The 57,671-nt window shown below is 36.0% G+C and carries 44 protein-coding genes and 1 riboswitch (1 of these 45 running past the window's edge); of the genes, 29 read left to right on the forward strand and 15 right to left on the reverse strand.

The window, feature by feature from the left end:
* Nucleotides 1–379 precede the first annotated feature (379 nt).
* The 5 genes from BZG02_RS17995 to miaB all read right to left on the reverse strand — a co-directional run bounded on the left by BZG02_RS17995 (nucleotide 380) and on the right by miaB (nucleotide 9,819).
* A complete protein-coding gene (locus tag BZG02_RS17995) occupies nucleotides 380–961 on the reverse strand; it encodes a HutD/Ves family protein (protein ID WP_101263142.1) in 582 nt (193 codons plus the stop codon).
* A gap of 117 nt (nucleotides 962–1,078) precedes the next feature.
* On the reverse strand, nucleotides 1,079–3,499 hold the full coding sequence (locus tag BZG02_RS18000; RefSeq protein WP_101263143.1) for an alpha/beta hydrolase family protein: 2,421 nt from the start codon (nucleotides 3,497–3,499) through the stop codon (nucleotides 1,079–1,081).
* 906 nt (nucleotides 3,500–4,405) lie between these two features.
* Nucleotides 4,406–7,651 carry a S41 family peptidase gene (locus BZG02_RS18005; protein ID WP_101263144.1) on the reverse strand — a complete coding sequence of 1,082 codons (3,246 nt, stop codon included), beginning with the start codon at nucleotides 7,649–7,651 and terminating at the stop codon, nucleotides 4,406–4,408.
* A gap of 212 nt (nucleotides 7,652–7,863) precedes the next feature.
* Nucleotides 7,864–8,382, reverse strand: coding sequence for a GNAT family N-acetyltransferase (locus tag BZG02_RS18010; protein ID WP_101263145.1), 519 nt, complete (start codon nucleotides 8,380–8,382; stop codon nucleotides 7,864–7,866).
* A 105-nt stretch (nucleotides 8,383–8,487) separates the two neighbouring features.
* The gene (miaB, locus tag BZG02_RS18015) at nucleotides 8,488–9,819 is read right to left on the reverse strand and encodes a tRNA (N6-isopentenyl adenosine(37)-C2)-methylthiotransferase MiaB (RefSeq protein WP_101263146.1); all 1,332 of its coding nucleotides are present in this window, start codon (nucleotides 9,817–9,819) and stop codon (nucleotides 8,488–8,490) included.
* A gap of 426 nt (nucleotides 9,820–10,245) precedes the next feature.
* On the opposite strand from miaB, the gene BZG02_RS18020 reads away from it, so the two are divergent.
* From BZG02_RS18020 to BZG02_RS18030, 3 genes are all read left to right on the forward strand, one after another.
* Nucleotides 10,246–11,079 (forward strand): universal stress protein, encoded by an 834-nt coding sequence (locus tag BZG02_RS18020; protein WP_101263147.1) that lies wholly within the window; start codon nucleotides 10,246–10,248, stop codon nucleotides 11,077–11,079.
* A 76-nt stretch (nucleotides 11,080–11,155) separates the two neighbouring features.
* Nucleotides 11,156–11,668 (forward strand): hypothetical protein, encoded by a 513-nt coding sequence (locus BZG02_RS18025; protein ID WP_101263148.1) that lies wholly within the window; start codon nucleotides 11,156–11,158, stop codon nucleotides 11,666–11,668.
* 22 nt (nucleotides 11,669–11,690) lie between these two features.
* A complete protein-coding gene (locus tag BZG02_RS18030; RefSeq protein ID WP_101263149.1) occupies nucleotides 11,691–13,592 on the forward strand; it encodes an amidophosphoribosyltransferase in 1,902 nt (633 codons plus the stop codon).
* A 100-nt stretch (nucleotides 13,593–13,692) separates the two neighbouring features.
* On the opposite strand, the gene glsB is transcribed toward BZG02_RS18030, so the two are convergent.
* Both glsB and glsA read right to left on the reverse strand, forming a co-directional pair.
* Nucleotides 13,693–14,670 carry a glycine N(alpha)-acyltransferase GlsB gene (glsB, locus tag BZG02_RS18035; RefSeq protein ID WP_101263150.1) on the reverse strand — a complete coding sequence of 326 codons (978 nt, stop codon included), beginning with the start codon at nucleotides 14,668–14,670 and terminating at the stop codon, nucleotides 13,693–13,695.
* A gap of 155 nt (nucleotides 14,671–14,825) precedes the next feature.
* Nucleotides 14,826–15,662 carry a lyso-glycine lipid O-acyltransferase GlsA gene (glsA, locus tag BZG02_RS18040; protein WP_101263151.1) on the reverse strand — a complete coding sequence of 279 codons (837 nt, stop codon included), beginning with the start codon at nucleotides 15,660–15,662 and terminating at the stop codon, nucleotides 14,826–14,828.
* Between the two features lie 207 nt (nucleotides 15,663–15,869).
* Between glsA and BZG02_RS18045 the strand changes: the two genes are divergently transcribed.
* From BZG02_RS18045 to BZG02_RS18115, 15 genes are read left to right on the forward strand one after another with little or no spacing between them, the layout of a single operon-like run.
* Nucleotides 15,870–16,331: a division/cell wall cluster transcriptional repressor MraZ gene (locus tag BZG02_RS18045; RefSeq protein WP_101263152.1), complete on the forward strand. Its 462-nt coding sequence runs from the start codon at nucleotides 15,870–15,872 to the stop codon at nucleotides 16,329–16,331.
* Between the two features lie 57 nt (nucleotides 16,332–16,388).
* A complete protein-coding gene (gene rsmH, locus BZG02_RS18050; protein ID WP_101263153.1) occupies nucleotides 16,389–17,291 on the forward strand; it encodes a 16S rRNA (cytosine(1402)-N(4))-methyltransferase RsmH in 903 nt (300 codons plus the stop codon).
* Between the two features lie 6 nt (nucleotides 17,292–17,297).
* Nucleotides 17,298–17,678 (forward strand): FtsL-like putative cell division protein, encoded by a 381-nt coding sequence (locus BZG02_RS18055; protein ID WP_101263154.1) that lies wholly within the window; start codon nucleotides 17,298–17,300, stop codon nucleotides 17,676–17,678.
* On the forward strand, nucleotides 17,678–19,795 hold the full coding sequence (locus BZG02_RS18060; RefSeq protein WP_101263155.1) for a penicillin-binding protein: 2,118 nt from the start codon (nucleotides 17,678–17,680) through the stop codon (nucleotides 19,793–19,795). The genes BZG02_RS18055 and BZG02_RS18060 overlap by 1 nt, the downstream gene beginning before the upstream one ends.
* Before the next feature lie 10 nt (nucleotides 19,796–19,805).
* A complete protein-coding gene (locus BZG02_RS18065; RefSeq protein ID WP_101263156.1) occupies nucleotides 19,806–21,263 on the forward strand; it encodes a UDP-N-acetylmuramoyl-L-alanyl-D-glutamate--2,6-diaminopimelate ligase in 1,458 nt (485 codons plus the stop codon).
* A gap of 2 nt (nucleotides 21,264–21,265) precedes the next feature.
* On the forward strand, nucleotides 21,266–22,519 hold the full coding sequence (gene mraY / locus BZG02_RS18070; protein ID WP_101263157.1) for a phospho-N-acetylmuramoyl-pentapeptide-transferase: 1,254 nt from the start codon (nucleotides 21,266–21,268) through the stop codon (nucleotides 22,517–22,519).
* 6 nt (nucleotides 22,520–22,525) lie between these two features.
* Nucleotides 22,526–23,863 (forward strand): UDP-N-acetylmuramoyl-L-alanine--D-glutamate ligase, encoded by a 1,338-nt coding sequence (murD, locus tag BZG02_RS18075; RefSeq protein ID WP_101263158.1) that lies wholly within the window; start codon nucleotides 22,526–22,528, stop codon nucleotides 23,861–23,863.
* Nucleotides 23,864–23,872: 9 nt separating this feature from the next.
* Complete coding sequence (locus tag BZG02_RS18080; protein ID WP_101263159.1) at nucleotides 23,873–25,060, forward strand: FtsW/RodA/SpoVE family cell cycle protein; 1,188 nt, start codon at nucleotides 23,873–23,875, stop codon at nucleotides 25,058–25,060.
* Entirely contained in the window at nucleotides 25,044–26,144 is a 1,101-nt protein-coding gene (gene murG / locus BZG02_RS18085; RefSeq protein WP_101263160.1) for an undecaprenyldiphospho-muramoylpentapeptide beta-N-acetylglucosaminyltransferase, read from the forward strand. Before BZG02_RS18080 ends, murG begins: the two co-directional genes overlap by 17 nt.
* A 3-nt stretch (nucleotides 26,145–26,147) precedes the next feature.
* Nucleotides 26,148–27,521 carry a UDP-N-acetylmuramate--L-alanine ligase gene (murC, locus tag BZG02_RS18090; RefSeq protein WP_101263161.1) on the forward strand — a complete coding sequence of 458 codons (1,374 nt, stop codon included), beginning with the start codon at nucleotides 26,148–26,150 and terminating at the stop codon, nucleotides 27,519–27,521.
* Nucleotides 27,515–28,246 carry a cell division protein FtsQ/DivIB gene (locus BZG02_RS18095; protein WP_101263162.1) on the forward strand — a complete coding sequence of 244 codons (732 nt, stop codon included), beginning with the start codon at nucleotides 27,515–27,517 and terminating at the stop codon, nucleotides 28,244–28,246. Before murC ends, BZG02_RS18095 begins: the two co-directional genes overlap by 7 nt.
* Nucleotide 28,247: 1 nt before the next feature.
* Nucleotides 28,248–29,510, forward strand: a complete 1,263-nt coding sequence (gene ftsA, locus BZG02_RS18100; RefSeq protein WP_101263163.1) for a cell division protein FtsA — start codon at nucleotides 28,248–28,250, stop codon at nucleotides 29,508–29,510.
* Between the two features lie 33 nt (nucleotides 29,511–29,543).
* The gene (gene ftsZ, locus BZG02_RS18105; RefSeq protein ID WP_101263164.1) at nucleotides 29,544–30,866 is read left to right on the forward strand and encodes a cell division protein FtsZ; all 1,323 of its coding nucleotides are present in this window, start codon (nucleotides 29,544–29,546) and stop codon (nucleotides 30,864–30,866) included.
* 37 nt (nucleotides 30,867–30,903) lie between these two features.
* Nucleotides 30,904–32,142: a cell division protein FtsZ gene (gene ftsZ / locus BZG02_RS18110; protein ID WP_180335780.1), complete on the forward strand. Its 1,239-nt coding sequence runs from the start codon at nucleotides 30,904–30,906 to the stop codon at nucleotides 32,140–32,142.
* 38 nt (nucleotides 32,143–32,180) lie between these two features.
* Nucleotides 32,181–32,627, forward strand: coding sequence for a GatB/YqeY domain-containing protein (locus tag BZG02_RS18115; protein WP_101263165.1), 447 nt, complete (start codon nucleotides 32,181–32,183; stop codon nucleotides 32,625–32,627).
* A gap of 126 nt (nucleotides 32,628–32,753) precedes the next feature.
* Here BZG02_RS18115 and BZG02_RS18120 read toward each other — a convergent pair whose 3' ends face one another.
* From BZG02_RS18120 to BZG02_RS18145, 6 genes are all read right to left on the reverse strand, one after another.
* Nucleotides 32,754–34,877 (reverse strand): peptidylprolyl isomerase, encoded by a 2,124-nt coding sequence (locus tag BZG02_RS18120; RefSeq protein WP_101263166.1) that lies wholly within the window; start codon nucleotides 34,875–34,877, stop codon nucleotides 32,754–32,756.
* Nucleotides 34,878–35,129: 252 nt separating this feature from the next.
* A complete protein-coding gene (locus BZG02_RS18125) occupies nucleotides 35,130–36,386 on the reverse strand; it encodes a hemolysin family protein (RefSeq protein WP_101263167.1) in 1,257 nt (418 codons plus the stop codon).
* Nucleotides 36,387–36,590, reverse strand: coding sequence for a hypothetical protein (locus BZG02_RS18130; protein ID WP_101263168.1), 204 nt, complete (start codon nucleotides 36,588–36,590; stop codon nucleotides 36,387–36,389).
* Nucleotides 36,591–36,631: 41 nt separating this feature from the next.
* On the reverse strand, nucleotides 36,632–37,201 hold the full coding sequence (lptC, locus tag BZG02_RS18135; protein ID WP_101263169.1) for an LPS export ABC transporter periplasmic protein LptC: 570 nt from the start codon (nucleotides 37,199–37,201) through the stop codon (nucleotides 36,632–36,634).
* Between the two features lie 4 nt (nucleotides 37,202–37,205).
* Nucleotides 37,206–38,543, reverse strand: coding sequence for a tetratricopeptide repeat protein (locus tag BZG02_RS18140; RefSeq protein WP_101263170.1), 1,338 nt, complete (start codon nucleotides 38,541–38,543; stop codon nucleotides 37,206–37,208).
* A 251-nt stretch (nucleotides 38,544–38,794) separates the two neighbouring features.
* On the reverse strand, nucleotides 38,795–39,532 hold the full coding sequence (locus BZG02_RS18145; RefSeq protein WP_101263171.1) for a type III pantothenate kinase: 738 nt from the start codon (nucleotides 39,530–39,532) through the stop codon (nucleotides 38,795–38,797).
* A 204-nt stretch (nucleotides 39,533–39,736) separates the two neighbouring features.
* Here BZG02_RS18145 and BZG02_RS18150 point away from each other — a divergent pair, with 204 nt between their 5' ends.
* Nucleotides 39,737–40,849 carry a PAS domain S-box protein gene (locus tag BZG02_RS18150; RefSeq protein ID WP_101263172.1) on the forward strand — a complete coding sequence of 371 codons (1,113 nt, stop codon included), beginning with the start codon at nucleotides 39,737–39,739 and terminating at the stop codon, nucleotides 40,847–40,849.
* 33 nt (nucleotides 40,850–40,882) lie between these two features.
* On the opposite strand, the gene mfd is transcribed toward BZG02_RS18150, so the two are convergent.
* Nucleotides 40,883–44,233, reverse strand: a complete 3,351-nt coding sequence (gene mfd / locus BZG02_RS18155) for a transcription-repair coupling factor (RefSeq protein WP_101263173.1) — start codon at nucleotides 44,231–44,233, stop codon at nucleotides 40,883–40,885.
* 432 nt (nucleotides 44,234–44,665) lie between these two features.
* Between mfd and BZG02_RS18160 the strand changes: the two genes are divergently transcribed.
* The 4 genes from BZG02_RS18160 to BZG02_RS18175 all read left to right on the forward strand — a co-directional run bounded on the left by BZG02_RS18160 (nucleotide 44,666) and on the right by BZG02_RS18175 (nucleotide 47,314).
* Complete coding sequence (locus tag BZG02_RS18160; RefSeq protein ID WP_101263174.1) at nucleotides 44,666–45,301, forward strand: hypothetical protein; 636 nt, start codon at nucleotides 44,666–44,668, stop codon at nucleotides 45,299–45,301.
* A 4-nt stretch (nucleotides 45,302–45,305) separates the two neighbouring features.
* Complete coding sequence (locus BZG02_RS18165) at nucleotides 45,306–45,956, forward strand: membrane lipoprotein lipid attachment site-containing protein (RefSeq protein ID WP_143470510.1); 651 nt, start codon at nucleotides 45,306–45,308, stop codon at nucleotides 45,954–45,956.
* A 98-nt stretch (nucleotides 45,957–46,054) separates the two neighbouring features.
* The gene (locus BZG02_RS18170; RefSeq protein ID WP_101263176.1) at nucleotides 46,055–46,459 is read left to right on the forward strand and encodes a hypothetical protein; all 405 of its coding nucleotides are present in this window, start codon (nucleotides 46,055–46,057) and stop codon (nucleotides 46,457–46,459) included.
* A gap of 267 nt (nucleotides 46,460–46,726) precedes the next feature.
* Nucleotides 46,727–47,314, forward strand: a complete 588-nt coding sequence (locus tag BZG02_RS18175) for an LURP-one-related family protein (protein WP_101263177.1) — start codon at nucleotides 46,727–46,729, stop codon at nucleotides 47,312–47,314.
* A 156-nt stretch (nucleotides 47,315–47,470) separates the two neighbouring features.
* On the opposite strand, the gene fbp is transcribed toward BZG02_RS18175, so the two are convergent.
* On the reverse strand, nucleotides 47,471–48,493 hold the full coding sequence (gene fbp, locus BZG02_RS18180; RefSeq protein ID WP_101263178.1) for a class 1 fructose-bisphosphatase: 1,023 nt from the start codon (nucleotides 48,491–48,493) through the stop codon (nucleotides 47,471–47,473).
* A 353-nt stretch (nucleotides 48,494–48,846) separates the two neighbouring features.
* Here fbp and BZG02_RS18185 point away from each other — a divergent pair, with 353 nt between their 5' ends.
* The 6 genes from BZG02_RS18185 to metH all read left to right on the forward strand — a co-directional run.
* Nucleotides 48,847–50,103, forward strand: coding sequence for an aspartate kinase (locus BZG02_RS18185; RefSeq protein ID WP_101263179.1), 1,257 nt, complete (start codon nucleotides 48,847–48,849; stop codon nucleotides 50,101–50,103).
* Between the two features lie 561 nt (nucleotides 50,104–50,664).
* Nucleotides 50,665–50,771, forward strand: a riboswitch (SAM riboswitch).
* 459 nt (nucleotides 50,772–51,230) lie between these two features.
* The gene (locus tag BZG02_RS18190) at nucleotides 51,231–52,550 is read left to right on the forward strand and encodes an O-acetylhomoserine aminocarboxypropyltransferase/cysteine synthase family protein (RefSeq protein ID WP_101263180.1); all 1,320 of its coding nucleotides are present in this window, start codon (nucleotides 51,231–51,233) and stop codon (nucleotides 52,548–52,550) included.
* Between the two features lie 134 nt (nucleotides 52,551–52,684).
* On the forward strand, nucleotides 52,685–53,716 hold the full coding sequence (locus BZG02_RS18195) for a homoserine O-acetyltransferase family protein (protein ID WP_101263181.1): 1,032 nt from the start codon (nucleotides 52,685–52,687) through the stop codon (nucleotides 53,714–53,716).
* Nucleotides 53,709–54,899 carry a homoserine dehydrogenase gene (locus BZG02_RS18200; protein WP_101263182.1) on the forward strand — a complete coding sequence of 397 codons (1,191 nt, stop codon included), beginning with the start codon at nucleotides 53,709–53,711 and terminating at the stop codon, nucleotides 54,897–54,899. The genes BZG02_RS18195 and BZG02_RS18200 overlap by 8 nt, the downstream gene beginning before the upstream one ends.
* Before the next feature lie 67 nt (nucleotides 54,900–54,966).
* Nucleotides 54,967–56,226 carry an aspartate kinase gene (locus tag BZG02_RS18205; RefSeq protein WP_101263183.1) on the forward strand — a complete coding sequence of 420 codons (1,260 nt, stop codon included), beginning with the start codon at nucleotides 54,967–54,969 and terminating at the stop codon, nucleotides 56,224–56,226.
* 1 nt (nucleotide 56,227) lies between these two features.
* A protein-coding gene (gene metH / locus BZG02_RS18210; RefSeq protein ID WP_101263184.1) for a methionine synthase crosses the window boundary here: on the forward strand, nucleotides 56,228–57,671 show its 5' portion. The gene runs 2,228 nt beyond the window's last position; only the first 1,444 of its 3,672 coding nucleotides appear in the window; the start codon lies at nucleotides 56,228–56,230; its stop codon lies beyond the right edge, outside the window.

Raw genomic sequence — 57,671 nt, forward strand, 5'->3', positions numbered from 1 at the left:
TTGATAGATATCATAACAGAGATCATCAAGGCATCGATAGGAAGAAGCCGTTTATAATCTATAATATGGCAGCTTAAATTCAACTTAGAAAACAGAAATCTTGGTCCAACAAAACGAGGGTACTATATTGTTCTGATGTTGCTGATGAATAAATTTGGAATTAGCCTGATCATTGAAGCATTCCATCAGATCAGATTTACTTTGGAGTAGGCGTTGAAAAGATGTGAAAGGTATTTCAGGTGAGTTTGTATTTTTAATACAAATTTATCAGGTCCTTCGACTCTCGATAGTTGTCGGGGTTGAAGGGTTTTCGCCTGCTTTGGTTTGAACCTGACGGAGTCTTTAGACCCGTCAGAGTTTAAATGCATGTAGATACTATTTAATTCGCGATTTCCGATAGGATCACCTCACTATTCGTAATTCCTTTGATCTCAAGCTTTGCGCTATCCAATTGAGTAATCACGCATAAGCTACCTTGTTTTACTATTTGTCTTTCTTCTTTGGTGTTTAGTTCAATTTCTCCCGAAAAAACAGATAAAATCAGGAAGTCCGTTTCTTTTTTAAAAGGAAGAGGCACAGTCTGATTTTTTTCCAGAGTAAGAGCCGATAATTCTCCTTTTGCATTTCCTCTTGTCATTAAATTAAAGTCAATACATTTCCCAACCGATGAGGTGTTCCAGTCGCCTTCAAAGCTGTCGGTATTGAATTTATTAAGTTTTTTGCGGTATTTATTTTCGTGAATAATTTCTATTGCACCCTCTAAAATCATTAGTTTTCTAGATACCCCTGGTAGGGAAGTGAAATCCGATTTTTCAATTTCTACCGTAGCGGTGCTTAATCTAAATGTAAAATCTCTTTGCTGATAAGTGGATGTTGGCGGGTAAATAAACAATTGGGTGCTGGTTCCGCCTGCCCAATTAATGGTTTGGAATGCATCTGCACGTAGTATTTCGATATTCATAGCATGCTTTGTTGTGTTTGTAAATCAAAATTACAAAAGACAAATGAGATTTTTTCTAAAAAAGAAAAGGGAATCCATTCTAAAAATGGACTCCCTTTTTATTTTATCGCGATAAGCTTATTCTGCTTTTCGGTTTTTCACGTATTTTTCCAACCACTGGTCTTGTTCCCACAACATGTGTAGAATACTCTCTTTGGCTCTGTAGCTATGACTTTCTTTGGGGAATATTACCAATCGAACATTAGCTCCCAAGCCTTTTAGTGCATTAAAATATCGTTCGCTTTGCATTGGGTAAGTACCCGAATTGTTGTCGGCCTCACCGTGAATTAAGAGCAAAGGAGTTTTCATTTTGTCGGCATGCATAAATGGCGACATTTTGTAGTACACTTCAGGACTATCCCAATACGAGCGCTCTTCACTCTGAAAGCCAAATGGGGTAAGCGTTCTGTTGTAGGCACCACTTCGTGCGATTCCTGCGGCAAATAAATCGGAATGACTTAGCAGATTGGCCACCATAAAAGCACCGTAACTATGTCCGCCAACGGCAACTTTATTTCTATCAATATATCCCAAAGCATCCACAGCATCAATTGCAGCTTTTGCATTCGAAACTAGTTGCTTGCGAAAGGAGTCGTTTGGTTCTGTATCGCCTTCTCCAACAATAGGAAACGAGGCATCGTCTAAAACAACATAGCCTTTGGTAACCCAGTAAATTGGCGATGCCCAGTAAGGATAGGTAAACTCATTTGGATTTTGAGTGTTTTGCGAAGCACTTGCTTTGTCCTTAAATTCCTCGGGATAAGCCCACAAAATCATTGGCATTTTTTCCTTCTTCGTTACATCATATCCTACAGGAAGATACAAGGTTCCAGATAGTTCCAAGCCATCTTCTCGCTTGTAGTTCAAAACCTCTTTGTGCACGTTTTGAATACTTTTAAAAGGATTTTCGAATTTGGTAAGTTGTTTTAAATTAGCCTTTTCTATATTTCTAAAGAAGTAGTTCGGGTATTCTGTTTTTGATTCAATTCGAACTAATAAATTTTTATTGGAAGGGTCAAAATCCTGAATGTTTTCTACCTTATCTTCGTAGGTAGATTGATACAAACGTTCGGTTTTCTCTGTATTTAAATTTAACTGATCAACAAAAGGATACTGCCCTTTCTCCGAATAGCCGTCGCCAATTAAGAAGGCATTATCGCCTTCTAACGCAAGAATATAATTGCCGTATTTATTTCTTTTCTGTACAAAATTTCCCGGATCATTGTATTTATCTTGGTAGTTACGATCCGAAATTATTTTGGGTGTTTGATTAGCATCCGATGGATTAAATACGTAAACTTTTAGGTTTCTCGAATTCCACCAATAATCCATGGCAATGGCCGTAGTTTCGTTGGCCCAATTAATGGTGTACAATCGGTTAATTGTTTTTAAGATACTTTTTGGTGTTCCATTAAAGGGAGCTTCCAATTGAAAAACTTCATCGCGAAAATCTACTTCATTTTCAGGATCTCCACCATCTAGCGCCTCGGTGTAAATAAGCGATGCAGCCTTGTCGTCGCGCCAACTTAAAGCTCTTCTGCCGGTTCTTACTGCCATAAATCCTTTTGGCAATTCTTCAATTAAGGGCACTTCCAATACGGTTTGTACCATTTGGCCTTTGCTCGAATAAATAGTGGTTTTTGAAGGAAAACGGTTGTAGGGTACTAGGTACGAGAAAGGTTTCTCGATAGTGGTAAGCATTACATAACTACCATCGGGCGAGAAGCTAATATTGTCGTACATGGCAGCTCCTAACCATTTTTCTTTCTCCCCTTTAAGGGATATTTTGTAAAGATCCGATTTTGCCAATTGCTCAAAATTGTATTCATCATTCTTGTTTTTCAACAAATCCTGATAGGTTCTGTTTTGAGCCTTACTGCCTTCATTAACCGAAATTGTTGGTCCGGTGGGTATGCTGTTTTCGGTATCAATAAGTGCTTTTCTGTCCTCCGAAATCATTTTCACCAATATAGATTCACTGTCTTCAAACCAGTTAATAACATCGTCCATATTGGCATTTACATTGGCATCGGTTAATTTTCTTGTCGAAGCTTTTTTTAGATCCAAAACCCAAACTTCAACGCCGGTTAGGTTGGTATGGGTAAATGCAATTTTTTTCTGATCGGGCGACCATTTAAAATTCGCTAAACGCGGATTTTCCGGTAAGCCGGATACCTCTTTGGCACTTGCATTTGTTTCTTTTAAATTAAGAATTTTAAGGTCGTTGTAATAGTTGGTTCTGCTGCCAATATTAGTTTTCGGATTTATTCGCAAACCTCCCAAACGTAATTCTACTTCCGAAAGTTCAGCAATAGTTTTGTACGAATCGCGATATCGTAAAAGCATAAAATCTTTACTTTCATCAATAAGCACCGATGGGGCAATTTTTACATCTACCAAATCTAAAATTTCGGAAGACGGCTTCTGATAGATACTGTTTTCCTGAGCATTTGCATTTGTAATGCCGAGGAGTAATACTAAATAAATTAATTGTTTCATATGATTATAATTTGTTTTTTAGTTGCCATATGGAACTTACCATGTTGGGATAATCATTTCCCTGTGTGTCAAAACACCTTTGACATGGACGTTTCATATGATTATAATTTGTTTTTTAGTTGCCATATGGAACTTACCATGTTGGAATAATCATTTCCCTGTGTGTAGAAAGCTTTATACATGGACGTTTCATATGATTATAATTTGTTTTTTAGTTGCCATATGGAACTTACCATGCTGGAATAATCATCTCCCTGTGTGTAGAAAGCTTTATACATGGACGTTTCATATGTTTTTACTTTAAGTTTTTATCGTATGAAATTTGCCGAATACGGATCTTTCTGTGTAGAAAGCTGTAGGTAGTGTTTCATAATAAAACAGTTATTTTTGGTGAACTTTTACGTGTTTGTTGATGTTTGAATTAATAGTTTATTAAGTTAATAATAAATTAGGGAATATTATAAATTGATTGCTGAAAAAAATATCAAAAGTTCTAATTTAATGAGGTATAGGTGCAAAAAAGCCGAAAAAAACAACGGCCCCTATTCCGTGTTGTTTTCGGCAAAAATTGTCTGTTCAGGTTCTAATAAAAGTAGGCGAACAGACCCCTATAATATCCTTTGCAATGTTTTTTTTGAAATTTTTAAAAGGGAAATATAAACAAAATTCAGCGTATTTAAGTTGTTAAATAAAGGGGTGAGCTTTGTTCTAATCTACCTAATAATTCAGTTTATTCAGTGTATGTAGTTATTTCAAATTAAGATCAAAAATTGTATCGTTTTGTTACGGATATTTTTGAAATTAATTGTTGTTGTTCGTAATTTAATTGCAAAGGAAATTGTTTTCCCGCAACACACTTCCTCAAATAGAAGAAGTGTGTTCTTGCGGAATTATTGATTACACAGACTATTTGTTATCAATTTCTTTTAAAAGAGATTCTACACCTTTTTTAAGTTGCTGATCGTCTCCTTTTGTTACAACTTCATACTTATTTGCAACTTTAATATCGGGTTCAATTTGCTGATTTTCGATGTATTTTCCTTTGGTATCTTTTACTCCTACCATTGGCATTCCAAAATACAGACTTGGATCTTGAAGTGTTTCCCACCACACAGCAGTCATGGTTCCAGGAACAGGCATTCCAATTAATTTTCCAAGTTTTAATGTTTGGTACACATATGGAAATGCACAAGCATCCGAATAGTTACTTTCGCTAATTAAAACAGCCGATGGCTTTTTCCATTTCGAAAGTGGTTCGGTTCCAAAATCTTGTCCTCGTGGCGAAAGGGTAGAGTAAACTTCTCCACTAAGCAATGTTGCTAAATCGTCGTGCAGCCAGCCTCCGCCATTAAATCTTGTATCTACAATAATAGCTTCGTAAGTTGCATATTTTCCTAATACTTCAGAGTATACTTTTCGGTAACTTGGCGAATCCATTCCTTTTACATGAACATATCCAATTCTTCCGTTCGATAAGCGCTCACATTCTTCTTGGCGCTTTTTCACCCAACGTTCGTATAGTAAAGTACTAATGCTCGAAACAGGTTTTACGGTTTCTTCCCATCGTTCTTTTGTGTAAGGATTATAAAGAGCTAAAAGTACTTTTTTGCCTGCCTTGTGGTTCAATAACGGAAAGTAACTCTCGTTTTTAGGAATTGTAATTCCATCTATTTTTTCGATAATAGTACCGGCTTTTATTTTCGAGTCGGCCTGATTTAGTGGTCCTTTTTCTAAAATCTCGGCAATTCGCAAACCATCGCCATCGTAATCCCAATCAAAGAAAGCGCCTAATTCAGCCGTTTGGTCAGGATTCTTAGAGCCAGAACGATATCCCGAACCAGTATGCGAAGCATTTAGCTCACCTAATAACTCACTTAGCATTTCTGCAAAATCATGATTGTTATTAATGTAAGGTAAAAATCGTTTGTACTCACTTTTGTAAAATTCCCAGTCGAGCTGATGCATTTCAGGATCGTAAAATTTCCTTAGCATGGTACGCCAAACGTGTTCAAAAAGGTATTCTCTTTCTTTGGCTTTGTCTAAATACATTTCTGCTGTGTAGCTAATGTCTTTTCGTTTATTGGTAGCAACATCTACTTTAATAATGCTGTTTCCCGACATTAAAAATAGATTTTTTGCATCCTTATCAAACTGCATTGCGCCACCGCCACCTTTTAAATCAAGAACTTTTTTGGTTTCTTTTTCTTCCAAATCGTTCACCCAAAGATCGTATCCATCTTCGAATTTACTTAGGTAGAATAATTTTTTTCCATCAGGGGTTAAAATTGCATCCGATAGGTTCGAAGGGTTTATCGTTAAACATACCTGACGGTCTTCCATTCCGGTAAATTCAATGTTTAAATCCTCTTCTTTTTCATCCTTTTTGTCTTTTTTATCTTTTTTCTTGTCTTTGTCGGCGTCTTTGTCGTCCTCTTTTTTCGCTTTTTCAGCAGCTTCATTTATTTCTTTTTCTTCTTTCGAAAGTTTGAAATCGTCAAGCGCTTTTTGGTTGAAGAATTGAACGTAAACATCCGATTGTGAACCCCAACTTCCATGACTTCGGTAGCCACGTTTGTCGGTAAACCAGATCATAGCATTTCCTTTTAACGACCACTTGGCCTCCGAATCGCTATAACCACTTTCGGTAAGGTTAATTACTTTTTGATTTCCCTGTGCATCTACCATTGCAGCATCTGGCATAAAAATGGTGTGAGGGTAAATATTAACAAGAAACCACTTTCCATCGGGCGACCAATCGTAATGCTGATCTCCGTCGGAGTAAGAGTAGTTCCATTCTTTTCCTAAAATGGTTCTAACTTTTTTCGATTCCAGATTAATTACTTTAAGAATTACCCGCTCTTCTAAAAAAGCAACTTCTTTGCCATCTGGCGAATATTTTGGTTGAAAGGTTTCGGCTTCAGTTTCTAAAACAGCCTCTTCTTTTAAAATAGTAGAATTGGCAAACTGAGTTTCCTCTTCTCTTGTCATTTTTGTTTGATACAAGTTCCAGCTACCATTTCTTTCCGATGCATACAGTAATGCTTTTCCATCAGGACTAAAACTTACCGAGCGTTCTTGTTCGGGAGTGTTGGTAATTCGTTTTGTAGTTCCGTAATCAACTGCGGTTACAAAAACTTCTCCACGTACTATAAAAGCAACTTCTTTTCCGTTTGGCGAAACGCTCATTTCAGTGGCACCACTGCTTAGTTTTTCATAGCTAACTTCATTTTCTTTGTTGTCAACAGCAATTTTCACTTGTAATTTTACTGGTGCTTTTCCTTCTTCTTGTGTGTAAATTTCACCGTTCCAGAAATAACAAAGTTTGTTCTTGTCCGAAATACTTAAAAAACGAACTGGGTGTTTTTCAAATGTACTGATTTGGGTAAGTTGCGTATTGTTTTTTACAGGAGCTTTCCAAACATTAAAACTGCCTGATTTTTCAGTTAGGTAGTAAATCTCATCGTTGGAGGTATTAAAAACAGGATATAAATCCTCGCCTTCAAATGTAGAGAACATCTTGTGTGTTTTATTCGCAATGTCGTACAGGTAAATGTCGCGAGTAACTGCCGAAGTATGGTGTTTCCTCCAATGGTCCTCATATCCTTTGCTGTCGCGATATAAAATGTACTTCATGTCTTTGCTATATTTCGCATCTAATGCAGGCGAAGTAAGTATCTGACTTACTTTGCCACCTTTTGCAGGTACGCTATATAGTTCAGGCAGCACACCTGATGGAAACATCGCATTTCTATAATCGTCGCTAATTGTTGAAGAAAAGAGTATGTTTTGGCCATCTGGAGTAAAACTAGATGGTACTTCTCCTTTGGAATTAAATGTAATTCGATTGGGAGTTCCTCCTTTAGCAGCTATTGTAAATAGGTCAAAATTTCCATATCGATCGGAAGCAAACGCAATGGTTTTACTGTCGGGAGACCATACCGGCTGGTAATCGTAGGCTTGGTTACTTGTGATAGCGGTGGCGGTGCCACCTTCCGATGAAATGGTGAATAAATCGCCATCGTATTCAAAAACGATCGTTTGACCATCGGGAGAGATAGATGGATACCTCAACCATTGAGGACTATCCATGCCAAGAAGACTTTGTGCTAGTGCAGTTAAGAATGTAGTGATGAAAAACAGCTTTTTAATCATACTTTATCGAATTGTGTTAAAAATTAGGACATAGGTTCTCCATGAACAAAACTATTAATTCGATACCCCCTTCATAATTTGTACCAAAGCTAATAAGCCGTTGATTGATTGTGTTATTGTGCGGAAGGTGTTGGCTTGCAGTTCATTATTATTGTTCGGATGTGAACAAAACACTGTTCGTTTTCGTACTATTTTTCGGTGGAGATTGTGTTTTATAGGTTCTGGAATTCTTTTGGATATTCAACAGTTCCCGAAACGTTTTTTAGAGCATCCTTTTCTAATTCTATTGCCATAAAAACTTCGTTTGGAACTTCGAACGGACAAGTAATTTCGAATAAAGAAGCAGGGGTAAATTTGAATTTGGTGTAAAAGGCAGCGTGGCCCAAAACAATTACCGATTGGTGTCCCATTTTTTTTGCTTTTGCCAATCCATTCTCTATTAATTGTGAACCAATTCCTAATCCTTGTAGTTCTGGAATTACCGACATAGGTGCTAAAGCCAGTGATTTAAAACTGCTATTTCCTGATTTAATTTCTATTGGAGAAAATAAAATGTGACCAACAATTTCATTCCCCATACAAGCAACTAAAGAAAGATCTTTAAGGTACTTTTTATTTTTACGAAGTTTTTCCACTAATAATCCTTCCGATTCTTGACCAAATGCCATGTCGTTAATCATAGATATTGTTTTGTAGTCATTTTTATTTTCTGGTCGTATCTGAATTTTCATACTGGTTCGTTTCTAGTAGAAGTTGATGATTAAAAATACCAAAAAAAATCCAACGTCACTGAAAATCTCAGTCTTGTTGGATTTTTATAATATATTGTTTTGAAACTAAATTGCTTCTCCCACAAGTGTTGCTTTGGTGCATTCCTTAACAATTACATTTACGAAATCGCCAACGTGATAGTCTTTTTTTGGAAATACAACTACTTTGTTTTGTGAGGTTCTACCATAAACTTCCTGATCTGATTTTTTAGAAATTCCCTCTACTAAAACCTCAAAAACTTTTCCAATATCGGTTTGATTGTTTTCCAATGAAATCTGATTTTGTAAAACGATCATTTCTTCTAGTCTTCTCTGTTTTACATCTTCAGGAATATTGTCTTTTAAATGTTTATAGGCATAGGTTCCCGGGCGTTCCGAATATTTAAACATATATGCTAAATCGAATTTCGCCCATTTCATTAATTCAATGGTTTGATGAAAGTCTTCTTCACTTTCATTATGAAATCCACAAAAAATATCGGAAGAAATTCCACATCCCGGAATAATTCTGCGAATGGCTTCAATTCTTTCCTTATACCATTCCTGAGTGTATTTTCTACGCATATCTTTCAACACCGAATCGCTTCCCGATTGCACGGGAAGGTGAATAAAATTGCAGATATTATCGTATTTTGCTATCGTATTCAAAGTGTCATCACTCATATCTTTTGGATTCGAAGTTGCGAATCTGATTCTCATTTTGGGTACTGCAATGGCAACCATTGCTAAAAGTTCGGGAAAACTAACCTCCGAAACAGAATCTTTAAAGGCAAATGAATTTACATTTTGACCCAAAAGAGTAACTTCTTTGTATCCTTTTTCTTCTAAATCTTTAACTTCCTTTAATATGCTTTCCGGATTCCGACTTCGTTCACGTCCTCTTGTATAGGGAACAATACAATAGGTGCAAAAATTATTGCATCCTCGCATAATGGAAACAAAACCAGATATCGAAGTCTCGTCGATTCTTGTAGGACAAATATCTTTATAGGTTTCGGTTAGGGAAAGTTCTATATTAATAGCTTTTTCTCCATTTTCAGCTTTTTTCACTAAAAGAGGGAGGTCCATATAAGCATCTGGTCCAACAATAATATTTACATTTTTTTCCTGCTCAAATAATTTTGCACCAAGTCGTTCGGCCATGCAACCAATTACGCCAACCAAAAGTTTAGGGTTCTTTTTCTTTATTTCACTAAAGCCTTGCACTCTTCCTCGAACTCGGGTTTCTGCATTTTCGCGTACCGAGCATGTGTTTACTAAAATTAAATCAGCTTCCTCTCGGTTTTTTGTAATCGTAAAACCATCATGTTCCATTATCGAAGCCACAACTTCGCTATCTGCAACATTCATTTGGCAACCGTAAGTTTCCAAAAATAATTTTTTGTTCTTATTGCTCATTTTTGTATTCCCATGTTAAAAATTCGGTGCAAAGTTATACTATCTGTCTTGAATGGCAAGAAAAGGATAGGTGATTTAGAATGGGTATGGCGTAAAGTACTCCATTGGAAATTCAATGTTTAAGTTTCTGGTTGCTACGGTGGTGTCTTTTTGTAGTTTAATTCGTACTTTTAATACAACGGGTAAAGCATTTTTAGAAATAATTTGGAGAAGCGGATTTAAGTGAATATTGGCTCGGTAATTGTGTTTGTTGCTAAATATTTTTGTGTATTTTTATCCCACAAATCAAGGGCTTAGGAAAGTGTTGATTGATAGTGGGTTTGTGAAAAAATAAGCTCTTTTATATTCTGTTTGAATAACCGATAGTTCAAATTAGGAATAGTTCTTGCTTTACGGTTATATAGTTTTAATGTAAAAGTTAATATCATGAAACGTATTTTAGTTCCGGTAGATTTTTCTGGCGATTCTCTTAGAGCCTTGAGGTTTGGCATTTATTTGGCCAATAAATTAGATTGTCATCTTAGGATGATTCATGTTCAAAAGTCTGAAAAATTCGAAATTCCTTTTCATTTCGAAGAGTTGAAAAATGAAATTATTCATACTGTACAAGAATATTTTGATAAGTTGATTAAACTTCATTCTGCTGACTATTGTGTTAAGAATGGAGTTTTTGATTTTAAAATAAGAACAGGAAGTGTTTATCGTGAAATTGTAAATCAGGCAAAGTATGGCGACGCATTTATGATTTTGATGGGTGCTTACGGGGCTTCTGGTTTCGAAGAGTTTTTTATTGGTAGTAATGCGGTTAAGGTGGTTACTAATGCAACTTGCCCTGTTATTACCGTACAAAAAGAGTTTGACAAAGGGAAACTGAACACAATTGTAATGCCAATTGACGCAAGTACCGAAACAAGAAAGAAAATCCCATTTGTTGCAGAAATAGCAGCTCAATGCAAAGCAACTATTCATATTTTGGGAGTACACGAAACTTCCGATGCTAATGTGATTGGTAAAATTGAGAATTATATGCGACAAGCGGAGGACTACTTTAAGGAAGGGAATATAAACTACGTGAAGAGTATCCGTAAAGGAGAAAATAATACCTTATCATCCTTGGATTACGCTCGCGAAGTGGATGCCGATTTAATTGCTATTATGACAGAACAGGCTGAAAGTTCGATTAATATGTTTTTTGGATCCTATGCACAACAAATGATAAATAGTTCCGAAATTCCAATTTTATCTGTTCCTAACGATTAAAAATAATGAATCCAACAACTAGTGATGCGCAGATGATGTGTTTTCTGTTGCATAAATTGTTGATAAACAAAGAAAAATGCAGTACGTAAAATTAGTATTCTTATCTATATTTATTCTATTCGGGATTACCTCAAATGCACAGTTTGAGAACAATGTGAAATTTAGCAGGGAACTAAAAAACGATGCTCCGGGGCAGGTTAAGATCATTCAAGATGCTCGAATTAAGCAGCTGCTGGATACCGATAAAATGGTTAATTCTAAAGATCCAGGTTTTCCTGGATATAGAATTCAGATTTTTTCAGGCCGAAGTACCGATCGGGAAAAAGCGTTTAAGATTAAAAAAGAATTTCAAGAATTATTTCCTGAAGAAAGAGCTTATGTAGTATATAAAGCACCCGATTTTAGAGTGAGTGTTGGAAATTTTCGTAGTAAAATAGAATCAATTGAACTTTATAAGGCTTGTTTAAAATTCTTCCCGAATTGTTATCCGGTAAAGACGAATATTTTATTTTCGGATTTAATTCCAATCGAGAAAGAGGTGGAAGAGCCTATCTTGGAGAATGAGAGCGAACAACAGAATGCAAACTAAATAACCATTTAAGAAGTTAATAATGAGTGACCAACTAAAGCACGAGTGCGGGATAGCAATGATTCGATTGCTAAAGCCTCTCGAGTACTATCAGGAAAAATACGGATCGTGGAGATATGGGATTCAAAAACTCTATCTGTTGATGGAAAAACAACACAACAGAGGCCAGGAAGGTGCTGGAGCTGTTGGGTTAAAATTGGATATGCCTCCAGGATTCAAATACATCCATCGGGAGCGTTCATGTAGTGATCAGCCAATAAAAGATGTTTTTGATGGAGTATACAAAGAATTAGCTGCTGCGGAGGCAAAAAATCCTGAGAAATTTAATGATCCTGTATGGGCCAAAGAAAATTTACCATTTGCAGGAGAATTGTATTTGGGTCATCTTCGATATGGAACTTTTGGACGAAACAGTATCGATTTTGTTCATCCAGTAATGAGAGAAAATAACTGGAAGTCGAGAAATTTAGTATTGGCAGGAAATTTTAACTTGACGAATGTTGATGAACTTTTCGATTTATTAGTAGGCTTAGGACAGCATCCTAAGAATTATACCGATACAGTAACTATTCTGGAAAAAGTTGGGCATTATTTAGATGAAGAAAATCAAATGTTATTTCGTCAGTATAAAAATGATGGTTTAACAAATCAAGAAATATCACCTCGAATTGAGGAAAGTATTGATATACAACACGTACTTTCGAGCGCGAGTAGAGATTGGGATGGAGGTTACGCTATTGCTGGTTTATTTGGTCATGGCGACTCTTTTGTAATGAGAGATCCCTGGGGAATTCGCCCAGCGTTTTATTATCATGATGATGAAATTGTTGTTGTTGCTTCCGAGCGACCAGTGATTCAAACAGCTTTAAATGTACGAGCGAACACCATAAAAGAAATTGCTCCCGGAAATGCAGTTATTGTTCGTAAAAATGGCGATGTTGCTGAGGTTCCGGTTCGAGTAGCTCAAAAAAGAAAGTCGTGTTCGTTCGAAAGAATTTATTTTTCTCGCGGAAGTGATAAGGATATTTATAAGGAAAGAAAAAAGTTGGGAGAACTATTAACTCCTGCTATCCTTGAATCGGTTGATCACGATATAAAAAATACGGTATTTTCATTTATTCCTAATACGGCCGAAACAGCATTTTATGGAATGATGGAAGGGGTTCGCAGGCGTTTGATGGAGGAGAAAAAGCAGCAGATTCATGATTTGAATGGAAGCTGGACAGAGGAAAAACTTCAGGAGATTATTTCGGTGGAGCCTAGAGTCGAGAAAATAGCCATTAAGGATGTGAAAATGAGAACTTTCATATCCAATGATGAGGGGCGAGACGATTTAGTAGGTCATGTTTATGATGTTACCTATGGAATTGTAAAGAATTACGAGGATAACTTGGTTGTTATTGATGATTCGATTGTAAGAGGGACTACTTTAAAACAAAGTATTCTTCGAATTTTAGATCGTCTTCATCCTAAAAAAATTGTGATTGTTTCGTCTGCTCCACAAATTCGATATCCAGATTGTTATGGAATTGATATGACTCGAATGGGCGAATTTATTGCTTTTAATGCTGCAATTGCAATGTTGAAAGAGCGTGGCATGGAAAGTGTTATTGATGAGACTTATAAGAAATGTAAGGCGCAGGAAAATTTACCTAAAGAAGAGGTAGTTAACTTTGTGAAAGAAATTTATAAGCCATTTACACCGGAAGAAGTATCGGATAAAATTGCAGTGCTGTTAACTCCGGAAGTAATGAATGCTGAGGTGAAAATTGTTTATCAAACTGTTGAAAACCTTCATGTAGCATGTCCCGAAAATACTGGAGATTGGTATTTTACTGGCAATTATCCAACGCCAGGCGGAAATAAAGTCGTGAACACTTCTTTTATTAATTACTGCGAAGGAAACGATAGAAGAGCTTACTAAACTAAGTTGGACTGAAAATAAAAACCCGTCTTGGAAAAAGACGGGTTTCTTTGTTTACTAATTTTCGTAAAAAAGCATTCTTTTCAGAATGCTTTTGCGATTATTTCTTTTTAAAGATATTCAGTTTTGTTTTGGGAAATCTAATGTGCAGTAAGGAAAGATAAGACGATGTGTGTCTTTCTACTTTTGTATCGTATACATCCGCAATCGTAATCATAATTCCTGTTTCTTCTACGTCACCAAAGTGAGTGTTAACGGCTGTTCCAAAGCATCGCATTGTTGGCGATAAACCCATGTATGCATTAATAAGCGGAGGAACATTTTCCCCATTTTTACGAACATTTTGCGATAGAACTTTGTAGTTCTCTTCAAAAGTATCCTTGCAAAAATCCTTGTCCAGTTGCTCTATGTCCATATTGGTTTCCAGTGGAGTAGTTGGAGTAGCTAATTTGTCTGGATCGTTAAACATTTTGTTCATGAAATACAAAATGTGATTACGTGCATCTCTATTATAATCTGGATACATAGTAACCTTACCAAAGAAATATTTAATTTCAGGATAATCAACAATTAAAGCACCTAAGCCATCCCATAAATTATCAAGAGCATATAAGCTTTTACGACCTTTTCGAATGGATTGATATTCGGGTTGAACAAACGACCGGCCCAATTCGATCATGTGAGGCATGTAGTCTTTTTTAAATTCTTCCGAAAAATTAAACAATCGAGAAGTAGCTAAATAAACATTTCCATTTTTATCAAGAGGAGCTTCGCTGCATAAAATATAGCGGTATCCACCAAGAATTTCCTTCGCTTTTGGATCCCAAACAATTAGTTGATGATATGGTTTTTCGTCTAAATCGAAATCATCAATGTCAATTTCTTTGCCAGTACCACCTCCAGCTTTTCGGAAAGTAATTTCTCGCAAACGACCAACCTCTTTCATTAAATTTGGAGAGTCGTGATGAGTGAAGCTATAGATTTCATTCGACCCCTTGTTGGTTTTGCGTACAAATCTTTCTTCAGTCAATTCTTTCTCAAGTTCCTCTCGCGATACAGGGGGAATAATTTCTTTCATCAGTCGGTGTATTGATTCCTTGCTTAAAAGGATAATTATTATTTTGGTTTTCTTTAATAAGTTTCGATTGTCAAAAATACTCACATTATCAATAATAATGAATAGTATTCGGGCTAATTATTTGATAAAAAATATTGAATTTTAGGGATAGGTGTTTATTGATCTACTAAACCGTATGTTTCTCTTTTCATTTTTTCAGCCCACTTGTCATACGACATGCTTTTGTCAAAGGTTTGATATGCTACAGGTTTGCCAATACAAATAGTGAATTTTTTTCCTCTTTGCTTAAAAAGTTCATTTGGCAAATATAGCATTTCCAAATTAGATTTTAAGCCAAGGAACTTTCTGAGATTCGCCAGATTATAGAAAAAATTGGAGTTTCTTCCGCTAATATGAATTGGAACAATATCTCGTTGGTACTTTTTAGCTTTGGCAATAAAACTTTTTTTCCATTCCAAATCTTCAATTTTTCCTTTTTGTTTTCGCGATACTAAGCCTGCCGGAAAAGTAATCATAGTTGCTGGAGATTGGTATGCTTCTTCAATTATTTTAGCCGCTTCTTTGGCTTGCCCTCCATGTTTATTTATAGGAACAAAAATATCCGATAAGTTTTTGATATTCATAAGGATGTCATTCACTAAGAATCTAATTTTTGGAAAATGCTTGCCAAAAATACTGATAAGAATAATCCCGTCGGGACCACCCAGTGGATGGTTGGATGCGAAGATATACCTTCCTTCTTTATTGATATTTTCAAGGCCTTTAATTTCAAATTTAATTTGAAGCTCTTCTAACACACTATCCGCAAATTCAATACCTTGTTTTTGATGATTTCTCGATAAAAAATCATTAAGCTCATCCTGATGAATGATTCTTTTAAGGTAGCGAATGATAAAACCAGGCAATAGTTTGGAGATTCTTTCGCTTTTGCTCGCAAAAACCTTCTCTATGTTAATTTTTAAATAGCTATCGGGAGTGTTTTCTTTTTGCATGAAAATCGTAAATAATTAAATATGGTGAGCAAATATCGCAATTTTCTTGCATTGTTTTTCGAAGTTTTACAACAATCTGAATATAATTGAGTGATAATTAGTTGGCTTGTGTGCGAAAAGTTATCAACAAAACAATAAAAGTGGGAGGATGTGGTTGAAAGTGGGTAAATTTTTCTCTAATTTTACAATTGTAAATTAATTTTCCCAATGGTAACATTTATAGGTGATTATCCTTGTCGATTAGACGCTAAAGGCCGTGTTTTACTGCCTGCTGCTTTTCGGAAGCTCCTAAATGGAGGTTCTGAGAATCGTTGTGTTCTAAGGAAAAATCTCTACGAAAAATGTTTGGATCTATATTCTATTTCCGAATGGGAGAAGCAAACCGAAATGGTGCGGGCGAAGGTGAATCCTTTTAACAAGAAGCATGCAGGGTTTTTGCGCGAGTTTTTTAGAGGTACTGCAGAGGTATTAATTGATGGAAACGGACGGATATTAATTCCTAAGAAATTTTTTGAGTTTGCGGCGTTTTCGAAGGATGTAACGCTGGCCGGACAGGATGGGAAAATCGAAATATGGGATACTGAAACTTATGAGAAATCAGCTCTTGGGCAGGATGGATTTGGCGATTTAGCTGCTGAGATTTTGGGAGGTGATTCAAATGATGAATAATCGTTGATTATAAGTGTTTAGTGTTGTTCCTTTGTGTTTCAATTAAAAGATAAAAAAATGAGTACGTATCATATTCCAGTTTTATTAGGAGAGAGTATTGAAGGGTTGGATATAAAGCCAGATGGAATTTATGTGGATCTTACTTTTGGTGGCGGAGGTCACTCAAAGGAGATTTTAAAACACTTAACTACTGGTAAGCTAATTGGTTTTGATCAGGATGTGGATGCTGAAGGAAATGTGCCGAAAGATGACCGGTTTATTTTTGTTCGTCACAATTTCAGATATTTTAAGAATTTCATGAGGTATTTGGGATATCCTAAGGTTGATGGAATTTTAGCCGATCTAGGGGTTTCTTCTCATGAATTTGATGTCGCCGAACGTGGTTTTTCTTTTCGTTTTGATGGTGATTTAGATATGAGAATGAATCAGGATGCAGATTTTACGGCTGCTGATTTGTTGAATGAATATAGTGTTGAGGATTTGTTTCGAATCTTTAAATTTTATGGAGAAGTAAAAAATCCGGGTAAGTTGGTGCGATTAATCGATAACCAAAGAAAGGAAACACCTTTTACTACCATTCAACATTTTAAAGAAGTAATTGCTCCATGTACACCTAAGTTTAAAGAGCATAAATATTTGGCTCAAGTATTTCAAGCCATTCGAATTGAAGTGAATCAAGAAATGGATGTTTTAAAAGAAATGCTGTTGCAGTCTGCAGATGTATTAAAGCCGGATGGGAGATTGGTGGTAATAACCTACCATTCTTTGGAGGATCGATTGGTGAAGAATTTTATTCGTGATGGGAAGTTTGAAGGAAATGCAGAAAAAGATTTTTTTGGAAACATAAAAACTCCGTTAGTTGCAGTGAATCGGAAAGTGATTCTTCCAAACGAAAAAGAAATTGAATTAAACGGACGAGCTCGAAGTGCAAAACTTCGAATTGCTCAGCCTAAAGCATAATGTGAAATGTTTAAGTTTCGAAAAAAATATAACGATTTTATTAAGCCTAGCGAGGAGCTGAAGGAAACACCTTCAGGTTCGATCAAGGATTTTATTGATGGAAGTATTTTAACGAAAGCCGAAGTTGTTTATCAATTGCCTTTTATCATTTTTCTGGTTGTTCTAGGAATTTTTTATATCAGTAACAGGTATCGTTCCGAACGTGTTTATCGCGATATGGTAAGCTTAGAGCAAGAGCTTAAAGAGTTAAGATTCGAGGCAATTACAACAGCCTCTGCTTTGATGTATATGAGTAAGCAATCGGAAGTAGTAAAAAGAGTAGAAAACGAGGGGCTTGATTTGATGGAAGCAACCGAGCCTCCAATTAAAATATATTTGAAGAAATAGTGCCGATAAAAAAAGATATCATATGGCGAGTTGGGGCGATCTACACTTTGGTGATTATTTTTGCAATACTCATTGTAGGTAGGGTAGTAGCCTTGCAATTGTTCGAAGGAGATAAGTGGCGAAGTAAAGCCCAGTCTCTTACGCAACGAGATGTAATCGTGTCGGCCAATCGGGGAGATATTTGTGCTGCTGACGGACGATTGCTGGCAAGTTCATTGCCTTACTATCAGCTCCGTATGGATTTTCGCGCTTCCGGATTAACCGATTCTCTTTTTCGTTCGGATGTTGATTCTTTAGCACTTTGTTTGTCGCGTTTTTTTCAAGATAAGTCTCCAAAGGAATATCGAAATATGCTTTGGAAAGCAAAGTATCGTACGAAATCAAATCGTTATTTTTTAATTCATCGAAATAAAATTAATTATATCGGGCTTAAAAAGATCAAGACTTTTCCAATTTTTCGTTTGGGACAAAATAAAGGAGGGTTGATTTGCGAACAGGAAAATAGACGTATACAACCTCATTTAAATCTGGCTAACCGAACAATCGGTTATTTGTTGGATGGGGAGCAAAATCAAAAAGTTGGGAAAGTAGGTATCGAAGGTGCTTTTGAAAGTGATTTGAAAGGGGTTGACGGGATTAGTATTATTCAAAAAATGTCTGGTCGATGGTTGCCTGTAAATATGGTAGAGCCGAAGGATGGAAACGACCTAATTACGACTATTGATGTGAATTATCAGGATGTGGCGCAATCGGCTTTGGAACATCAGCTAATAAAGTATAATGCACATCATGGATCGGTGGTTTTGATGGAAGTGAAAACCGGAGCAATAAAAGCAATTGCTAATTTGGGGTTCGACGAAAAGTCTCAATCTTATAAAGAAGACTACAATTACGCTATTGGAGAGGCTACTGAACCAGGCTCGACTTTTAAGTTGGCTTCCATAATGGCTTTATTCGAGGATGGGTATGTTGGACCGATGGATTCTGTGGATACAGGGAATGGGGTGTATAGTTATTACAAAGAAAAAATGCGCGATTCGCATGAAGGTGGATTTGGAAAAATTACGGTGCAGGATGCTTTTGAAAAATCCTCGAATGTGGGAATTTCAAAATTGGTAAACGATCATTATAAGAACAAGCCAAAATCATTCATTAATCGACTTTACGAGTTTCGGTTGAATGAGCCTTTGGGGCTCGATATAAAGGGAGAAGGAATACCAAGTATTAAATATCCTGATGATCCATCCTGGTCGGGAGTTTCTTTGCCTTGGATGTCTATTGGTTATGCTGTGGAACAAACGCCTTTACAAACGCTTACTTTTTATAATGCAATTGCCAATAATGGAAAAATGATGAAGCCTCGATTCGTAAAAGAATTGAAGTATCATGGTGACGTGATTCGGACTTTTGATAAAGAAGTTTTAAAATCGAGAATCTGTTCTGGTGAAACACTAAAAAATGTGAAGAATATGTTGGAGGGTGTTGTTTTGCGAGGAACAGCTCGAAACCTACGAAATTCAAACTATACGATTGCAGGTAAAACAGGAACTGCACAAATTGCAGATAAAAATAAAGGATATAAGGTGAAAGTATATCAGGCTTCTTTCGTGGGATATTTTCCTGCCGATGATCCGATGTATTCCTGTATTGTGGTTATTAACCGGCCAAATAAAACCAAAGGATTCTATGGAAATCAGGTGGCAGGTCCAGTCTTTAAAACAATTGCGGATAAAGTATATGCTATGAGCTATTCCATGCATCCTATAAAAACAGACGAATCAAGTTTGGAACTAAAGGTGCCGGTTTCATTGAATGGATTTAAGGAGGATTTAGACATAGTTTTTGATGAATTAAATATCGAAGTGGCAAATAAAGATATTCAATCGGATTGGGTGATGACTTCCCGAAAAGATTCAATTATTGAATACAAATACAGAACAATTAAGAAGTTTATGGTCCCGAATGTGAAGGGAATGGGAGCTCAGGATGCCTTGTATATATTAGAAAATGCAGGACTTAAGGTGATGGTGAAAGGCGTTGGCACGGTAACCAAACAATCAATCGAACCTGGATCCTATTTTAAAAAGGGCGATTTTATTAGAATAGGTTTATCTTAAAAAGTGACAGATGGGAAAAAATATCAACGAACTGTTTAGTTCGGTAACTATACAAAGCTTAAAGGGAAATAAAGATGTGGTCGTGAATGAGATTCATTTCGATTCCCGAAAAGTGAAACATGGCGATTTATTCGTTGCGTGCCGGGGTACTGTCTCCGATGGCCATGATTTTATTGATACGGCAGTGGCAAATGGTGCAAGAGTGATTGTTTGTGAAGAATTACCTAAAAAAAGTTCTTCCGAAACAAGTTTTATTGTGGTGGAAGATTCTTCGGCAGTGCTTTCGCAGATTGCGCACAATTTTTACAACAAACCAACCGAGAATATTCAATTGGTTGGAGTAACCGGAACAAATGGGAAAACAACAATTGCTACTTTGTTGTACAATTTATTTAGAAAACTAGGGTATAAAGTTGGCCTATTATCAACCGTTTGTAATTATGTGGATGAAAAAGCTGTGAAAGCAACCCATACCACACCAGATGCATTACAATTAAATGCTTTGTTGGCCGAAATGGTGGAGGCTGGCTGTGAATATTGTTTTATGGAAGTAAGCTCGCATGCTATCGATCAGAAAAGAGTGGGGGCATTGAATTTTAAAGGGGGGATTTTTACTAATATCACTCACGATCATCTCGATTATCACAAAACATTTGAGGCATACCTAAAGGTGAAAAAGGCATTTTTCGATCAGCTGGGAAATAAATCCTTTGCGATTACCAATGTCGATGATAAAAATGGGAAGCTGATGCTTCAGAATATGAAAGGACATAAGTTTACTTATTCAACACGTTCTTTTGCTGATTATCGTTGTCAGATTTTAGAAAAGCATTTTACAGGAATGCTTTTGGAAATGGATGGGGCAGAAATTTGGACCAATTTTATTGGTGATTTTAATGCTCATAATTTGTTGGCTGTTTATGGTACAGCTCGTTTGCTTGATCAGGATAAAGAAGAAATATTGCGTGGAATTAGTGAGCTGAAGTCTGTTGACGGAAGGTTTGAAAGTATTATTTCGACAGATGGCATTATGGCTATTGTTGATTATGCTCATACACCGGATGCGTTGAAAAATGTTTTGGAAACAATTGCGGCTTTACGAACAGGAAACGAACAGGTAATTACGGTGGTTGGTGCTGGTGGCGATAGAGATAAATCGAAACGACCTTTAATGGCGAAAATAAGTGCCGAATTAAGTGATAAGGTAATTTTAACCTCGGATAATCCAAGATCGGAAGATCCAGATCAGATTATTCTGGACATGAAAGAAGGGGTGTCCGCAAATAACACAAGAAAAGTGTTGGCAATTACCGATAGAAAAGAGGCAATTCGTACTGCACATATGTTAGCACAAAAAGACGATATTATTTTGGTGGCAGGAAAAGGGCACGAAGATTATCAGGAGATAAAAGGAGTCAAGCATCATTTTGATGATAAAGAAGTAATCAAAGAAATTTTTAAGCTGTAGTTATGTTATACTATCTATTTAAGTATTTAAATCAATTGGATTTCCCGGGAGCAGGAATGTTTGAATATATTTCGTTTCGGGCAGCATTAGCCATTATGACGTCCTTGTTTATTGCTACTGTATTTGGGAAAAAGATCATTCTCTTATTGCAGAAGCAACAAATCGGCGAAATTGTTCGTGATCTTGGTTTAGCTGGACAAATGGAAAAAAAGGGAACTCCAACAATGGGAGGAATTATTATTATTCTTTCAATCGTTGTTCCAGTTCTATTGTTTGCGAAATTAGATAACATCTATATTCTATTAATGCTTATTACCACTGTTTGGTTAGGAATAATCGGATTTGTTGATGATTATATTAAAGTTTTTAAGAAGGATAAAGCGGGCTTAAGTGGTAAGTTTAAAGTTGCAGGTCAAATAGGTTTAGGTTTAATTATTGGCTTAACACTTTATTTGAATGATGATGTGGTTGTACGTGAAAAAACAACAATGGCCGAAATTGGAATTCAAACCGAATTGGTGGACGAGGGATTTACCTCCGAAGATCCTAGCATAACTCGCTTAACAATGGATGTTAAATCAACCAAGACAACCATTCCATTTTTTAAGAATAACGAATTCGATTATGAATCTTTAGTTGCTTTTGGTGGTGAATATGCACCCATGTTGGCATGGCTGGTTTTTATAATTATTACCATATTTATTGTAACTGCCGTTTCAAATGGTGCAAATATTACCGATGGTTTAGATGGTTTGGCCACAGGTTCGTCGGCAATAATTGGCGCCACATTGGGAATATTAGCTTATGTGTCGGGTCACGTAGTATATGCCGATTATCTAAACATCATGTACATTCCTAATTCGGGAGAATTGGTGATTTTTATTGCTGCTTTTATTGGAGCAACCATCGGGTTCATGTGGTACAATTCTTATCCGGCGCAAGTTTTTATGGGCGATACGGGTAGTTTAGCTTTGGGAGGAATTATAGCTGTTTTTGCTATAATTATTCACAAAGAATTGTTGATTCCTGTTTTGTGCGGAATTTTTCTGGTAGAGAATATCTCGGTAATGATGCAGGTTTCGTGGTTTAAATATACCAGAAAGAGATTTGGAGAAGGCCGGAGGATTTTTAAAATGGCTCCTCTTCATCATCATTATCAGATGAAAGGATATCCAGAGCCAAAAATCGTTACCCGCTTCTGGATTATTGGCATATTTCTGGCCATCATAACAATAGTAACTCTTAAAATCAGATAAGTAAAAATGACAAAACGAATCGTCATATTAGGTGCAGGAGAAAGTGGGATTGGTGCAGCTGTTTTGGCTAAATCAAAAGGCTTTGATGTATTTGTTTCGGACTTAGGAGAAATAAGTCCCAAGTACAAGCTTGCGCTGAATAAATACCAACTAGCTTTTGAAGAAAAGCAACATACCGAAGCGCTTATAATTTCGGCTGATGAGGTGGTGAAAAGTCCAGGAATACCTGATTCTGCAACTCTAATAGGGAAGTTAAAAGAAAAAAATATTCCTGTGATTTCCGAAATAGAATTTGCAGGAAGGTTCTCCAATGCTAAAATGATATGTATTACTGGCAGTAATGGGAAAACAACAACTACTTTGCTTCTTTATCATATGTTGAAAAAAGCTGGCTTACATGTAGGGTTAGCCGGAAATGTGGGAGATAGTTTGGCTTGGCAGGTCGCTGAGAAAGACTATACACATTATGTAGTGGAGTTAAGTAGCTTTCAGCTCGATGGGATGTATGACTTTAGAGCAAATATTGCTATTCTCTTAAATATTACACCAGATCATTTAGATCGGTACGAGTATAAAATGGAAAATTATATCCATTCAAAATTCAGAATATTGCAAAATATGAAATCCGAGGATTCATTCGTGTTTTGCACCGATGATGATATCATCAAAAAGGAATTATTGAGTTGTGATACGCTTGCTCAATTATTACCATTTTCGGTTCGCGATGTAAAGAAAATGTGCGGATGGATTGAAAACGAACTTTTAAAAATTCAATACAACGAAAACCTCTTTTCTATGGATAAAAAAGATCTGTCTTTACCTGGAATTCACAATGTATATAATTCATTGGCATCAGGAATTGCTGGTAGTGTGTTGCAAATTCGTAAAGAAGTAATTCGCGAAAGTTTAAGCGATTTTCAAGGTGTCGATCATCGACTAGAAAAAGTGGTTCGTGTACGGGGAATACAATTTATTAACGATTCTAAAGCCACAAATATTAATTCTACTTGGTATGCTTTAGAAAGTATGGAAGAACCTGTGGTTTGGATCGTTGGTGGTGTTGATAAAGGAAACGATTATTCGGTTTTGAATGATTTGGTAATTGAAAAAGTGAAAGGAATTGTTTGTTTAGGTGTTGATAACTCTAAAATTCATGCGGCTTTTGATGGTAAAGTTGATTTTATTGTGGATGCAGGATCGATGAAAGAAGCGGTGACGCAAGCATATCAAATGGCGAATAAGGAAGAGATCGTTTTATTATCGCCTGCTTGTGCCAGTTTCGATTTGTTTAAGAATTATGAGGATCGCGGAAATCAGTTTAAAGAAGAAGTTAGAAATTTATAAATTAAGAATATGGTAAGTTTTTTTAAGAATTTTAGCTTAAAGGGGGATAAGACCATTTGGATCATTATCTTCTTTTTGTCGATGATTTCTTTACTGGTTGTTTATAGCTCAACCGGAACACTTGCCTATAAAGTAAAAGGTGGAAATACATCCTATTTCTTTATTAAACAGCTGATTCTCTTGGGAATGTGCTATTTAATTATTTATGTGGTTCACAAAATTCATTTTAAGGTATATTCTAGTTCGGCTAATCTGGTACTACTCATTTCTATTGGTTTGCTCATATTAGCAAAACTGGTGGGCACAAATTTAAACGACGCATCCCGATGGATTACCATTCCTGGAATTGGCTTCAATTTTCAGCCGTCGGAACTTGCAAAATTGGCGCTAATACTGCATGTTTCTAGAACTCTGTCGCGGTATCAGGCCGAAGATGCCTGTAAAAAGGAGGCGTTTTGGCATATCGTTATCCCTGTTGGAATTGTCTGTTTACTGATTTTTCTAGATGATTTCTCGACATCGGTATTGCTTGGTGGAGTTTGTTATTTACTGATGTTTATAGGTAGAATAGCAAAAAAATATTTGTTTGGATCGGTGGGTATCGTTTTGGGTTTTGTGACTATACTGATTGTGATGGCACCTTTGCTTCCTAGTATTGGTAGAGTGCAAACTGTAAGAAGTAGAATTGTTAATTTCTTTGATGAGGATCATGCCAATGCAAATAATAGTCAGAATTATCAGGTTGAGCAGGCAAAAATAGCGGTGGTATCCGGGGGTATCTTTGGAAAATTTCCGGGGAACAGTACCCAACGAAATTTTTTACCACATCCGTATTCCGATTTTATTTATGCCATTATTTTGGAAGAAATGGGCTGGATTGGAGGTTTTGTAATATTGGCCTTTTATCTCATATTAATATATCGAGCCGGCTTGATTGTGCGGAAATGCAATCGAACTTTCCCAGCATTTTTGGTAATAGGGTTGGCACTTAGTATCGTGTTTCAGGCTTTAACCAATATGGCTGTGTCGGTTAATTTAATCCCGGTAACGGGGCAACCATTGCCTTTGGTGAGTATGGGCGGAACATCCTTAATTTTTACAAGTGCAGCATTTGGAATGATACTAAGTGTTAGTAATTGGGTGAACGAGGAAGAAAAATTGAATGAAGAAGCTAAATTAAATGAAGCAGAAAATTAAAATAATAGTTAGCGGAGGCGGAACAGGCGGACATATATTTCCGGCTATTTCAATTGCGAATGCTTTAAAACAAAAGCATAACGATTGTGATATTTTATTTGTTGGAGCCGAAGGAAAAATGGAAATGGAAAAAGTTCCTTCTGCAGGATATAAAATAGTAGGATTGCCAATTCGTGGACTACAGAGGAATTTTTCGAAAGAAAATTTGAAGTTTTTTTCTCGACTTTTTAAAAGTATAAGAAAGGCAAAGACAATTGTGAAGGACTTTAAGCCCGATGCAGTAGTTGGTGTAGGCGGATATGCTAGTGGACCATTATTACATGTAGCGGCTAAAATGGGAATTCCAACCTTAATTCAGGAGCAGAATTCTTATGCTGGAATAACGAATAAACTTTTAGCAAAAAAAGCCAAAAAGATTTGTGTTGCTTATGAGGGAATGGAGCGGTTTTTTCCTGCGGACAAAATTTTATTGACAGGAAACCCTGTTCGGAATGATTTACTAAATATCGCTTCGAAAAAACAGGAAGCTATGGCTCATTTTCAACTAAATCCCGAGAAGAAAACAATTCTGGTTGTGGGAGGAAGTTTAGGGGCAAGAACTATTAATAACAGTATGCTTGCTTCTCTTACTGCTATTTCAGACTCTGGGGTTCAGGTGATTTGGCAAACAGGGAAGTTTTATATTGAAAAAGTACGCGAAGAATTAAAAAATTGGGATATTCCTGGGTTGAAGGTTTTTGATTTTCTTGGGAAAATGGACTTGGCTTATGCTGCGGCCGATATGGTTATATCCAGAGCCGGAGCGGGTACTATATCCGAACTTTGTTTGGTAGAGAAAGCTTGTATTTTGGTGCCATCTCCTAATGTTTCCGAAGATCATCAAACCAAAAATGCCATGGCTTTGGTAACTAAAAATGCTGCCATAATGGTAAAAGATAGTAGTGCGGAACAAGAATTAGTTGTTACTGCATTAAAATTGATACACGATGCTGATAAATTAGCTGAACTTTCAGTGAATTGTAAGGCTTTAGCAAAACCTAACGCTGCGGCAGATATTGCAGAACAAATAATAGCATTAACATAGATTATGCAGATTAAGGATTATAAAAATATTTACTTTATTGGAATTGGTGGAATAGGAATGAGTGCTCTTGCACGTTATTTTTATTCTATTGGGAAGAATGTGTTTGGTTACGACCGAATGGATACTCAACTTACCGCCGAATTAACTGCCGAAGGTATCGACATTACTTTCCAGGAAAGTGTGGATCAGATTCCTAAAATCTACCAATCAAAGGAGGATACTTTAATTGTGTATACACCTGCTGTTCCTGTAAATCATCCTCAATTAATCTATTTTCAGGAGCAACAATTTGCAATTAAAAAGCGATCGCAAGTTCTAGGATTACTTTCTGATAATCTGAAAGGAATAGGTATTGCTGGAACACATGGAAAAACTACAGTTTCAACCATTACTGCGCATATCTTTAAATCGTCAGCTTTAGACTGTAATGCCTTTTTAGGTGGAATATCAAGAAATTATCAGTCTAATTTGTTACTGTCGAAGGATAGTCCATGGATGGTTCTTGAAGCAGATGAGTTCGATCGTTCTTTTCTACAATTGCATCCTCAGTTGGCTGTAATTACTTCTATGGATGCCGATCATTTAGATATTTATGGAGATAAAAGTGAATTAGAAAAAAGCTTTCAGGCTTTTGTTCATCAGATAAAAGAGGGTGGAATTTTAGTGCATAAAAAGGGATTAATTCTTACTCACCAAGGGCTTACTGCTTACACTTATTCTTTAAACGAAAAAGCCGATTTTTATGCAGAAAACATCCATTTAGTAGAAGGTTTCTACCAATTTAACTTGGTGCATCCCGGCGGAGTAATTAAGGATATTCTATTCTCCTACCCAGGTAAAATTAATGTGGAAAATGCCATTGCTGCAGCTTCTATGGCATTGCTTTGTGGTGTGAATGCAGATGAGTTAAAAAAGGCACTTTCTACTTTTAAAGGAGTTAGGAGAAGGTTCGATTACCAAATTAGAACAGAAAAAATAGTTTTTATTGATGATTATGCACATCATCCAAAAGAGCTATGGGAAAGTATATCATCGGTAAGAGAATTATATCCAAATAAGAAAATAACCGGAATATTTCAGCCTCACTTATATTCTCGAACAAGGGATTTTGCAGATGGTTTTGCTAGTAGCTTAAATCTTTTAGATGAAGTAATTCTTTTGGATATTTATCCAGCCAGAGAATTGCCAATTGAGGGGGTTAGTTCCGAAATTATTTTAAAAAATATAAACGTACCCGCTCAAATTTGTGGTAAAAATGAATTGTTAAACTTGCTTAAAGAGAAAGACTTTGAAGTTTTACTAACTTTAGGAGCAGGGGATATCGATAAGTTGGTGGTACCAATTAAAAACTTAATAAGCAAGCGATTGGAATGCTAAAAAAGATTACAAACATATTAATTTGGGTATGCTTGTTTGGATACTTAATTGTTGTTTTTTCATTTGCAAATGGCAAATCGAAGAAGCTGGTGTTCTCAGGTACCCTTGTAAATGTGGTTGATAGTGTTTCCAGAGGCTTTGTTCGTGATTCGGATATTAAAAGAATTATTAAAAAGAAATATCCAGGAATGGTAGGAACATCTATTTCTGGAGTGAATAAAGAAGTATTAGAGGATCTTATAGACAAGATACCTTATGTAAAAAAATCGGAAGTGTATAATTCACTTTCCGGAAAATTAATTGTTGAAATTAAACAACGTAATCCAATTGTGCGGATTTTATCGGAAAAAGGTTACTATATCGACGCCGAAGGAGAGAAAATGCCACTGTCCAGCAATTTTACATCAAGGGTTTTGGTCGTTTCAGGGGCAGTAAATGATCAGTTGATAAAAGAAGAACTGTTTGAGTTGGTAAAATTTATTACAAATGATGAATTTTGGAGATCGCAGATCACGCAAATTGATGTAGACAGAAATAGGGAATATGTTTTAATTCCTCGGGTTGGAGCTCATAAAATTGAATTGGGTAGTATGGAAGACTACCAAGAGAAATTTTTAAAGTTGAGTGCTATGTATTCCAAAGGTTTTTCGAAAAAAGGATGGAATGCATATAGCAAAATCAATTTGAAGTATAAGGATCAGGTAGTTTGCACAAAAAAGAATTAAAATGACTAGCAGGAACAATATTATAGCAGCTATCGACATAGGTACAACAAAAATTGTTGCCATATTAGGGGAAGTTGATTCCGAAGGAAAGTTGAGAATTATCGGTATGGAAAAAACTGTATCGAGAGGTGTTAAGAGAGGAGTAATACATAGTATTGAAGATACAATTGGTGCAATACGTGAAGTGGTGGACCGATTGGTGGAGAAAACAAACCAGAATATCTCTAAAGTATATGTAGGTATTGCCGGACAACATATTCGTAGTATTAAAAACCGACAATTTAAATACATACAAAATGGGGTAGGTGAAATTACCAAGTTAGATGTTGAAGAGATTGTTAATGAGAACTATAGAATTCCAATTGAGGTTGGAGAACAAATATTACACGTTATTCCACAAGATTATGTGGTAGATAAAGAGGCTGGCATTCGCAATCCGGTAGGAATGGCGGGAAGAAGATTGGATGGTAATTTTAATATTATTATTGGAAGAACTGCATCGGCACGCAATATCGAAAAATGTGTGAAGGAAGTTGGATTGGAAATTGAAGAATTGGTATTGGAACCATTGGCCTCCTCTTTGGCTGTGTTAAGCGAAGAAGAAAAGGAAGCCGGAGTTGTTTTGGTGGATATAGGTGGAGGCACAACCGATATAACTGTATATTTTGATGGTATATTAAGACATACCGCAGTAATTCCTTTTGGGGGTGATATTGTTACTCGCGATATAAAGGAAGGTTGTTCGGTACTTATAAAACAAGCCGAGGCTCTAAAAATCCAGTTTGGCGAAGCTGTCGCTGATTTAGTGGACGAAGAAAAAGTGGTTACTATTCCTAGTGTAGGTGGTTGGGATCCTAAAGAAATTTCTTTTAAAACTTTGGCTCAAATTATTCAATGCCGAATGGAGGAGATTATCGATAGCGTGAAATTCCAAATTGAACTAACCGGACTGCACGATAAAATAGGCGCTGGTATTGTTTTAACCGGAGGTGGTGCATTATTAACAAATTTAGATGTGCTAACTCAAAAACAAACAGGGATAGATGTTCGTATCGGTTATCCGGGAACTTCCTCTAAAATTATTTTAGAGGAAAGCTTAAACCTGCCTATTTATGCAACAGGAATCGGATTGATACTAAAAGGCTTGAATAAACCTGTTAAAAAAACTCAAAATCAGAATACAGATAAGAACAAAACGGGCAAAAAGAAAGGATTTCAGAAATTTTTTAGTGCCTTGTTCGATACTGATGATTTAAAAATGTAAATAAAATAGTGTAACCCTAATACTTGTGACATCATGATTGACGAATTGTTACCGGTTGATTTTGAACCTAAAGAAAAATCCATTATTAAAGTGATTGGTGTGGGTGGCGGTGGAAGTAACGCTGTTAATCACATGTTAAAAGAAGGAATTACGGGGGTCGACTTTGTAATATGTAACACCGATTCTCAGGCTTTGGAAAATAGTCAGGTACCTATTAAGGTACAGCTTGGTAAATCACTAACCGAAGGGAGAGGTGCTGGAAATAAACCGGAAAGAGGACGGGAATCTGCATTGGAAAGCATCGATGATATCAACAAAGTGTTGAGTCAGAAAACAAAAATGATATTTGTAACTGCCGGTATGGGCGGTGGAACCGGAACTGGTGCTGCTCCTATTATTGCAGAAACAGCCAGAAAACAAGGTGTATTAACTGTTGGAATTGTAACTATACCTTTTCGTTTCGAAGGAAAACGAAGAATTGAGCAAGCCATGGAAGGAATTGCCAATTTAGAAAAGCATGTAGATGCACTTCTTATCATCAATAACGAAAAGTTGAGGATGATGTATGGTGATTTAAAATTGTCTGATGCTTTTGCAAAAGCGGATGATGTTTTATCTATTGCCGCCAAAAGTATTGCCGAAATAATTACGGTTCATGGCTATGTAAATGTCGATTTTGCCGATGTTGAAACAGTAATGAGAGATAGTGGTGTTGCCGTTATGGGATCAGCTTCTGCATCAGGTAAAGATAGAGCAATTCGTGCTATTGAAGAGGCTCTAACGTCGCCATTATTAAATAGCAATAATATTTGTGGTGCAAGAAATATCTTATTAAATATTATTTCGGGTAAAGATGAGGTAACCATGCAGGAGGTAAGTGTGATTACTGATTACGTGCACGATGTTGTAGGGGATGAGGTAAGCATTATTTGGGGGAATGGTAACAGCGATAAGTTAGACGATGAATTAAGCGTTACAATTATTGCTACTGGTTTTTCCGAAAGCCCAATTCCCGAACTAAGTATCGAACCTCGAAAATCGGTTCCGAATGTAGCTCCAAAATTAGAGTTGATTATTGAAAACCCTGCCGAAGCGGAAGAGGTTGCAGCAATCAAAAAGAGAGAGGAAAGAGAGCGACGCGAAGAATTGATGAGAAAAAGATCGGAGGAAGATCAAGAGGAAGAAGATGAGGAAATTATTGAGGTGAAAGAGAAGAAAAAGGTAGTAGTCGAAAAGAAAAAACCGGTTAAGGTAGAGGAAGATAAAGGGGAAGGGGAACATAAAAAAGGAAGTCTTGATAATTGGTTTAAGGATAAGTTTACCCAGATTTTTGATAATAATGATTCTTCAATGTAGCGTTATGCGTAACGTGAAATAATAATATGAGAGATTAATGACTGAGGATTTAATTGATTTTAGCTTACAGGAAAACGAATCGTCGATTATAAAAGTAATCGGTGTAGGTGGTGGCGGTGGTAACGCTGTGAATTACATGTATAAGCAAGGAATTAAGGATGTCGATTTTGTAATTTGCAATACCGATGCCCAAGCCTTGGAAACCAGCGAAATTCCTATTAAAATTCAGCTGGGAGAATCGCTTACAGAAGGTCGTGGTGCTGGAAACAAACCCGAACGGGGCGAGCAATCTGCTATTGAAAATTTAGAGGATATTAATGAAGTATTGGCGGATAATACTAAAATGGTTTTTATCACTGCCGGTATGGGAGGAGGAACAGGTACTGGAGCTGCCCCGGTGATCGCGAAAGCGGCCAAGGAAATGGGAATTTTAACTGTTGGTATCGTAACCATTCCGTTTCGTTTTGAAGGTCGTCAGCGCCTGCATCAAGCTATCGAAGGGATTAACAAACTTAAAGAGAATGTAGATTCACTTTTAGTGATAAATAATGAGAAACTAAGCGAAATTTATGGCGATTTAAAATTGTCGACCGCTTTTTCTAAGGCAGATGATGTATTAGCAACTGCAGCCAAAGGAATTGCCGAAATTATAACGCTTCATGGTTATATCAATGTTGATTTCGAAGATGTAAAAACAGTAATGACTGATAGTGGGGTTGCCGTTATGGGGTCTGCTTCGGCCGAAGGAGAAGATCGTGCTGTTACTGCAATTCGCGAAGCGCTTACTTCTCCACTATTAAATAGTAACGACGTTAGAGGAGCTAGAAACATCCTTCTAAATATTAGTTCCGGTCTGGAAGAGGTAACCATGGACGAGGTGGGACAAATTACCGATTACGTTCAGGAAGCGGTTGGTGATAGTGCCTCTATTATTTGGGGAACTGGTCAGGATCTCAATTTGGGAAATAAGATTTCGGTGACCATCATTGCTACAGGTTTCGATAATGGTTTGATTCCAGAAGAAAAGTCGGTTCCAAAAACTACCTCTTTTCAAGCAGGAAGAGGACGTAATAGTGCTTCCGATACGGTAAGAAATATTTTAGAGGAGGAGGAGAATGAAAAATCGGACAAGAATAAATTGATTTTGACCGATTTAAAGGATACCGAAATAGATGAAATTGAAAATATCCCCGCTTATAAGCGGAAGCTAAAGAATTTAGACAATCAACGTTTTCAATCGGGTAAGGTAATTCGCTTTACTTTAGACGAAGAGTAGTTAGATAATAGCTTATAAAAACTTAAAAACACAAAACAATGGGTTTATTAGAACAAATCAATTCGGATATAAAAAGCGCTATGAAGGCGAAAGAAAGAGAGCGATTAGAAGCGCTTCGTGCTGTGAAAACAGCCTTTACTATGGAAATGACCAAGACTGGAGTTAAGGATATCGAGAATGATGATGCACTTAAAATTATTCAACGATTGGTGAAACAACGTAAAGATTCGGCCAGTACTTTTTCTGCTGGTGGTCGTGAAGATTTAGCCGAGAAGGAACTTTTGGAATTAAGTTTTTTAGAAGTGTATCTTCCCGCTCAATTGTCCGATGCCGATTTAACTACTGCTGTTCAAGGAATTATTACAAAAACCGGAGCATCTTCTATGAAAGATATGGGTAAAGTAATGGGTTTAGCATCCAAAGAATTAACTGGCAAAGCCGATGGTAAAGCTATTGCTGATAAAGTGAAGGAACTGTTATCCTAGTTTCGAATAAAAGATATTGAAGAGATGTTGCTTTTCGCAGTATCTCTTTTTTTATGCTTAAATTTTTAGGGCATAAAAAAAGCGGGATGATAATGTATCATCCCGCTTTTTAATGAGTTTTACTCTCTAATAAAACTTGTATCTTTTATCAATAACATTCGCATTATCTTTCAATGCTTGAAATGCCTGATAGTTTGTTCTGTATTGGTAGCCTTGCTCTAATCTTGATTTAAAAGCTTCTACTGTAACATCAGAAACTTCATCGCTGTTTTCGTTGGTAATAACAAGCATGTAAACACCTTGGTTTCCTTTTACAGGAGATGAAATTTTACCTTTTCCCAACAGGGAAGCAGTACTAATTACTTTAGGTTCAATTCCAGCACCAGGAATTTGGAACGATTGGAAACTAATACCAGTTGCATTTTTAAGTTCTAAGTTTTCTTTTTGTGCTACAGAAAGTAAACTTTGAGCACCAGCACTATTCTTTGCCATATCAGCAATAATAAGTTCTGCTTTTTTATCTTGTCGAATTGCTCTTTTAATTTCCGAAACTTTTTCTTGAATAGATGCAATTCCTTCTTCTTTAATGTCGGTAAGGAAAGCAACAACAAATTTATCTCCAAATTCGAAAACTGCTGAGTTATCTCCATTCAATAAAACACTTTCCATATCTTCAGTGTTATACGCTGCTCTAACAAGATCTCTTGAGTTTTCAAGTCCAGGGATCAATTTAGTTTCTCTTTTAAGATTTGCAGTTCTACGACTTAAGTTCTCTGCTGTTATTGCTTTTGCAAATGCATCTTTTTCAATGTTTTTACCTGCAAAAGTACGAGCTTTAGCATAAGCTGTCTGAATTGTTTTTTGACTAGCTTCAACCTTACGGTCAACAATAGCAAGTTGAACTTTTTTAACTGGAGTGCTCATATTGGTTACTTGAATAACGTGAGCTCCAAATTGAGTAAGAACAACTTTTACTTCATTTTTATTCGAAGAGAAAGCTGCATCGTTGAATGGTTGTACCATTTTACCTTGAGTAAACCATCCAAGGTCACCGCCATTAACAGCAGAACCTTGATCTGCAGAATTTTCTTTTGCTAAACTTGCAAATTCACTTCCTTTAGCAAGCAATGCTTTTAAACTGTCCGCTTTAGCTTCGGCACTTTTAAAATCACCATTAATAGGACGAATTAAAATGTGACGAGCGGCTACTGAATCAGGAAGCATTTTTACATCATGCAACTTAGCCATTTGGTACATTTCGTTTTCAAAGTAAGGACCAAAAATATCGCCTTTATTTGCTGAAAACGCGAATGCGTTAAGTTCTGAATTTGTAATTTCACCTTCTTTAAAATAGTAGGCGTTAAAGTCATTGTCAGCATTTAACTCTACAAATTGAATGTCGTTTACTTCTTTTGTGAAGTCTTCTTTTAAGTCAACTACCCATTTTTCAGTTTCTTTGTAATCTTCTGTCGAAGGCACAACGTCAAACGATACGTAATCAATCTTTCTTGATTCTGCTTGCTTAAATAAGTCTTCGTGCTTATTATAGTAATCTCTAATTTCCGATTCGCTTACTGTAATTGTACTGTCCGAAATTAGATTGTAGCTTTTTACGATGTAATTGAAATCAACTTTCTTGCTTCCTTTAGCAGCCATATCTTTAACCAAAGCATTTGGCATGTAAAGACCTTTTTGAACTAGCGTATTGTATTTAGCAAGATTTCTTTGTGTTATAATTGACTCTTCGATATTTAACCAATAGGCTTTTTGAGGAGTTCCGTTTGGAGCTGCAATTAGTTGCTTTAAAGTTGCAACTACCTGATCCTTATCAACCATTCCGTTTTCGTTCTGAAACAATTGACGAATAGTTGGGTCAATATTTCGACCTTGAACCATATCAAATAATTCTTCAGACGTAACTGAAATTCCTAATTCATCGTATTCACGATTCATTACAAACTCTTGAACCATTTGCTGATAAACTTGTTCTCTTAAACGCTCAACCTGTTCCGATGGAATTGAGTTCTGTCCGGACATGAGTTTATTAACCTCAAGACTGTGATTGAATCGGTTTTGGAAATCACGAATGTTAATTGATTCCCCTGCAATTTCTGCCATCTCATTTCGTGAGTTTGCTAATATCGAACCACCCGATTTTAGGGCATCTCCAGCAATAAATGCAAGAAGAGCACCACCAATAATGATTCCTATAAAAACACCACGGTTTCTTATTTTTTGTAATGTTGCCATCGAAAAAGATTTAAATATTCTTAATTAGGCTACGAATATACAAAAAAATGGGAAATGATTGCTTTTTATTCCAATAGGATTACTTGCTTTTATAGTAAAATAAAAAGAGACTTGGCAGTTGTTAATTTTATTGAGCAGATTATAGCCCTTATGCTACTTCTATTATAGAAGGAGACGATGCTCAAATATTTATTTTGGATATAAATAAAGCTACTTTTATCGCGAATAAAACGCGGAACTTTGATGGAAGTTTTAAAGTATGGTTAGACGAGTTTTAATAACACGCGTATTGCTCACTTCCAGTATTTTGAAATTGAACTTTTCGATTCGAATTGTTTCATTATACTTAGGAATACTTTCGTAGGTATAAATAAGATATCCATTTAAGGTTTCAAAATCTTCCGAACCTGGTAAGTTAAGTTCATATTTGTCATTTAGGTAATCTATTTCTAAACGGCCGGCAAGTATATATTCGGTATCCGATATTTTTTGTTCTTCCAAATCAATATCATCATGTTCGTCCTCAATTTCTCCAAAAATCTCTTCCATGATATCTTCAATGGTAACCATTCCTGCAGTACCACCAAATTCATCAACTACAATAGCAACACTTTTATGCTCCTGTGTAAAAAGATTTAGTAGTTTGTGTGCAGGCATTGTTTCTGGAACAATTATAATATTGGTTAAGCCAGACTTTATACTTTGAGGATTTTTAAAAATAACGGAAGAATGCACGTAACCAACAATATTGTCGATGGAATCTTTGTAAATTAAAATTCTAGAGAATCCTGTTTCGATAAATCGTTGTGTAAGTTGGTCAATTTCTCCATTAATTTCCATCGCCTCAATTTCGTTTCGAGGCACAATGCATTCTCGTAATTTCACTTTCGAGAAATCAAGAGCATTTCTAAATATTTTTATATCATGTCGATCGTCATCGGAAATAGTCTGGGCATCTTGTCCTTCCTGAACCAAATGATCAAGGTCTACCTTGCCAAATGCTTGCGATTCTTCCTCTTCGGTAATGATTGTTTTAAAAACTTTACGGATAATGTTTTTTGATAAGAAGATGGTAAAGGAGGTAATCGGATAAAAAAGAATGTAAAAGAACATCACCGGAAGGGCAAACAGGTTTAAAGCCATGTTTGGATTAATCCGAAAAAGGGTTTTTGGAATAAATTCTGCAGTTACTAGAATTAGTATGGTCGAAATAAATGTTTGTATTGCTAATATTAGCGACTCGGTATCAACAAACAGAGCAATAGAGGGTTCCAATAATTTAGCCATAAGAATACCATATACTACAAGAGCAATGTTATTTCCAACAAGCATTGTACTAATGTAATAACCCGGATTCTGAGCGAATATAGATAGGACTTTTGCCGAAGCGGTGTTTTTATTTCGGTCCAGTTCCATCCGTAACTTGTTTGCAGCAATAAAAGCAATTTCCATTCCTGAGAAAAATGCCGATAAGGCCAACATGATAAAAATGATGATCAGGTCATTCATTTATTTCGGGGCTTGATTTTTTTCCTGTATTTTTCGCATGTATCTTCTCCCAATATACATCAAACCAGCTATGCCGGCAATAACGTATAGTAAAATGCTTTCGGTAAAACCATAATCCATGGTTTTATGAATTGCTGCAAGTAAGCCAACAATCATAACTAGTAACCAAATAATTTCTAAAATAAAAGGGAGTTTTTGTTTCATGCGTTTGATGATTTTAGATGCAATATAATACGATTTTATTTTTATTGTTCTGTTTCATCGTTTAAATATACTTCTCCGGTAACTTTTTTAAGGGTAATTTTGTTCATTTTATCATCAGAAGAAAAACCTATTCCTTCTAAAACTTGACCGTCGTCGGTAGTGATTCTAACGTATTGATCTGAATAAATAAGGCCTTTGCCTTGATCCCAAAACATCAATTCGGTATTTATGTTTTTTCCATCGTCGCTAATTGCAACTACTTTATTTCTTAATTCCCATAGTTGGTCTGAAATTAAGTGTTTGGCATAGTTTGCTTCAATTTGTCCTGCTATGCTACCATCTTTATCGTAGGAAGTAATTCTTCCTCCTTTTGGGAAATCCTGATATTCAGAATCCTCTGTTTTTACCTCCAAAAATTCAAGGGCAAATGCACGACTTTTGATTCGGGTGGAATCGGTGAAAATAAATTCGACATTCTTGCCTGAACGTTCTGGTGCTTTTTCATTGCTTGTAATACTTTGTACTTCTTTAATACTGTTTTCACAAGACAAAAGCATTGCAATCCCAGAAAGGATTACAATGCTTTTAATAATATTGTTGGTATTTTTCAATGTTCTATTCTGTTAATCTTGCTTTGGTTGATTCGTTAATCCAGTCACCAACTTTGTAAGTATCACCTTCTTTAACTCCTTCAAAAAATGCTTCTTCTTTGCGAGGAAAATACTGAGAATAAGTATTAATTAATTCGCGAGCTTCTTCTGAACAATCAGGATCCATAGCTTTTGCTTTTAAGAATTTATCAACAGCTACCCAGTAAACAGATTGCTTTTCAAGTGCCGATGTTCCGTAGTTTTTGCTGTATGCAGCATAAGCTTTACCAATCAACAAGTAAGGTTGTCCCCAATTAGCTCTAAAACCAGCAGCTTTTAATGCATTCGATTTAGCATTACTATATTGTCCCTGCATTAAAAGGATAGTAGCTAATTTGAAATGAAGATCTGCTTTAATATCAGCTTCTTTCTCCAACTCGATTGATTTTACTAAATATTCTTTACTCTTATCAAATTCTTTTTTCTTGATAAACATTTTTGCCAGGTTGTGTGCAGCATCAGCAGTTGGATCTAGTTCGTATTTTCTTTCTGCAACTTCAGCATACAAAGCTCCATCTTCACATTCCTGACGATTTAGCATTCTTAAAATTTTATTAATAAGAACTAAGTCATCGTGATTAGCATGGAATTTAGGAGTAAAGATATTACTCAAAGTTTCACAATCAGCAACACCAGCTGCGAAGAAAATTTGCTCCACATTTAATCTTGCATTGTTGATATTATCTTTTTTAGCTGGATCTGTTTCCGCATCCATTTGCTTCTTAGCCATATCCATGAAAAGAAGGTAGTTGTCGATTACTTCTTCCGCTTCAATTTGATTGTTTTGTACCAAAACTTTCGATGCTTCCATTGTGTTTGCAATTACTTTGGCTTCAGCATCTAATCCTTGCATTTTAATAGATTTCTGCATGATAGCATATGCTTCTTTAACCGCAGGAACATCATTTGGCTTATACTGAAATAAGTCGCCACCTTTACGTCCAAGAATCCAGCCTGTATTGTATTTACGATCGGTACCAAAATATTTAATTCGGTTATCGTAAACCATCATTAAGGTATCGATATATTTTTCATTCTTAGTAGAACGGTATAAACCTTCCATTATTTTCACACCATTTATATAAGTGGATTTTTGGTAGGCAGGAGCATTTTTATAAACGTATCTCCATCCCTTAAGGGCATCTTTGTAATTTCCTTGCTTTACCATTTCTATGTAAAGAGATGCGTTCAAAATTGTTTGCGCACTATCCAATCCATATTTTGATTCCAAAGTCTGAGCTTCCGCCTTAAACAAACCCGAAAACAAAAGAGCCATTGTTACAATTAAAAGTCTTGTCTTCATATCACTATTTTTTTTTATAATCAAGTTATCTTTTATTTCAAAACCAAAATTATTATTCCTATTTCCCGATCGAAATCCTATTTATTTTAATCAGGGTCTAAATATAACGAAAGTTTTAGTTTTGTCGGAACTAAAACTGCAAAACTCATACCAAAAAATAGTACAAGCTTGAAATTTGTTTGAAACATCCTTATTTTGGAGGTCTTTGCAAAACTATAAATAAAAAATAAAGTTGCAAAAAATACTCCTTATTAAGAGTGATTCAATAAATTAAATTCCAATATCTTATTCAAACCGGTTAACACAATTTCGGGATGAAAATTAACTTTATTATCGAGCAAATTTTTTAAAAAATGAGCGTCGCCTCCAGTAATTATAATTTGTAAATCAGAATGCATCATTTTTAGTTTATTAATATAGGCATCAATTTCAAATATCAAGCCATTTTGAACGCCTGATACTATTGCATCATCGGTGTTTTTACCTATTAAATGGAATGTTTCATTTCTCGACAATTCGGGTAAGTTCTGAGTAAAAGTATGTAAAGCTTTAAATCTCATTTTTAATCCGGGCGAGATACATCCTCCTAAATATTGGGCTTTGCTGTTTACAAAATCGAAAGTGATAGCGGTTCCGGCATCAATAACTAAAAGGTTATTTTTTGGGTATAAGGCAAACGCACCAGCACAGGCTGCCAAGCGATCGTAGCCCAGTGTACTTTTCGATTCGTATAAGTTTTCGAGCGGAGTTTCAATTTTGGAATTGAAAAAAAGAACTACGTTCCCAGCTAATTTTAATTCAGAAATTAATTCTTCAGGATATTTTCTTACCGAAGAAATAATAATAGGAGGTATCGTTTCGCATTTCGAAACTAAGTTCGAAATGAATTCCAATTCTCCTGAATTCGAATTTTCAAGCCTAACTAATTGATTGTTTTCAAAGAAGCCGGCCTTTATTTGCGTGTTGCCTATATCTACTATTAAATTCAAAAGTGTTGGATTGAAGGTAAATTATTGTAAATGTCTTGTAAAATCGCATAAAATTAGTAAACTTTAGGCATATTAATCTAGAGGTAGAAAGGTTTTTTATATTCGTTTTAAATAAGAAGCTTTTATTTGTAGGAATTCCAAATAAATGAAGGCGTACTCATTACAAGCTAGGTTAAAGTCGTTTATACATTCAATTTATAATTGATGAAGAAAAAAATTTTAATTGTTGAGGATGACAGTTTAATATCGACCATCTTTCGGATGTTCCTTAAAGAGTTGGGATATGATCTTATTGGAATTGTTGAAGACGGAAAAGAAGCTATTCGAATATGCGAAAAAACGAAGCCGGATATTATTTTGATGGATGTGCACCTAGGAGGCGATTTAGATGGTATTCAAACGACCGAATTAATCAAAACAAAATTTGATATTCCGGTAATATTTCTTTCCAGCGACACCGAAGAGAGTACTATTCAAAGAGTTATAAATATTCATTCTTATGGGTATTTGGTAAAACCAATTGACAAAAAGGAGCTTGGTATTTCTATAGAGTTGGCTTTTTATAAGCATCAATTCGATTTGGATCAGAAAATGCGGGAACAACGTTTTCGAAATTTTATTACCGATTCTCCCGAAGCTATTATAGTAATTAATGAAAATGGTTTAATTGAGTACTTAAATTGTTTGGGATTGAAATTATTCAAAACCGCCTATATTGAGGATTTAATGGGTTTACCATTGTTATCGTTTGTGGCCGATGATTATTCTGCAATTTTTAAAGAGAGATTAGAGAATTCACTAACTCTAGAAACGGGAATAGCCTATACGCATCTTAAATTGAAAAGCATACATGGCGATTTAATTGATGTTGGTTTAACAGGTGCGCAAATAGAATTTAATGGGAAGAAAAATCTACAATTAATTGTTCGAGATATCACCCAAGAGTTTGCATACCGTCAATTATTAGCCGAAAAAGCAAATATCATTAATAATTTTAATGATGGGGTGGTTACTTTCGATTTGGAAGGGAATGTGAAATCGTGGAACCGGGCATGTGAGCGAATTTTTGGGGTTACCGAAGCCAAAACTATTGGAAAAGCTTATGCTTCTCTTTTTGTTTACGAAGCGCAAAAATCGTTTGCCGAAGATATTTTAATTCCGGTTGAAAAAAGCGGGAAATATGAAACCGATTTCACATTAGAGTTTTTGGAGAAAAAGACAGATGTGAAACTAATTGCTAATTTGCTTAAAAATGAAAAAGGGGAGGATACTGGTGTAGTATGTTACATACGGGATCAATTCTGTTCTCAAAAATAAACTCCGACCAAAATATGGATCGGAGTTATATGATTAGATATTATTCATTAGAGCCAGTATTTCGCTGGCTTTTTTAATGTTCTTTATTTTTTCGAAACTAAGACTTAATCGGTTTTTCGACTCTTTCATTTTGCAGGGAACAACTTGTGTTTGTAAAAATTGTAACACTTTACTGAATTGTGCCGATTTATAGAAAGCAGAATCCTGATCAGCAATAAAATACAGCACAAGTTTTCCATTTTTTAAAATAAGCTTTTCAATTCCTAAATCTAACGAAATCCAGCGCAAGCGAACTACATTTAAGAGTTCGATACATTGTTCGGGTAATTCTCCAAAACGATCTTTTAACTGAGATTCAAACGTATTAATTTCTTCTTCAGTTTCAATATTATCCAATTCGCGATACAAACGAATTCTTTCTGAAATGCTTTCTACATATTTTTCAGGGAAAAGAATTTCCAAGTCGGTATCTATTTGGCATTCGCTAATAAATCGTAGTACATTTTTGCCTTCCGGTTTCTTTTCATCTTTAAACACATCTTTAAATTCGTTTTCTTTTAATTCCAGAAGCGCTTCATTTAAAATTTTGTGATAGGTTTCGTATCCTATATCAGCAATAAAACCACTTTGTTCGCCACCAAGCAGATTGCCAGCTCCTCGAATATCCAAATCTTGCATGGCAATATTAAAACCACTTCCTAATTCGGAGAAATTTTCGATGGCAGTTAATCTCTGACGAGCTTCCTGAGTCATGGAATCGTGAGGAGGAGTAAGTAAATAGCAAAATGCTTTCTTGTTCGATCGACCAACACGGCCTCTTAGCTGGTGCAGTTCGCTCAAACCAAAATTCTGACCGTTATTAATAATGATTGTATTTGCATTGGGAATGTCTAAACCCGATTCAATAATGGTTGTTGCAATGAGAACATCAAAATCGCCACGAATAAAATCGAGCATGATTTTTTCTAGTTTTGGTCCCTCCATTTGTCCGTGAGCAACTACCGTGGATACGCCAGGAACGGTTCTCTGAATCATTGCCTCTACATCTTTGATATTTTGAACCCTGTTGTGAATAAAGAAAACTTGTCCGTTTCGTTCCACTTCGTAGGTAATTGCTTCGCGAATAATGTCTTCGTTAAAATTATGAATTTCGGTTACAATCGGATACCGATTTGGTGGTGGCGTATTAATAATAGACAAATCTCTTGCTCCTAATAAGGAAAACTGCAGGGTTCGTGGAATTGGTGTAGCCGTTAAGGTTAAGGTGTCCACATTTACTTTAAACTGTTTTAGTTTCTCTTTTACAGCTACGCCAAACTTTTGTTCTTCATCGATAATGAGTAAACCTAGGTCTTTAAATTCAACATCTTTGCCAATAATTCGGTGTGTACCAATAATGATATCGGTTTGTCCGGCTTTTAAATTTTTCAGAATCTGTTTCTGATCTTTGGAGGTTCTCATGCGACTGATATAATCTACCGTGCATGGGAAATTTTTTAATCGATCGTTAAAAGTCTTAAAATGCTGAAAGGCCAATATGGTGGTGGGTACCAAAATAGCAACTTGTTTATTGTCGGCAACTGCCTTAAAAGCAGCGCGGATAGCAATTTCGGTTTTTCCGAAACCAACATCGCCGCATACTAGTCGATCCATTGGGTAGGGCGATTCCATGCCTTCTTTGGTGGCAACCGTTGCTTTTACCTGATCGGGAGTATCCTCATAAATAAAGGAAGCTTCTAATTCTTGTTGCATGTAGGTGTCGGGACTGAATGCAAAGCCTTTTTCGGCTTTTCGTTTGGCATAAAGGGCAATTAATTCTTTGGCAATATCTTTTACCTTGCCTTTGGTTTTATCCTTTAGTTTTTGCCAGGTGCCATTGCCTAATTTGTATATTTTTGGCGAAGATCCGTCTTTGCCTTTGTATTTTGAAATTTTGTGTAACGAGTGCAAACTTACATACAGAATGTCATTATCCTTGTAAACTAAGCGAATAACTTCTTGCTGTTTTCCGTTTACATCGATTAGATGTAAACCGCCAAATCGTCCAATTCCATGATCGGAATGAACAATGTAATCGCCCGGATGCAGCTGATTAATCTCTTTTAAGCTTACCGTTTCTTTGGCTTTATGAACCGTAGCGTTTTTTAGCTGAAACTTGTGGTAACGATCAAAAATCTGATGATCGGTAAAGATAGAGATTCTGAGGTCTTTATCCGAAAAGCCTTCGTGAATGGTATGATTTACATCCTGAAACTCTACTTCAATGCCTTGATCTTCGAAAATCTGATGAATTCTTTCGATTTGTTTCGCATTGTCGGAAAGGACATAATTCGATTCTGCTTTGGCGTTGTTGTTTAGTAAATGTTGTCCGAGTAATTTAAAATTTTTATTGAATGCTGGTTGTGGACTTTGGCTAAATTGCACCTCTTCCTGAGCCGCAAAAAAGAATTTCTGGCCGAACTCTAAGGTCGAAAAACTAGTTAATTGATTCAAAAATTCTTTGCTGTCTATCAGATAATCTTTTGTAGAAACCGAATCTTCGCCCAATTGTAAGTACGGCACTTTTTCGAGTGTGCTTTCATAAATGGATTGAATTCGATCGCAGGAAAACTGAAGGTTTTTGCACCAAAAAGTGGCCGTTTCAGGTACAAAAGATAGAAATGATATTCGCGAATCTTTCAGCAGACTTTCCTGAATGTTTGGTATGATATCAACGGTATTCAGTTTTTCTATCGAAAGTTGATTTTCCACATTAAACATTCGAATAGAATCTACTTCTTCACCAAAGAAATCGATTCGAAATGGGTATTCATCCGAAAAGGAAAAAATATCAATAATGCTTCCGCGGATAGAATACTGACCCGGTTCCACAACAAAATCGGCTCGTTCAAATTCATAATCGATTAAAACTTCTTCTACAAATTCGGGCGAAAGCTTCTCTCCTACGGTAATACTAAGCGTGTTTTCTTCTAATTGTGCTTTGCTAATTACTTTTTCGACTATGGCTTCGGGAAAAGTAATAATAAAAGTAGGATGCTTTTCGGATTTTAAACGGTTCAGACATTCGGCTCGAAGAATAATATTCGAACTATCGGTTTTTTCGTACTGAACAGAACGTTTAAAGGTGGATGGAAAAAACAAAACGGTATTGTCATCCAATAAATTACACAAATCATTGTAAAAATAAGCAGCCTCTTCCTTATCGTTAAAAAGTAAAATATGAGGATGCTTGCCCGGTTCCAGTCCTGCAAGCAATAAGGGAAGCGAAGAACCAACCAAACCTTTTAGGTGAAGCTGAAACTTGTCCTTTTGTTGCAAGTATTTTTCGATGCTGTATCGAGCAGGATGCTCGGAGAATATTTGTATAAGCTGCTTTAGTTCCAAAACTCTTGTCCTTTTATTTATTGAGTCGCAAATTTAGGGAAAATATTTTAGGGAGAAGGTAAAAGGGGAAAGGATCAGGAAACAAGCTATTGTTAATTCTTATTTAGGCATTTTAGAAGTAAGAATAGGGATTCAAATAATTTTAATGAATGTTACGCAATTAATATTTCGATTATGATTTTAACGATTGTTTTATGTGTATAAATGCTATGCCGAGGAGGTAAGTTGATGACTATAAGGGGGAGAGGTTATTGTTTATTTTAATAAATAATAGTATTTGATGTGCGATTCACAATGTTTTGTTAAATTTACAGTGTGATCATAAAAAATAATACTCTAGAATAGGATTGCGCTTGGCTTGTGTGGTAGCATTGAGAGGTGAATGGTCTTATGTTTATTTTAAAGACATATAAAAATACAAATATTATAAGAATGAAAAAATTTGAAGATTACAAAGGTTCAGGTTGGGGACATGAAACAAGAAGAGAAATGTTTTTTGCAGCTTGTAAATATTTAGGGCAAAACCCAACTCATATTGAGAATATTTATGGTGCAGGCTTTCATTCCGTGCTTCAAACTAGTACTGTTCAGCTTACTGGCGAAGGCTTAAATAAAGTGAAAAATGATCCTGAAATACAAAGTCTGCAGACTAGCATTGTTAGAGACATTAAGAGTGATAGTGATTATAAAAAAGCGATTGTTACTCGGAGTATAACTAAAAATATTCAATTGGGAGGGCAAAGAGCAGATGCTGCTATGTGGAAACAAGCATTGGGAATTTCGAAATGGGCCGATGAGTACAGTCCAACTTGGCAAGTTGCCTGTAACGAACTAACTTGGCTTTTGCGTTCGGTACCCGTAAGGTATAGAGCTCAGGCTGATACTAGTGGAAAAATTACAATTTCGTATCGTTTTACCGATACATTCGATTTACGGCCGAATTGGCAAACTCGTTCTATGGAGTACAATGCGATATGTACTGTTCTTGGGGTTATTTATCATGATGTGATTGGCTGCAACGATGAATTAAAAATACAAGGGAGTTGGGTTGTTGCAATAAATGATTAAAGAGATGAGAAAAATATTATTTGTATTGGGCTTGGCAGTTTTACTGTCAGCCTGTGATAATTCCAAGTCTAAAGTGAGTCGGTATTACAAAGCAACAACCTGGAATCGAAATTGTCCTCGTCTTCCTTTATACGAGCCTTTGGCTATTTATAAAGATCTTTCGACTCCTCCTGAATGGTTCATGAGTTTTGATGATTTATTAAGTGGCAAAAAAAATGAAATAGATTATCATTCTATTGGAGCTAATATTATTTCGATAAATGATATTGGAGCTGATAGAGGAGTTGTATATGGTTGTATCAAGGAATCAGAACTCATAGAAACAGGTGCTGAGTTTGGAAATTATGCATTTATTAATAGCAAAGGAGGATTTAGTTTTCCTTTAAAGAATAGGCCTTCTCGTGAGAATGAGCAAGCATTAGTATTAATAGATTCCACTAAAAGATCTTTTTTGGTTCCAGAGCGTTGGTATTTAATAAACACGAAAGATACGACTTACAAGTTCTTTTTTGATAAGAAGAACTACCAAGCTGAACTAAAGGAGTTAAATGTCTCTTCTCAATTGTATGATATTGATAGTGTTTACAATGAGTATGTAAGTACAGGTGTATTGCCTTGGTTTCCCGACAGTATAAAAGTGGCTTTAAGAAGATAATTAAAGATATGAGAAAAATAATACTTGTATTAACAGTATTGTTTTGTTCTTGTAAACGGATTAAAGATAGATTATTACAAATAATATAGATCAGAAACATGAAAATAAAATACAAAAAGAAAAGGTTAAAATACTATCTGTATTTTGGAATTGCATGGTTGATATTAGGTTCGATTGTTGTAATTAGTGATGATGAGTTGAGGTGGAATGATTATGGGTATTTATTTTTAGGAGTGCTTCATATAGGTAGTTTTATTTATGAGTCAAGAAATCAATATTTAAGTATAGAAGGAGGTTTTATTTCTAAGAATTCGTTGTTTCAAAAAAAAATGGAGTTATCAGCAATTAAGTCCATAACATCGGGTTCTGGAAAATATATTTTAAAGACAAAGGGTAGAGAAATGAAAATTGATGTTGGCTTAATTGATGAATCATCTTTATGCGAATTGAATAAGGTTTTGGCAAACTTGAATATGGAGTCGGGCAAAACGATTTTTGTTTAGTAAGTCTTTAAGAGGAATTGAAAACAAAGTCATTCCATTCGGAGTGCTTTTTACTTTATAAATAGGAAGCAAGAGTTTTGAAAAAGTATAAATTTATCCAAATAATGTTTACTTTCGAAAACTTTATGGATAATAGTATGGTTTTAGGAAGTATCGTAAGCCAAACAATCTGGGTGTTTTTCCTAAAGTGATAACTAATTATATTAAAATCACTTTTTATTAAGCCTTACAAAATGGAGTAAGGCTAATCTACAAAACAGAATAAATATGAATCCAATTTTAAGCCGAAATTCATTTTTCGTAAAGGAGCATGTTGGCATGTTCAAAGCCGCTAATAATTTTGATATTTACAATCCTGAAAATCAGGAAATGATTATGGCCTGTCGGGAAGAAAAGCTTGGTTTTTTTACCAAAATGTTGCGCTTTACCGATTACAAGAGAATGACTCCTTTCCATATTGAGATTAAAACAGCTACGGGAGAAAAAGTGCTAACGATAAAGCGTGGTGTTTCTATCTTTTTGTCGACAGTTGAAGTTTTCGATGAGAATGAAAATCTATTAGGAAAATTCAAACAAAAATTCTTCTCAATTGGAGGTAAATTTGATGTGATTGATTCTTCTGAAACTACTTTATGTACGCTCAAAGGAAAATGGACAAGTTGGGATTTTAAATTCAGTAAAGGAGAAACAGAGTTTGCTCATGTAAGTAAAAAATGGGCTGGAATTGGTAAAGAATTATTTACTTCGGCAGACAATTATATGTTGACGATTGATGAGAAAGTAGCCTCAGACAATCCGATGAGAATACTAATTCTTGCAGCAGTAATGTGTATCGATATGGTTTTAAAAGAGTAAAGGATTCAAAAAATGAACAACGTTTACTTTATATAGGTATAAAAAACAAAGCCACTTCCCAAGAAGTGGCTTTTGTTTTTTTAGATTAAGCTAGCGATGGAGGATGAGTTTTGAAAGTCAATCTCATTTCTCACATCTGGCTTCTCACATCTCTTTTTAAATGTTATTGAAAAAATGTAAAAACTCTTCGGTTTTCTTCACCATGTTGGTCGATCCGGTATAAAACGGAACCCGCTCGTGAAGCGAAGTCGGTTTAATGGTTAAAATACGTTGCATCCCATCGGTAGCTTTACCACCAGCTTGCTCAGCAATAAAAGCAATCGGATTACATTCGTACATCAAGCGAAGTTTTCCTTCTGGATTTTTTCTGGTCTGCGGATAAATAAAAATACCACCATTCAATAAATTCCGGTGGAAATCGGCCACCAAAGATCCAATGTAGCGCGAGGTGTAAGGGCGATTCGATTTCTTATCGTATTCCTGACAATACTTAATGTATTTTTTAACACCGCTTGGGAAATTGATGTAATTTCCTTCGTTAATGGAATAAATGGTTCCGGTTTTTGGTGTTTTAATGTTAGGATGCGACAAGCAAAATTCACCGATTGATGGATCCAATGTGAATCCGTTTACTCCTTTTCCGGTGGTGTATACCAACATGGTTGATGAACCATAAATGATATAACCAGCAGCAACTTGTTTGGTTCCTTCCTGAAGGAAATCTTCCGTTTTAGCAACTTCTCCTCGCGGAGAAATACGCTCGTAAATAGAGAAAATGGTTCCAATAGAAACATTAACATCGATGTTGGATGAACCATCGAGTGGATCCATGGCGAAAACATATTTCCCATGTTTGCTCAATTCGTCATCAAAAATGATGATTTCTTCATTTTCTTCCGACGCAACAGCACAGCATTCTCCGCTGGCTTTTAAGGCGTCAATAAAGTGAGTGTCAGCAAAAACATCTAGCTTTTGCTGATCTTCGCCCTGTACATTTCGATCCCCTTGTTCACCTAAAATATCAACCAGTCCTGCCTTATTTACAGCACGGTTTACAATTTTCGATGCAATACCAATATGATGAAGCAATCGGGATAATTCTCCCTTTGCTCCAGGATGATCGGATTGTCTTTGGATGATGAATTGATTAAGGGTTTGAACATTGTTGTGTTCAGTCATTTTTAAAGGCTTTTTGGTTTACATTCATTTGGTGCGATAAAGTTATGCTTTTTTATGAAACGCCGAAGCACTTATTTCAAACGTTTACGACAATGTTTTTTGGTTCTAAATTTTAGTTGTGTTGGAATCGTGATTGCTATTAAGGAAACAAGCTTATTTGGCTTGCTTAGTAATTTTTGTGTACAAAGGCTGTTTTTATTCTTTTTTGGAAGCAGAAAGTGTGAAAGGAATTACAGAATAGCCTTTAATTTTCACAAACTTTGTAATGCTGATACAATATTTTGTAACTTCAATATTTATTTTGAAAACGGGTATCAGGAATTTTAGAGTACGAATTATTTAACAATATTTTGATGAATATATTTAAATTTGGTGGGGCTTCGGTAAATAGTGCTGATGGAGTACGAAATTTTGTGAAAATAGTACAATCCTACAGAGAGGAGATGGTTATTGTATTGTCGGCAATGGGCAAAACAACCAATGCTTTGGAAGAGATAGTGGATGCTTTTGTAGCTAAAAAGGATGGAATTGAATTGCAGGTAGATGCTTTGAAAGCATACCATTTTAAGATTATCAATGAATTGTTTTCCAAAAAGGAGGACTTAGTTTTTTCCAAAATAGATTCTTTATTCAGTCAATTGGATGCTTATTTGCAAAAGTCGCCTTCTTTAAGTTATGATTTTGATTACGATCAAATTGTATGTTTTGGAGAGCTGATTTCTACTACTATTGTTTCGGAGTACCTGCGTTTAAGTGGAACTCCGAATAGGTGGGTAGATATTCGTACTTGTTTAAAAACGGATGATACTTATAAGGAAGGACGAATTGATTGGGAGCTTTCGCAGAAATTAGTGCCTCAAACTTTCGGATTTACAAATACATTTGTATACGTTACGCAAGGATTTTTAGGAGGGACAACAACAAATCAGACCACAACATTAGGACGAGAGGGTTCTGATTACACGGCTGCAATTTTGTCTTATATTTTAGACGTAGAGAAATTGGCAATTTGGAAAGATGTTCCTGGTATTATGAATGCAGATCCCAAATGGTTGCCCGATGCGCAAAAATTAGAGCGTATTTCTTATCAAGAAGCTATCGAGCTTGCTTTTTATGGCGCCAAAGTAATTCATCCGAAAACCATACAACCAATTAAGAAGAAGAAAATTCCTTTGCAAGTGCGCTCTTTTCTTAATTTGAACGAATCGGGAACTTTAATTAGCACTGCTTCCAAAAAACAGGATCAGCTAATTCCGGTTTATATCCGAAAACAGGATCAGGTGTTAATTTCGATTCGTCCAAGTGACTTTTCGTTTATTCTAGAAGAAAATTTAAGTGCCTTATTCTCTATTTTTGCAAAACACCGGGTAAAAGTGAATTTAATTCAGAATTCAGCAATTAGTTTTTCGGTATGTGTTGATAATTCAGATCGAAGATTGAAAAATTTAATTGAGGAAATCTCTATCAATTTTGAAGTGAAATATAATGAGAATTTAGAATTGATTACCATTCGTCATCATAATGATACCGCTGTTGAACGTATGACAAATGGCCGACAAATACTCCTGGAACAACGAAGTAGAGATACTGCGCAATTTGTGTTACTATAAGTTTTCATTTATTTGATGAGAATTTCACCCCTCTGACCTTCGGACATCTCCCCTGAAAGGAGGAGAACTCATTAAACAGCTTATGCTCTTATTTTTTTGCAGAAAAATTGATTGTTTGAATCTTTCCCTTTTCAGGGAATCGTAGTGAAGCAGAGATCGTGAACACATTTTAAAAATAAATTACTGTGAACCAAGTGCCGACAGACGAAAGGGTGAAAAGTAGCCATTCCAATTTGTGTTTTTTTTCACCCCTCTGTCCTTCGGACATCTCCCCTGAAAGGAGGAGAACTCACTAAACAGCTTATGCTCTTATTTTTTTGCAGAAAAATTGATTGTTTGAATCTTTCCCTTTTCAGGGAATCGTAGCGAAGCAGAGATCGTGAACACATTTTAAAAATAAATTACTGTGAACCAAGTGCCAGCAAGCGAAAGGGTGAATGAAAAAAAAATAGTTTTTTTAAAATAATAAAAGACAAAGAGGTCGGGAATGTTTGGAGAATTCAAAAACTTCCCTATCTTTGTTTTCGTTATATAAGGTAAATCTCTTAGGAGAATATCTATAATTTATACAGAAGAAGTAAGAGAACAGGCTCGTTGACCTTCTGACAACCGCGGCTTCCACAGCTGAAAGGTGTCAAATCCTGACCAAATTTTGGTGAATATAAATTAACAGATTATGAAGAAGACTCAAATTTATTACAAGACACAGGCTCATCAGGAGCAAAACTACAGGTTGCAATCTTTAAATTCATTAAGGATGCGAATGCAACATATGATGCGTATGATTTAACGCATTCTTTCTAAAATCTTTCCCTTTTTTTTAGATACTGGTGCGTATAAAATAACACCGAACCCGGGAATTCAAATTTCATTTTGCTTTATTTTTCTGATTCTACAGAAAGATGAATGGGTACAACCAAATCTGAAACCACATTCAGAAGGTTTGAATCTAAGTCAATTTGTTTTTGCGACATTCAGAAACTTAGGTTTCTAACTAATTAATCAAATTTTTTAATCAAGGTATAACCTAAGGGTTGTTAAAATTTACCAGGCTTTTTGTAAGCATCATGTAAATTGCTATGTGCTAAAAGCTATTAGTTAACAGCTCGTTATAAAATAGAATCGCCATGTCAAATCATTTAAGATACGAAACATTACAGATACACGCAGGTCAGGAAGTTGATGCAGTAACTAACTCAAGAGCAGTTCCTTTGTATCAAACCACAGCTTATACTTTTAATAGTTCGGAACACGCAGCAAATCTGTTTGGATTAAAAGAATTCGGGAATATTTATACTCGTTTAACGAATCCAACCAATGATGTATTCGAGAAAAGAATTGCTGCTTTAGAAGGTGGAGTTGCTGCCGTGGCAACGGCATCTGGTCAAGCTGCACAGTTTTTAGCACTAACAAATATTTTAGAGGTAGGAGATAATTTCGTGAGTGCTTCTCAGATTTACGGAGGAACTTACAATCAGTTTAAAGTTCAGTTTAAAAAGCTGGGTATCGAATGTCGTTTTGTTGATATCGACGAGCCAGATACTATTATTCCTTTGATTGATGAAAAGACCAAAGCAATTTATGTAGAGGCATTACCAAATCCTAAATTTTCCATTCCCGATTTCGAAAAAGTAGCTGCAATTGCTAAGAGATACGATTTGCCACTTATTGTGGATAATACTTTAGGAGCAGGTGGATATTTATTTCGTCCCTTGGAGCATGGAGCAAATGTGGTGGTGGAATCGGCAACCAAATGGATATGTGGACATGGAACAGCAGTGGGCGGTGTAATTGTGGATGGAGGAAACTTTAACTGGGGAAATGGAAAATTCCCTCAATTTACTGAGCCTTCAGAAGGATATCATGGATTGGTATTTTGGGATGTTTTTGGTGCCGACGGACCATTTGGAAACATTGCCTTTGCAATTCGTGCCAGGGTAGAAGGTTTACGAGATTATGGTTGTAGCCAAAGTCCATTTAATTCGTTCTTGCTATTACAAGGATTAGAAACGCTTTCCTTGCGTTTGGATCGTCATGTTGAAAATACAATAGCTCTTGCAAAATGGTTAGAGGAACAAGATTGGGTAGAAAAAGTAAATTACCCGGGTCTAAAATCGAGTCCTTACTACGAAAGAGCTCAAAAATACTTCAAAAAAGGTGCCGGATCTGTTCTAACTTTCAAAGTGAAAGGCGGAAAAGAAGTTGCTGATAAATTGGTAGATGGAGTGGAACTACTTTCACATGTTGCCAATTTAGGAGATGCAAAATCTTTAATAATTCACCCAAGTTCAACTACTCACGAACAGCTAAATTTAGAGGAGCAAAAAGCTTCGGGTGTTGAGCCAGGCTTGCTTCGTATTTCGGTAGGAATCGAGCACATCGAAGACATTAAAGCGGATATCAAACAGTCTATTGAGAAAGCAATTAACGTAGAGACAATCAATTAGTTTTTATAGACCATCCCAGTCGGAAATTTTTTAGCCGGATTTTCGACTGGGAACTCAATGTTTTACTCTTAAGTTATTTGGAGTGGAATTTCTACAATGCAACAAAACAACAAAAAAAACAAAATCAATAAACTGTGAATCCAGAATATTACATCCATAAAGAAGGTTTACAACTTGAATCAGGCGAGCGTTTGAAAGAGGTTGAACTTGCCTATCACACCTATGGGGAATACGATCCGCAAAGGAATAATGTGATTTGGGTTTGTCATGCTCTTACAGCAAACTCTGATGTTTTTGATTGGTGGGAAGGATTATTTGGGAAAAATGATTTCTTTAATCCAAAAGATTATTTCATTGTTTGCGACAATACTCTTGCTTCTTGCTACGGTTCAACAGGACCACTTTCTAAAAATCCGGACAACGGAAAGGCTTACTATCATGATTTTCCGCAACTAACGGTTCGCGATTTGGTGGCGGCTCATGAAATTTTAAGAAAGCATTTAAAAATAGAACGCATTCATATGATGATTGGTAGCTCGCTGGGCGGTATGCAAGCTATGGAGTGGGCTTATCTTTTAAATGGGAAATTAGATAATTTGGTGATTTTAGCTTCCAATGCCAAGCATTCTCCTTGGGGAATTGCTTTCAACGAATCGCAAAGAATGTCGATAGAGGTAGATCCAACTTGGAAAGAATCGAATGATGAAGCGGGTTTGAATGGCATGCGGGTAGCAAGATCGATTGCTCTTTTAAGTTACAGAACCTATTCTACCTACGATCATTCTCAGCAGGAAAATGAGGAGGGGAAAACAGATCACTACCGGGCAAGTTCTTATCAGCGATACCAAGGGGAGAAATTGGCAAAAAGATTTAATGCCTATTCTTATTGGCATCTTTCCAAAATAATGGATAGTCACGATATAGGGCGAGGAAGAAATGGTTTAGTTGCTGCATTGAATGAAATTAAATCAAGAACCTTAGTAATTGGCGTAAACTCCGATCAAATTTTTCCCATTCAGGAGCAACGATTTATTGCTGAAAACATTCCCAATGCTCAATTTCTGGAAATTAATTCCATTTACGGACACGATGGATTTCTGTTGGAACAAGAACAATTAACCCAAGTTTTACAATCTTTCTTAATCGATAATAAAAACCATGAGTAAAAAATTAAAAATAGGCGTATTTGGCTACGGCGTTGTAGGTTCGGGCTTGGCTCATGTTCTAAAAAACAGCAAAGGATTAGATGCATCTATCGTGAAAGTTTGTGTGAAAGATGCTGGAAAAGAAAGAGATTTGGATGCTCAACTAATCACCACAAATCCAGATGATATTTTAAACGATCCGGAAATTAATGTGGTTGCAGAGTTAATTGATGATGCCGATGCAGCTTATCACATTGTGAAAACTGCTATGCAAAAGGGAAAGCACGTGGTTTCGGCCAATAAAAAAATGTTGGCCTATCATATCGAGGAGCTAATTCAAATCCAATGGCAATATAAAGTTTCCTTTTTATACGAGGCTTCGGCTTGTGGAAGTATTCCAATTATCAGAAATTTAGAGGAGTACTACGACAATGATTTGTTGCAATCGGTGAGTGGAATACTGAATGGGTCGTCAAACTATATCCTGACAAAGATTTTTAATGAAAATTCAGATTATAAACTTGCTTTAAAAGAGGCTCAGGATTTAGGTTTTGCAGAGAGCGACCCGACCTCAGATGTTGGCGGTTTCGATACGTTATACAAACTAATTATTCTTACCGTTCACGGATTTGGATTGTTTGTGCATCCCGATGAGGTTTTTAATTCGGGAATAGCCAGGCTTTCGCCAAAAGATATTGAGTTGGCCTCGCAAAAGGGATATAAAATCCGCTTGTTGGGAAAAGTAACTAAGGTGAACGGGAATCAAGTGAATTTGTTTGTTGCACCTAAGTTTGTGAAACCTGCCGAGCATGCTTATACCGTAGAGAGTCATTACAATGGCGTTTTAATTCAGGGGAATTTCTACGATAATCAGTTCATGTATGGAAAAGGAGCGGGTGCTCATCCAACAGGATCGGCTGTTTTATCGGACATTACGGCATTGGCTTACGATTATAAATACGAATATAAAAAACTGAAATATTATGGTGGTTTAGAATATACCAACGATATGGATGTGGAGATTTATTTGAGATATACCGATAAAAACGATTTGGCTTTATTCAATTTTAAAGAGATATCCGAATCGCTGAAAGGGAAAGATTTTAACTATGTAATTGGAATAGTAAACCTTTCCGAACTAACGAAAATTCGTAAGCAAATTGCCGAAAAAGATATTTTCCTTGCCTATTTGGGAGATGAGTAATTTTTAGAGAATTGGATATGTGAATCAGTCTTGATTCTAATATCTCACATCTCAAATTTAATAAGAAATGATCATATATAAATTTGGTGGTGCATCGGTTAAAGATGCTACTGCTATCAAAAACATTTGTCAAATTATTGGCAAAGTAAAGCGTCCGCTCACTGTCGTGATTTCGGCAATTGGTACAACAACCAATTTGTTGGAAGAACTGGTAGATGCTTATTTTTCTGGAAACGACAAGGCATTGGAGCTTTTTGATCTGCTGAAGAAAAACCACACTTCTCTGATCGGGAATTTATTCGAGGAAGTTCCCGCGCCAGTCTATTCGGAAGTAAACGCTCTTTTCATCGAGCTCAAAACCAAAATTTCAAAACCATCATCCGATCAGTTCAATTTCGAATACGATCAGGTGATTGGTTTTGGAGAATTACTTTCAACGACCATTGTGTCTGCATATTTAAATCACATCGGACAAAATAATAAGTGGATCGATGTTCGAACTTGTCTGGATTCCGACGATAATTATGTAGATGCCAATATTCTTTGGGATAGCTCGAAAGAGAAAGCAAATGCTGTATTTCCGGATAATCCGACTGCATTATATATTACGCAGGGTTTTATTGCCCGAGATCAAAATGGTTTTACCACCTCCTTAGGACGAGAGGGTTCCGATTATACTGCAGCAATTCTGGCTCATTTGCTTGGCGCAGATAAAATGATCATCTGGAAGGATGTGTTGGGAATTTTAAATGCCGATCCTGATTATTTTGAGGAAACAACAAAATTGGATCTGATTCCTTATCAGGAGGCAATAGAGCTTTCCTACTACGGTGCCAGGGTAATTCATCCGAAAACCATAAAGCCTTTGCAGGCAAAAAAGATTCCTTTGTGGGTAAAATCATTTATCGATCCTTCGCAAAAAGGAACTTTAATTACAAAAGGGGAGCAGCCACAACCTTTGTTGCCAAATTACATCGTTAAAAAAAGACAGCTATTAGTAAGTTTAAAACCCCTTAATTTTTCTTCTATTGGTGAAAAAGACCTGGTTTTTATCTTTACACTGGTGACAAAATATAGAATAAAGCTTAATTTTACTCAGAACACTGCGGTTAGCTTTGCTTTTTGTGCCAATAGTACTGCAAGAAATATGCAGGATTTGGTGACCGAATTGGAAGAAAAGTACGAAGTGGAATTGAGTGAGGATCTGGAATTAATCACAGTTCGACATTATACGCCCGCAACAATCGAAGAAATACAAAATAAACATCATGTCTTGGTAGAACAGAAGAATAGTAATACCGCAATCTATCTAACAGTCGCAAATTAATATGGAACAGAAATTTACATCTATTAAAGAGGCATTACAGAAGCAAATTCTTGTTTTAGACGGTGCTATGGGAACAATGATTCAGGCTCATAAGTTGACTGAAGTAGATTTTCGTGGAACTCGTTTTGCGGATTTTTCAAGCGATCAGAAAGGACATAACGATTTGCTTACTTTAACGCAACCGGCAATTATTAAGGGGATTCATAAGAAATTTTTGGAGGCCGGAGCAAATATTATTGAAACCAATACATTCAACGCCAATGCAATTTCATTGGCCGATTATCACTTGGAAGAACTGGCATACGAACTAAATTTCGAAGCAGTGAAAAATGCTCGTGCTGCAATTGATGAAATGAATGCCATTGATCCAGATACACCGCGTTGGGTAGCTGGTGCAATAGGACCAACCAACAAAACAACTTCCATGTCGCCAAAGGTCGAGGATCCTGGATATAGAGATGTGGGTTTTGATGATTTGGTGAGAATTTATACCGAGCAGATTAAAGGATTATTGGATGGTGGCGTTGATACACTCTTAATAGAAACAATTTTTGATACTTTAAATGCAAAGGCTGCTATTTATGCTGCCGATGTATTGCTGAACGAAAGAGGATTGGATACTCCAATTATGATTTCGGGAACCATTACTGATAATAGTGGAAGAACTTTATCGGGACAAACTTTAGAGGCATTTGTTACTTCGGTAAAGTGCGATCGTTTATTGAGTATTGGTTTGAATTGTGCCTTTGGAGCGAAAGATTTGGTGCCTTATATTCAGCAGTTAGATACCTTACTTCCTGTTTATGTGAGTGTTTATCCGAATGCTGGCTTGCCAAACGAATTGGGAGAGTACGACGAAACTCCGCAAACAATGTTACACGATCTGAAAGAATTATTAGATCATAAGAAGATAAATATTGTTGGTGGTTGCTGTGGAACGCGACCCGAACATATTAAAATATTAGCCGATGCAGTGAAAAATGCGGCTCCCCGTGAAATTCCAGTGGTTGAGAAGGAAACTCGTTTGAGTGGATTGGAATTACTCCGAATAAATTCGCTTACCAATTTTGTGAATGTGGGGGAACGTACCAATGTAGCAGGTTCGTTAAAATTTGCACGTTTAATTCGCGAGAAAAAATACGAGGAAGCACTTTCCATAGCTCGTAATCAGGTGGAGAATGGCGCACAAATTATCGATGTGAACATGGATGATGCCATGCTGGATGCCGAAAAGGAAATGGAAGTTTTCTTGAAATTATTAGTGTCGGAACCGGAAATTTCCCGGGTTCCTATCATGATCGATTCTTCGAAATGGTCGGTGTTGGAAACTGGATTGAAATGTGTGCAAGGAAAATGTGTGGTAAATTCAATTTCATTAAAAGAAGGAGAAGCAGAATTTATCGACCATGCAACAAAGATTAAAAGATACGGAGCCGCTGCAGTAA

This window comes from Labilibaculum filiforme, assembly GCF_002843315.1.
Classification (GTDB): domain Bacteria; phylum Bacteroidota; class Bacteroidia; order Bacteroidales; family Marinifilaceae; genus Labilibaculum; species Labilibaculum filiforme.

Excerpts from the sequence above, each read along its gene's own strand:
- BZG02_RS17995 (WP_101263142.1), bottom strand. The coding sequence starts at position 961 with ATGAATATCGAAATACTACGTGCAGATGCATTCCAAACCATTAATTGG.
- BZG02_RS18000 (WP_101263143.1), bottom strand. The coding sequence starts at position 3,499 with ATGAAACAATTAATTTATTTAGTATTACTCCTCGGCATTACAAATGCA.
- BZG02_RS18005 (WP_101263144.1), bottom strand. The coding sequence starts at position 7,651 with ATGATTAAAAAGCTGTTTTTCATCACTACATTCTTAACTGCACTAGCA.
- BZG02_RS18010 (WP_101263145.1), bottom strand. The coding sequence starts at position 8,382 with ATGAAAATTCAGATACGACCAGAAAATAAAAATGACTACAAAACAATA.
- miaB (WP_101263146.1), bottom strand. The coding sequence starts at position 9,819 with ATGAGCAATAAGAACAAAAAATTATTTTTGGAAACTTACGGTTGCCAA.
- BZG02_RS18020 (WP_101263147.1), top strand. The coding sequence starts at position 10,246 with ATGAAACGTATTTTAGTTCCGGTAGATTTTTCTGGCGATTCTCTTAGA.
- BZG02_RS18025 (WP_101263148.1), top strand. The coding sequence starts at position 11,156 with ATGCAGTACGTAAAATTAGTATTCTTATCTATATTTATTCTATTCGGG.
- BZG02_RS18030 (WP_101263149.1), top strand. The coding sequence starts at position 11,691 with ATGAGTGACCAACTAAAGCACGAGTGCGGGATAGCAATGATTCGATTG.
- glsB (WP_101263150.1), bottom strand. The coding sequence starts at position 14,670 with ATGAAAGAAATTATTCCCCCTGTATCGCGAGAGGAACTTGAGAAAGAA.
- glsA (WP_101263151.1), bottom strand. The coding sequence starts at position 15,662 with ATGCAAAAAGAAAACACTCCCGATAGCTATTTAAAAATTAACATAGAG.
- BZG02_RS18045 (WP_101263152.1), top strand. The coding sequence starts at position 15,870 with ATGGTAACATTTATAGGTGATTATCCTTGTCGATTAGACGCTAAAGGC.
- rsmH (WP_101263153.1), top strand. The coding sequence starts at position 16,389 with ATGAGTACGTATCATATTCCAGTTTTATTAGGAGAGAGTATTGAAGGG.
- BZG02_RS18055 (WP_101263154.1), top strand. The coding sequence starts at position 17,298 with ATGTTTAAGTTTCGAAAAAAATATAACGATTTTATTAAGCCTAGCGAG.
- BZG02_RS18065 (WP_101263156.1), top strand. The coding sequence starts at position 19,806 with ATGGGAAAAAATATCAACGAACTGTTTAGTTCGGTAACTATACAAAGC.
- mraY (WP_101263157.1), top strand. The coding sequence starts at position 21,266 with ATGTTATACTATCTATTTAAGTATTTAAATCAATTGGATTTCCCGGGA.
- murD (WP_101263158.1), top strand. The coding sequence starts at position 22,526 with ATGACAAAACGAATCGTCATATTAGGTGCAGGAGAAAGTGGGATTGGT.
- BZG02_RS18080 (WP_101263159.1), top strand. The coding sequence starts at position 23,873 with ATGGTAAGTTTTTTTAAGAATTTTAGCTTAAAGGGGGATAAGACCATT.
- murG (WP_101263160.1), top strand. The coding sequence starts at position 25,044 with ATGAAGCAGAAAATTAAAATAATAGTTAGCGGAGGCGGAACAGGCGGA.
- murC (WP_101263161.1), top strand. The coding sequence starts at position 26,148 with ATGCAGATTAAGGATTATAAAAATATTTACTTTATTGGAATTGGTGGA.
- BZG02_RS18095 (WP_101263162.1), top strand. The coding sequence starts at position 27,515 with ATGCTAAAAAAGATTACAAACATATTAATTTGGGTATGCTTGTTTGGA.
- ftsA (WP_101263163.1), top strand. The coding sequence starts at position 28,248 with ATGACTAGCAGGAACAATATTATAGCAGCTATCGACATAGGTACAACA.
- ftsZ (WP_101263164.1), top strand. The coding sequence starts at position 29,544 with ATGATTGACGAATTGTTACCGGTTGATTTTGAACCTAAAGAAAAATCC.
- ftsZ (WP_180335780.1), top strand. The coding sequence starts at position 30,904 with ATGACTGAGGATTTAATTGATTTTAGCTTACAGGAAAACGAATCGTCG.
- BZG02_RS18115 (WP_101263165.1), top strand. The coding sequence starts at position 32,181 with ATGGGTTTATTAGAACAAATCAATTCGGATATAAAAAGCGCTATGAAG.
- BZG02_RS18120 (WP_101263166.1), bottom strand. The coding sequence starts at position 34,877 with ATGGCAACATTACAAAAAATAAGAAACCGTGGTGTTTTTATAGGAATC.
- BZG02_RS18125 (WP_101263167.1), bottom strand. The coding sequence starts at position 36,386 with ATGAATGACCTGATCATCATTTTTATCATGTTGGCCTTATCGGCATTT.
- BZG02_RS18130 (WP_101263168.1), bottom strand. The coding sequence starts at position 36,590 with ATGAAACAAAAACTCCCTTTTATTTTAGAAATTATTTGGTTACTAGTT.
- BZG02_RS18140 (WP_101263170.1), bottom strand. The coding sequence starts at position 38,543 with ATGAAGACAAGACTTTTAATTGTAACAATGGCTCTTTTGTTTTCGGGT.
- BZG02_RS18150 (WP_101263172.1), top strand. The coding sequence starts at position 39,737 with ATGAAGAAAAAAATTTTAATTGTTGAGGATGACAGTTTAATATCGACC.
- BZG02_RS18160 (WP_101263174.1), top strand. The coding sequence starts at position 44,666 with ATGAAAAAATTTGAAGATTACAAAGGTTCAGGTTGGGGACATGAAACA.
- BZG02_RS18165 (WP_143470510.1), top strand. The coding sequence starts at position 45,306 with ATGAGAAAAATATTATTTGTATTGGGCTTGGCAGTTTTACTGTCAGCC.
- BZG02_RS18170 (WP_101263176.1), top strand. The coding sequence starts at position 46,055 with ATGAAAATAAAATACAAAAAGAAAAGGTTAAAATACTATCTGTATTTT.
- BZG02_RS18175 (WP_101263177.1), top strand. The coding sequence starts at position 46,727 with ATGAATCCAATTTTAAGCCGAAATTCATTTTTCGTAAAGGAGCATGTT.
- fbp (WP_101263178.1), bottom strand. The coding sequence starts at position 48,493 with ATGACTGAACACAACAATGTTCAAACCCTTAATCAATTCATCATCCAA.
- BZG02_RS18185 (WP_101263179.1), top strand. The coding sequence starts at position 48,847 with ATGAATATATTTAAATTTGGTGGGGCTTCGGTAAATAGTGCTGATGGA.
- BZG02_RS18190 (WP_101263180.1), top strand. The coding sequence starts at position 51,231 with ATGTCAAATCATTTAAGATACGAAACATTACAGATACACGCAGGTCAG.
- BZG02_RS18200 (WP_101263182.1), top strand. The coding sequence starts at position 53,709 with ATGAGTAAAAAATTAAAAATAGGCGTATTTGGCTACGGCGTTGTAGGT.
- BZG02_RS18205 (WP_101263183.1), top strand. The coding sequence starts at position 54,967 with ATGATCATATATAAATTTGGTGGTGCATCGGTTAAAGATGCTACTGCT.